The sequence below is a fragment of the Galliscardovia ingluviei genome, assembly GCF_014635685.1.
Taxonomy (GTDB): domain Bacteria; phylum Actinomycetota; class Actinomycetes; order Actinomycetales; family Bifidobacteriaceae; genus Galliscardovia; species Galliscardovia ingluviei.
This window is the reverse complement of sequence record NZ_BMDH01000001.1, coordinates 865,071-922,741: the sequence shown is the minus strand read 5'-3', so window position 1 is coordinate 922,741 and position 57,671 is coordinate 865,071. Positions and strand designations below refer to the sequence as shown.

The 57,671-nt window shown below is 45.7% G+C and carries 50 protein-coding genes and 1 tRNA gene (2 of these 51 cut by a window edge); 29 read left to right on the top strand and 22 right to left on the bottom strand.

The window, feature by feature from the left end:
* From IEU85_RS03825 to IEU85_RS03810, 4 genes are all read left to right on the top strand, one after another.
* Positions 1-293, top strand: partial view of a peptide ABC transporter substrate-binding protein gene (locus tag IEU85_RS03825; protein ID WP_188354871.1) — the final stretch only. 1,354 nt of this gene lie to the left of the window's left edge; 293 of the gene's 1,647 nt are visible here — the last part of the coding sequence; its start codon lies off the left edge, out of view; it ends in the stop codon at positions 291-293.
* Positions 294-623: 330 nt separating this feature from the next.
* The gene (locus IEU85_RS03820) at positions 624-1,550 is read left to right on the top strand and encodes an ABC transporter permease (RefSeq protein WP_188354870.1); all 927 of its coding nucleotides are present in this window, start codon (positions 624-626) and stop codon (positions 1,548-1,550) included.
* A 10-nt stretch (positions 1,551-1,560) separates the two neighbouring features.
* Entirely contained in the window at positions 1,561-2,532 is a 972-nt protein-coding gene (locus IEU85_RS03815) for an ABC transporter permease (protein ID WP_188354869.1), read from the top strand.
* Between the two features lie 17 nt (positions 2,533-2,549).
* Complete coding sequence (locus IEU85_RS03810; RefSeq protein WP_188354868.1) at positions 2,550-4,577, top strand: dipeptide ABC transporter ATP-binding protein; 2,028 nt, start codon at positions 2,550-2,552, stop codon at positions 4,575-4,577.
* Positions 4,578-4,681: 104 nt separating this feature from the next.
* On the opposite strand, the gene IEU85_RS03805 is transcribed toward IEU85_RS03810, so the two are convergent.
* A complete protein-coding gene (locus tag IEU85_RS03805; protein ID WP_188354867.1) occupies positions 4,682-5,656 on the bottom strand; it encodes a bile acid:sodium symporter family protein in 975 nt (324 codons plus the stop codon).
* Between the two features lie 227 nt (positions 5,657-5,883).
* Between IEU85_RS03805 and xylA the strand changes: the two genes are divergently transcribed.
* Positions 5,884-7,230, top strand: coding sequence for a xylose isomerase (gene xylA / locus IEU85_RS03800; RefSeq protein WP_188354866.1), 1,347 nt, complete (start codon positions 5,884-5,886; stop codon positions 7,228-7,230).
* Positions 7,231-7,553: 323 nt separating this feature from the next.
* Here xylA and IEU85_RS03795 read toward each other — a convergent pair whose 3' ends face one another.
* Together IEU85_RS03795 and IEU85_RS03790 are read right to left on the bottom strand one after the other, a co-directional pair.
* Positions 7,554-7,955 carry a hypothetical protein gene (locus IEU85_RS03795; RefSeq protein ID WP_188354865.1) on the bottom strand — a complete coding sequence of 134 codons (402 nt, stop codon included), beginning with the start codon at positions 7,953-7,955 and terminating at the stop codon, positions 7,554-7,556.
* Between the two features lie 76 nt (positions 7,956-8,031).
* A complete protein-coding gene (locus IEU85_RS03790; protein ID WP_229714748.1) occupies positions 8,032-8,583 on the bottom strand; it encodes a sigma-70 family RNA polymerase sigma factor in 552 nt (183 codons plus the stop codon).
* A 310-nt stretch (positions 8,584-8,893) separates the two neighbouring features.
* On the opposite strand from IEU85_RS03790, the gene IEU85_RS03785 reads away from it, so the two are divergent.
* Positions 8,894-10,096 (top strand): zinc-ribbon domain-containing protein, encoded by a 1,203-nt coding sequence (locus IEU85_RS03785; RefSeq protein WP_188354864.1) that lies wholly within the window; start codon positions 8,894-8,896, stop codon positions 10,094-10,096.
* Between the two features lie 47 nt (positions 10,097-10,143).
* Here IEU85_RS03785 and ybaK read toward each other — a convergent pair whose 3' ends face one another.
* Entirely contained in the window at positions 10,144-10,656 is a 513-nt protein-coding gene (gene ybaK / locus IEU85_RS03780) for a Cys-tRNA(Pro) deacylase (protein ID WP_188354863.1), read from the bottom strand.
* A 206-nt stretch (positions 10,657-10,862) separates the two neighbouring features.
* Here ybaK and IEU85_RS03775 point away from each other — a divergent pair, with 206 nt between their 5' ends.
* From IEU85_RS03775 to IEU85_RS03755, 5 genes are all read left to right on the top strand, one after another.
* Entirely contained in the window at positions 10,863-12,320 is a 1,458-nt protein-coding gene (locus IEU85_RS03775; protein WP_188354862.1) for an alpha/beta hydrolase, read from the top strand.
* 7 nt (positions 12,321-12,327) lie between these two features.
* Complete coding sequence (locus tag IEU85_RS03770) at positions 12,328-14,892, top strand: bifunctional lysylphosphatidylglycerol flippase/synthetase MprF (protein WP_188354861.1); 2,565 nt, start codon at positions 12,328-12,330, stop codon at positions 14,890-14,892.
* A 143-nt stretch (positions 14,893-15,035) separates the two neighbouring features.
* Positions 15,036-16,094, top strand: coding sequence for a type I glyceraldehyde-3-phosphate dehydrogenase (gene gap, locus IEU85_RS03765; protein ID WP_188354860.1), 1,059 nt, complete (start codon positions 15,036-15,038; stop codon positions 16,092-16,094).
* A 152-nt stretch (positions 16,095-16,246) separates the two neighbouring features.
* Positions 16,247-17,971: a Mur ligase family protein gene (locus tag IEU85_RS03760; RefSeq protein ID WP_188354859.1), complete on the top strand. Its 1,725-nt coding sequence runs from the start codon at positions 16,247-16,249 to the stop codon at positions 17,969-17,971.
* A gap of 50 nt (positions 17,972-18,021) precedes the next feature.
* Complete coding sequence (locus IEU85_RS03755; protein WP_188354858.1) at positions 18,022-19,020, top strand: lipid II:glycine glycyltransferase FemX; 999 nt, start codon at positions 18,022-18,024, stop codon at positions 19,018-19,020.
* Between the two features lie 70 nt (positions 19,021-19,090).
* Here IEU85_RS03755 and IEU85_RS03750 read toward each other — a convergent pair whose 3' ends face one another.
* Positions 19,091-19,897, bottom strand: coding sequence for a thiamine diphosphokinase (locus tag IEU85_RS03750; protein ID WP_188354857.1), 807 nt, complete (start codon positions 19,895-19,897; stop codon positions 19,091-19,093).
* Positions 19,898-19,954: 57 nt separating this feature from the next.
* On the bottom strand, positions 19,955-20,554 hold the full coding sequence (locus tag IEU85_RS03745; RefSeq protein WP_188354856.1) for a TetR/AcrR family transcriptional regulator: 600 nt from the start codon (positions 20,552-20,554) through the stop codon (positions 19,955-19,957).
* A gap of 197 nt (positions 20,555-20,751) precedes the next feature.
* Between IEU85_RS03745 and IEU85_RS03740 the strand changes: the two genes are divergently transcribed.
* The 4 genes from IEU85_RS03740 to rplT all read left to right on the top strand — a co-directional run bounded on the left by IEU85_RS03740 (position 20,752) and on the right by rplT (position 22,860).
* The gene (locus tag IEU85_RS03740; protein WP_188354855.1) at positions 20,752-21,156 is read left to right on the top strand and encodes a pyridoxamine 5'-phosphate oxidase family protein; all 405 of its coding nucleotides are present in this window, start codon (positions 20,752-20,754) and stop codon (positions 21,154-21,156) included.
* Between the two features lie 337 nt (positions 21,157-21,493).
* Complete coding sequence (infC, locus tag IEU85_RS03735) at positions 21,494-22,174, top strand: translation initiation factor IF-3 (RefSeq protein WP_188355013.1); 681 nt, start codon at positions 21,494-21,496, stop codon at positions 22,172-22,174.
* 74 nt (positions 22,175-22,248) lie between these two features.
* Positions 22,249-22,443, top strand: coding sequence for a 50S ribosomal protein L35 (gene rpmI / locus IEU85_RS03730; RefSeq protein ID WP_188354854.1), 195 nt, complete (start codon positions 22,249-22,251; stop codon positions 22,441-22,443).
* Between the two features lie 33 nt (positions 22,444-22,476).
* On the top strand, positions 22,477-22,860 hold the full coding sequence (gene rplT, locus IEU85_RS03725; RefSeq protein WP_188354853.1) for a 50S ribosomal protein L20: 384 nt from the start codon (positions 22,477-22,479) through the stop codon (positions 22,858-22,860).
* Between the two features lie 77 nt (positions 22,861-22,937).
* Here rplT and IEU85_RS03720 read toward each other — a convergent pair whose 3' ends face one another.
* The 6 genes from IEU85_RS03720 to murI all read right to left on the bottom strand — a co-directional run bounded on the left by IEU85_RS03720 (position 22,938) and on the right by murI (position 28,457).
* Positions 22,938-23,462, bottom strand: a complete 525-nt coding sequence (locus IEU85_RS03720) for a GNAT family N-acetyltransferase (RefSeq protein WP_188354852.1) — start codon at positions 23,460-23,462, stop codon at positions 22,938-22,940.
* Between the two features lie 66 nt (positions 23,463-23,528).
* Positions 23,529-24,176 carry an alpha/beta hydrolase gene (locus tag IEU85_RS03715; protein ID WP_188354851.1) on the bottom strand — a complete coding sequence of 216 codons (648 nt, stop codon included), beginning with the start codon at positions 24,174-24,176 and terminating at the stop codon, positions 23,529-23,531.
* A 62-nt stretch (positions 24,177-24,238) separates the two neighbouring features.
* A complete protein-coding gene (locus tag IEU85_RS03710) occupies positions 24,239-25,651 on the bottom strand; it encodes an ABC transporter permease (RefSeq protein WP_188354850.1) in 1,413 nt (470 codons plus the stop codon).
* Entirely contained in the window at positions 25,648-26,463 is an 816-nt protein-coding gene (locus tag IEU85_RS03705; protein ID WP_188354849.1) for an ABC transporter ATP-binding protein, read from the bottom strand. Before IEU85_RS03705 ends, IEU85_RS03710 begins: the two co-directional genes overlap by 4 nt.
* A 256-nt stretch (positions 26,464-26,719) precedes the next feature.
* Entirely contained in the window at positions 26,720-27,571 is an 852-nt protein-coding gene (locus tag IEU85_RS03700; RefSeq protein ID WP_188354848.1) for a patatin-like phospholipase family protein, read from the bottom strand.
* A 94-nt stretch (positions 27,572-27,665) separates the two neighbouring features.
* Entirely contained in the window at positions 27,666-28,457 is a 792-nt protein-coding gene (gene murI / locus IEU85_RS03695; protein WP_188354847.1) for a glutamate racemase, read from the bottom strand.
* 105 nt (positions 28,458-28,562) lie between these two features.
* Between murI and dapF the strand changes: the two genes are divergently transcribed.
* The gene (dapF, locus tag IEU85_RS03690) at positions 28,563-29,444 is read left to right on the top strand and encodes a diaminopimelate epimerase (protein WP_188354846.1); all 882 of its coding nucleotides are present in this window, start codon (positions 28,563-28,565) and stop codon (positions 29,442-29,444) included.
* Between the two features lie 201 nt (positions 29,445-29,645).
* On the opposite strand, the gene IEU85_RS03685 is transcribed toward dapF, so the two are convergent.
* A complete protein-coding gene (locus IEU85_RS03685) occupies positions 29,646-30,302 on the bottom strand; it encodes a vitamin K epoxide reductase family protein (protein WP_188354845.1) in 657 nt (218 codons plus the stop codon).
* 161 nt (positions 30,303-30,463) lie between these two features.
* Here IEU85_RS03685 and IEU85_RS03680 point away from each other — a divergent pair, with 161 nt between their 5' ends.
* On the top strand, positions 30,464-31,345 hold the full coding sequence (locus tag IEU85_RS03680; protein ID WP_188354844.1) for a PHP domain-containing protein: 882 nt from the start codon (positions 30,464-30,466) through the stop codon (positions 31,343-31,345).
* A gap of 222 nt (positions 31,346-31,567) precedes the next feature.
* Here the strand turns inward: IEU85_RS03680 and IEU85_RS03675 are convergent, their stop codons facing one another.
* Together IEU85_RS03675 and IEU85_RS03670 are read right to left on the bottom strand one after the other, a co-directional pair.
* Complete coding sequence (locus IEU85_RS03675) at positions 31,568-31,810, bottom strand: DUF3107 domain-containing protein (protein WP_188354843.1); 243 nt, start codon at positions 31,808-31,810, stop codon at positions 31,568-31,570.
* Between the two features lie 185 nt (positions 31,811-31,995).
* Positions 31,996-33,564 carry a phosphotransferase gene (locus IEU85_RS03670; protein ID WP_188354842.1) on the bottom strand — a complete coding sequence of 523 codons (1,569 nt, stop codon included), beginning with the start codon at positions 33,562-33,564 and terminating at the stop codon, positions 31,996-31,998.
* A 152-nt stretch (positions 33,565-33,716) separates the two neighbouring features.
* On the opposite strand from IEU85_RS03670, the gene IEU85_RS03665 reads away from it, so the two are divergent.
* Positions 33,717-35,225 (top strand): ATP-dependent helicase, encoded by a 1,509-nt coding sequence (locus IEU85_RS03665; RefSeq protein WP_188354841.1) that lies wholly within the window; start codon positions 33,717-33,719, stop codon positions 35,223-35,225.
* A gap of 150 nt (positions 35,226-35,375) precedes the next feature.
* Here the strand turns inward: IEU85_RS03665 and IEU85_RS03660 are convergent, their stop codons facing one another.
* Positions 35,376-37,049, bottom strand: coding sequence for a zinc-dependent metalloprotease (locus IEU85_RS03660; RefSeq protein WP_188355012.1), 1,674 nt, complete (start codon positions 37,047-37,049; stop codon positions 35,376-35,378).
* 52 nt (positions 37,050-37,101) lie between these two features.
* Between IEU85_RS03660 and IEU85_RS03655 the strand changes: the two genes are divergently transcribed.
* From IEU85_RS03655 to der, 4 genes are all read left to right on the top strand, one after another.
* Positions 37,102-38,094, top strand: a complete 993-nt coding sequence (locus IEU85_RS03655; protein ID WP_229714712.1) for a S16 family serine protease — start codon at positions 37,102-37,104, stop codon at positions 38,092-38,094.
* A gap of 76 nt (positions 38,095-38,170) precedes the next feature.
* Entirely contained in the window at positions 38,171-38,590 is a 420-nt protein-coding gene (locus IEU85_RS03650; protein WP_188354840.1) for a DUF3052 domain-containing protein, read from the top strand.
* 224 nt (positions 38,591-38,814) lie between these two features.
* Complete coding sequence (locus tag IEU85_RS03645; protein ID WP_229714711.1) at positions 38,815-39,753, top strand: pseudouridine synthase; 939 nt, start codon at positions 38,815-38,817, stop codon at positions 39,751-39,753.
* Complete coding sequence (gene der, locus IEU85_RS03640; RefSeq protein WP_188354839.1) at positions 39,750-41,879, top strand: bifunctional cytidylate kinase/GTPase Der; 2,130 nt, start codon at positions 39,750-39,752, stop codon at positions 41,877-41,879. The genes IEU85_RS03645 and der overlap by 4 nt, the downstream gene beginning before the upstream one ends.
* A gap of 97 nt (positions 41,880-41,976) precedes the next feature.
* Here the strand turns inward: der and IEU85_RS03635 are convergent, their stop codons facing one another.
* Positions 41,977-42,633 (bottom strand): GNAT family N-acetyltransferase, encoded by a 657-nt coding sequence (locus IEU85_RS03635; protein WP_188354838.1) that lies wholly within the window; start codon positions 42,631-42,633, stop codon positions 41,977-41,979.
* Positions 42,634-42,816: 183 nt separating this feature from the next.
* Between IEU85_RS03635 and IEU85_RS03630 the strand changes: the two genes are divergently transcribed.
* From IEU85_RS03630 to IEU85_RS03620, 3 genes are all read left to right on the top strand, one after another.
* Positions 42,817-42,890: transfer RNA gene (locus IEU85_RS03630), tRNA-Pro, on the top strand.
* Between the two features lie 93 nt (positions 42,891-42,983).
* Complete coding sequence (locus IEU85_RS03625; protein WP_188354837.1) at positions 42,984-43,388, top strand: FKBP-type peptidyl-prolyl cis-trans isomerase; 405 nt, start codon at positions 42,984-42,986, stop codon at positions 43,386-43,388.
* 57 nt (positions 43,389-43,445) lie between these two features.
* Positions 43,446-43,928: a GreA/GreB family elongation factor gene (locus tag IEU85_RS03620; RefSeq protein ID WP_188354836.1), complete on the top strand. Its 483-nt coding sequence runs from the start codon at positions 43,446-43,448 to the stop codon at positions 43,926-43,928.
* Positions 43,929-44,006: 78 nt separating this feature from the next.
* On the opposite strand, the gene trhA is transcribed toward IEU85_RS03620, so the two are convergent.
* Positions 44,007-44,984 carry a PAQR family membrane homeostasis protein TrhA gene (trhA, locus tag IEU85_RS03615; protein ID WP_188354835.1) on the bottom strand — a complete coding sequence of 326 codons (978 nt, stop codon included), beginning with the start codon at positions 44,982-44,984 and terminating at the stop codon, positions 44,007-44,009.
* A gap of 112 nt (positions 44,985-45,096) precedes the next feature.
* On the opposite strand from trhA, the gene IEU85_RS03610 reads away from it, so the two are divergent.
* Positions 45,097-46,578: a sensor histidine kinase gene (locus tag IEU85_RS03610; protein ID WP_188354834.1), complete on the top strand. Its 1,482-nt coding sequence runs from the start codon at positions 45,097-45,099 to the stop codon at positions 46,576-46,578.
* 155 nt (positions 46,579-46,733) lie between these two features.
* On the opposite strand, the gene IEU85_RS03605 is transcribed toward IEU85_RS03610, so the two are convergent.
* From IEU85_RS03605 to IEU85_RS03590, 4 genes are all read right to left on the bottom strand, one after another.
* A complete protein-coding gene (locus tag IEU85_RS03605) occupies positions 46,734-47,006 on the bottom strand; it encodes a WhiB family transcriptional regulator (protein ID WP_188354833.1) in 273 nt (90 codons plus the stop codon).
* A gap of 179 nt (positions 47,007-47,185) precedes the next feature.
* Positions 47,186-49,282, bottom strand: a complete 2,097-nt coding sequence (locus IEU85_RS03600) for an FtsK/SpoIIIE domain-containing protein (protein WP_229714710.1) — start codon at positions 49,280-49,282, stop codon at positions 47,186-47,188.
* Positions 49,283-49,352: 70 nt separating this feature from the next.
* Entirely contained in the window at positions 49,353-50,786 is a 1,434-nt protein-coding gene (locus tag IEU85_RS03595) for an LCP family protein (RefSeq protein ID WP_188354832.1), read from the bottom strand.
* A gap of 117 nt (positions 50,787-50,903) precedes the next feature.
* A complete protein-coding gene (locus IEU85_RS03590; RefSeq protein ID WP_229714709.1) occupies positions 50,904-52,361 on the bottom strand; it encodes an LCP family protein in 1,458 nt (485 codons plus the stop codon).
* A 319-nt stretch (positions 52,362-52,680) separates the two neighbouring features.
* Here IEU85_RS03590 and IEU85_RS03585 point away from each other — a divergent pair, with 319 nt between their 5' ends.
* The 3 genes in view from IEU85_RS03585 to IEU85_RS03575 are tightly spaced (at most 60 nt apart) and all read left to right on the top strand, a layout consistent with a single transcriptional unit that may run on beyond the window.
* Entirely contained in the window at positions 52,681-53,052 is a 372-nt protein-coding gene (locus IEU85_RS03585) for a WhiB family transcriptional regulator (RefSeq protein WP_188354831.1), read from the top strand.
* Positions 53,053-53,112: 60 nt separating this feature from the next.
* Positions 53,113-56,463 carry a glycosyltransferase gene (locus tag IEU85_RS03580; RefSeq protein WP_188354830.1) on the top strand — a complete coding sequence of 1,117 codons (3,351 nt, stop codon included), beginning with the start codon at positions 53,113-53,115 and terminating at the stop codon, positions 56,461-56,463.
* Between the two features lie 11 nt (positions 56,464-56,474).
* A protein-coding gene (locus tag IEU85_RS03575; RefSeq protein ID WP_188354829.1) for a DUF5719 family protein crosses the window boundary here: on the top strand, positions 56,475-57,671 show its 5' portion. Its footprint extends 327 nt past the window's final position; 1,197 of the gene's 1,524 nt are visible here — the first part of the coding sequence; it begins with the start codon at positions 56,475-56,477; the stop codon falls past the right edge of the window.

Sequence of the window (57,671 nt, the reverse complement as noted above, 5' to 3'; positions counted from 1 at the left end):
CCGCAGAGAACTACTTGGTACAGCAGTTTGATTCTTCAGCAGCTGATGGCAAGGGTTCAAACGATGGTGACTACAAGAATTCTGAATTTGATGGTTTGATTGATGAAGCTGTTAAGGCTTCCAGCACTGACGAAGCTAATAAGTACTTCAGCCAGGCTCAGGAAATCTTGCTGCGCGACTTGCCATCAATCCCACTGTTCTACATGAATGCTTATGGTGTTGCAGCTACCGGTGTTAAGGGCTTCGAGCTCAACTGGCAGAACAACCCAGAGTATGAAGAGATGAGCAAGTAGTATAACGTATCTCGCTAGATACTAGGGAATTATCACAGCCTAGGTGCTTATGCATCTAGGCTGTTTTGTTAGGAATTGTTACCTAGATGTTACATAGTGAACGCATAAATCTATCAATAACGGTATAATGAGACACTTAGTAAGGGTATCTATGCTTTTGAGGCTTATAAATGCTGCAATTGCAGTAGATAAGTCTGTGCCTGGCGATAGCGTACCCAAAGAAGAAACGACATAGAGTTGTGCATACGGCAAGTGGTCGAGCAGAAGCGTTCCTCGGCGACGCGGAACGCTGCACATTCTGTGTTGAGGTAAATAACAAGGAGAAGCCACATGGGCAAGTATCTTCTGCGTCGTATCTTGCAGATGATCCCCGTGGTTCTCGGTACGACACTTCTGGTGTATGCGCTTGTCTTTGCTCTTCCGGGCGATCCTGTGAAGGCAATGTTTGGAGATAAGCCAGTCAATGAAGCCGTCGCTGCCCAGATCCGCGCAGAATATAATCTTGACAAGCCTTTTATTATCCAATACTTGTTGTTCTTGAAGAACGCTTTGACATTGGATTTTGGCAATACCTTTGCTGGTCAACCTGTTATTGATGAGATTGGTCGCGCTTTTCCAGTAACAATTAAATTGGCATTGATGGCGTTTGCTTTCGAAGCTATTTTTGGTGTGGTCTTTGGTGTTATTTCAGGATTGAAAAAAGGCAAGTGGTATGATTCAGTTATTTTGATCGTGTCGCTGTTGCTTATTTCTGTGCCAACATTTGTTACCGGCTTCTTGGGTCAGTATTTCTTGGGCGTACAGTGGAGTATTTTGCCAGTAACCGCAGGTGCTGATCCTGGGTTTATTGATTTGCTGATGCCAGCTATGGTGCTTGGTAGCGTTTCTATGGCATACATTATTCGCTTAACCCGTTCTGAAGTATCATCAAATATTGCATTAGACTATGTGCGCACCGCTCGTGCAAAAGGTCTTTCTAATCGCAGCGTGATTATGCGTCATATTTTGCGTAATTCTTTGATTCCAGTGGTTACGTATTTGGGTCAGGATTTAGGTGCCCTCATGGGTGGCGCTATGATTTCGGAAACTATCTTTAATATTCACGGTATTGGCTTCCTTACCTATCAAAGTATTTTGAAGGGTGAAGCTACATTGGTAGTTTCTATTGTGACATTGTTGATGCTGATTTTTGTGGTCTGCAATTTAATTGTTGATATGCTGTATGCAGCCCTCGATCCACGTATCCGTTACGCATAAGGAGGGCATGATGACTCAAGAAGAACTTATGCACAAGAGTGAAGAAGTATTACCAGGGCAGCAGCGCTATGTTGCGCCTATTGAGCAAACCCCATTGCAGAGTGTAGATTCTGTTAATGAATCAGCTCCAGCAACGAGTATGTGGGCTGATGCTTGGCGTACACTGCGTCACAACCCTATGTTTATTGTTTCTGCAATTTTGATTTTGATTTTGCTTGTCGTGGCAATATTCCCAGGGCTATTTACTCATCAGGATCCAAATTACTGCACTTTGGATACCTCTCTTGATCCTCCAAGCGCGGGGCATCCATTTGGTTTTGATATGCAGGGCTGCGATATGTATTCGCGTGTTATTTATGGTGCTCGCACTTCTATGAGTGTTGGTATTTTAGCTACTTTGCTTGTGGTGCTCATTGGTACGATTATTGGTGCAACTGCAGGCTTCTTTGGCGGCTGGGTCGATGCTGTGTTGAGCCGTATTAATGATATTTTCTTCGCTTTGCCAATTTTGCTTGGTGCTATCGTGGTTTTGCAGATGTTTAAGACTTCTGGATCTATCTGGAAAATTGTTTTAGTTATGGCACTTTTTGGCTGGGTGAGTACTGCTCGTATTGCTCGTGGTGCGGTGTTGAGCGCAAAGAATCTTGAATTTAACACTGCATCTACTGCATTAGGTTCTACTCCTATGCGTAATTTATTGCGCCACATTTTGCCAAATTCACTTGCTCCAATCATTGTTATTGGAACTACTTCGCTAGGCACATATATTGTACTTGAAGCAACGCTGAGCTTCCTTGGTGTAGGCTTGCCAACAAGTACGGTGAGCTGGGGCGGCGATATTGCTAAGGCTCAGGATTTACTACGCACTGATCCAATGGTGTTGTTCTACCCATCTGTGGCATTGGCTATTACAGTGCTTGCATTCATTATGATGGGTGACGCTGTTAAAGATGCTCTTGATCCAAAGAGTCGTACAGCGTGAGCTAGGAGAGTATGAAAATGACTGAAAATACAACACATGCAAGTCACCATATTGACTTAGCTGCTATGCAACGCGAGCATGGACCTATTCTTGAAGTAAAGAATTTGCAGGTTGATTTCACTACCGATGATAAGCGTGCTGTGCATGCAGTACGCGATGCTTCTTTCACTGTATACCCTGGTCAGTGGGTAGCTATTGTAGGTGAGTCCGGTTCTGGTAAATCGACTTCTGCAATGGCTGTTCTAGGTTTGCTACCAGGCACTGGTCATGTTGTTGGTGGTTCTATTAAGCTTGACGGTCAGGAAGTTTCTTCGATGATGCCAAAGCAGTTTGAATCACTTCGCGGTAGCAAAATGGGGTTGGTTCCTCAAGACCCAATGAGTAATTTGAATCCTGTGTGGCGCATCGGTACACAGGTTAAAGAGGCGCTTAAAGCTAATAATATTGATATTGCCCATGAAAAGCGTTCAGATTTAGCCAAAGCACTTGCAGGGGAAGATATTGAACTTAAGGGTAATGATGATGAGTTATTCTTAGGCTCTGACCAGTTGCAAGGTTTGCTTGCCACTGCCACTAGCGAGTTAGAATCTTTGGGACTAAGCGGCGATGCTCTTGAATCCAAACTCCAGTTCTTTAGGCAAGAATGGGTGCCAGGATCAGAAACACGCTGGCATATTGCTGAGGATTTGATTAAAGCTGGTGTTAATGATGACCGCGCTTGGGAGATTGCGAAAACCTATGCTAAAGGTTCTAGCATGTCTGACCGTATTGCTGGTTTGCTCAATGAGGCAGGTTTGCCAGATGCTGCAACACGTGCACGCCAGTACCCACATGAATTCTCTGGTGGTATGCGCCAGCGTGCATTGATTGCCATTGGTTTGGCATGCCGTCCTGATTTGTTGATTGCTGACGAACCTACTTCGGCGCTTGATGTGACAGTACAGAAGAAGATTTTGGATCATTTGCAGTCACTTACTGATTCCCTTGGTACTTCTGTGCTGTTCATCACCCATGATTTGGGCTTGGCAGCAGAGCGCGCTCAGCATATTGTGGTGATGTATAAGGGTCAGGTTGTGGAGTCCGGTCCTTCTTTGGAAGTATTGCAACATCCACAGCATCCATATACTAAGCGCTTGGTTGCAGCTGCTCCTTCTTTGGCTTCTCAGCGTATTATTTCTGCGCATGAACGTGGTCTGGATACGCGCCAACTGATGGAGCATGCGGTCAAGGACGAGGATACGCTTGAGCATGGTGAACATATTATTACTGTTGATCACCTTACCCGTGAGTTTAAGCTGCCTCGCCGCAAGGAAATGTTTAAGGCTGTCGATGATGTTTCCTTCTCGCTGAAGCGAGGCACTACGCTTGCTATTGTAGGTGAGTCTGGTTCTGGTAAGTCTACTGTGGCTAATATGGTGTTGCATTTGCTTGCCCCAACCGCTGGTAAAGTCTTTTATGAAGGTGCTGATACATCAACCTTTAGCAAGGCGCAGTTACTTGATTTCCGTCGCCATGTACAGCCAGTATTCCAAAATCCTTATGGTTCCCTCGATCCGATGTACTCCATTTACCGTTCGATTGAAGAACCTTTGCGTATTCATAAGATTGGCAATACCAAGTCACGTATTAAGCGTGTAAAGGAATTGCTGGATATGGTTGAGTTGCCAGAGTCTGTGATGGGACGCTATCCTAATGAGCTTTCTGGCGGTCAGCGTCAGCGTATTGCTATTGCTCGCGCTATGGCTTTGGAACCTGATGTTATTGTCTGTGATGAGGCTGTTTCTGCACTTGATGTGTTGGTACAAGATCAGGTGTTGCGTCTGCTGAATGATTTGCAGGCAGAACGTGGATTAAGCTACCTGTTTATTACGCATGATTTGGCTGTGGTTCGCCAGATTGCTGATGAAGTTGTTGTTATGCAGCATGGCAAGTTGGTTGAACATGCTACTACAGATGAAGTGTTTAATCATCCAAAGATGCAGTATACCCGTGATTTGCTTGATGCAATTCCTGGTGGCAAGTTGCAGCTTGGTTTGGATATGTAGTACGTTTTGTGCTGTAAATATTTGTAGATAATAGCAATATGGAGGTCTCACAATGAGGCCTCCATTTATTATGAGATTCTAGATTGACTACATTGATAACCTATTTACTGGTGTAATGCGGCCTTTCGATCGTCATGGTTACGCCACCAAGTCGAGAGCACTGATCCGGAAATATTGTGCCACACACTAAAGAATGTTGACGGTATTGCTGTTAGCGGTGCAGCAGCAAAGCTGGTAAGTGCTAATGTTACTCCCAAACCTGAATCTTGCATACCGACTTCAAAGGTGATGGCTTTTTGTTGGGCATAGCCAAACCCTTGTGGGTAAATTTTGCTCATAATCTTAGAGAATCCGTATCCAAGTCCATATCCGCATAGATTATGTAGCATGACTACTGGGATCGCCAATAAGGTTGCACTACTGAACAGGCGATCATGGTTTACTGCCACTACAATGCCGATAATAGCTAAAATAGCAAGTTGAGAAATAATTGGAAGTACCGGCGTTACGGTTTGAATCTTTTCCTTAAATAACATATGGCAGGCAACACCTAGTGCAATTGGCAACAACACAACTAATAAAGCATTGACGAAAAGTGATTGCCATGGAATGGCAACATATTGTGAGGCTAATACCTGCATTAGTGTTGGAATCATTATCGGCGCAAGCAATGTTGACAAAATTCCGATAGATACATCAAGTGCCACATCTCCACGTGAGAGGAAGCTCATCACATTTGAAGAGGTTCCTGAAGGGCAGCAGCCCACGAGGATAACGCCTACTGCAAGAGGTCCGGATAAATGGAATATCCAACACAATGCTACAGCAATAAGTGGCATGATGACATAGTGTGCAACAGTACCAATAATTACCATCAGTGGTTGTTTAATAATACGTGCAAAATCATCGATAGATAAGGTTAACCCCATACCGAATAATACGACTCCGATAAGATAGCCTGTGTAGCTTTTTCCACCTACGCTAATGGTGGGAATACAGTAATTGACGACTGCCCAGATAACAACAATCAGAGTAAACCAGCGTGTAAGCCAGTTGGAAAATGTTGTTATTCTTTGCATTGTTCCTCCTTCCCGTTGGAATAGTGCCATAGTAGTACTTCACTGATGTTGTAAAAGAAGAGGGTCACATAGTGGGCATGTAGGGGGAAGACAAAAATTACAACGCGCAACCGCGACACACGGAATATCAATTAAGTAATATGATTTGACAAACTTAGGTAAATGACTTTACTATATACATGTACGCAATAAGTCAGGATAAGCCTGAACATAGCAAAGGAGCTTCAATGGCTTTGTGGGATGTAGATAAGATTGAATATGTCGGCCGTGAAAAGGGACCACAGGAAGGTCTCGGTTTCCACTACTATGATGCTGATCGCGTAGTAGCAGGCAAGAAGATGAAGGATTGGCTGCGCTTCGGTGTGGCATGGTGGCATACCTTTGATCAGGAATTGGTTGACCCATTTGGTGTGGGCACTGCTCATCGCCCATGGTACGGCAAGTATTCCAACCCAATGGATGAGGCGCTCGCCAAGGTTGATTATGCTTTTGAATTCTTCACCAAGCTCGGTGCAGAGTACTTCTGCTTCCATGATCGTGATATCGCTCCAGAAGGCGATACATTGCGTGAAACCAACGCCAATCTTGACAAGGTAGTGGACCGCATTGAGGAAAATATGAAGTCCACTGGCGTTAAGCTCCTGTGGAACACTTCCTCACTATTCACCAACCCACGCTTCGTTTCCGGCGCTTCAACCTCACCATTTGCTGATATCTATGCTTACTCAGCAGGTCAGCTCAAGCACAGCCTTGAGATTGCAAAGCGTTTGGGTGCAGAAAACTACGTATTCTGGGGTGGTCGTGAAGGGTATGAGAACCTGTGGAATACTCAGATGAAGCGCGAGCAGGAGCATATGGCTAAGTTCTTCCATATGTGCCATGCATATGCGCAGGAAATCGGCTTGGATGCACAGTTCTTGATTGAGCCAAAGGCTAAGGAACCAACAATGCATCAGTATGATTTCGATGCTGCAACTGCTATCGCATTCTTGAAGACCTATGATATCGACTTCATGAAGCTCAACCTCGAAGGCAATCACGCTAACCTCGCTGGTCATACCTATCAGCATGAGATTCGTGTTGCTCGTGAAGCAGGCGTGCTCGGCTCTCTCGATGCAAACCAAGGTGATAAGCTGATTGGCTGGGATATGGATGAGTTCCCAACTGATCTCTATGAGACTTCTACTGTGATGTGGGAAGTGCTCGATGAAGGTTCTATCGGACCTCACGGTGGTTTGAACTTCGATGCTAAGCCACGTCGTACCAGCTTTGTGGCAGAAGATCTCTTCCGTTCACATATTGCAGGTATGGATTCCTTCGCTGCAGGCTTGCTGGTGGCAGCAAAGATGCACGAGGATAAGTTCATCGAGAACTTGCAGGCAGAGCGTTACGCTTCCTACGATTCCGGTATTGGTGCTTCTATTGAGAATGGCACTGCTACTTTGGCTTCCTTGGAAGAGTACTCACTCGATAAGCCACAGTCTGAGCTTATTGCAGCAACCAAGTCTGATCACCTTGAGTCTGTAAAGGCAACCATCAACAACTACATTGTTGAGGCTTTGGCAGAAGCATAAATATAACTACAGATACAGAACAGATATATAAACACTGGGTGTGAAGGTACTTCATGCTGTGTAGTTACATCACACCCAGAGCCGTAGGTCATGTGTACGGTATTGGGTTTCCTTCTTATGGCGGGGCTTAGGCTCCGCCATTGTTATTGCTGCCAATATGTCTTATTTCGTGTATCTATCGCTTATGTGCGCTTATGTATAGTGAGTATGTAATACGCGATTTTAATAATATGTTAAGAGATACCAGAGTACGCACGTATTGGCTAAAAGAGCGATACGTTAATAGAGAGTGCGCTATCAACAATATGAATCCAATAGTGGTATTACTCAAGAGTAGACGATGTTCGTATTACAGTTTCTTGAGTATAGGCAGCAACACCATCTGCAGTAGTAACAGTAGTGCGTTCAATTCGCTGTTCAATATGCATGGTTGCAGTTGGTGCTTCAACATTGCTATCAGCATGTTCATTGCAGACATCATCGAGACAATGACGCAAACGCTTCATCAAACGCTCTGGAGCCTGCTCTGGCCGTAAATAGGCACGTAATGTTGCAATTAACGCTTTTTCTTGATCATCACAACATGCATCAATATTAAAACAATCGCCTTGTGATAAATCGACTAAACACAAATCACCGGGGATAAGTGGCATATCTTCATCATATGCTGCGTTGTTATGGTACTGCTCGTTATGCGTACCGTGCGCATTCGACACAGTATTCATTTGCTTCTCCTATACACGTAATTGCTTTCTCTATTATGGCGCAAAATATAGCCTTTGTGGTTCACAATTGGCATAATTAGTGTGACGATGGCGATGTTTTTGATTTGCCATACCCGCGCTCAGCTGCATAATGGGCAAGTTCTTGCTTAAGTTGAGCACGTGCACGATTCAAACGGCTCATTACTGTGCCAATAGCAACACCCTGCTCATCAGCAACTTGCTGATAGCTTTTGCCATCGATTGCTGCATCAATAAACACTTGGCGGCGTTCTGGGGAAAGTTTCTGCAAGGCAGCCATAATCTCTTGGGGTGCAAATGCTTCCCAATAACTATCTTCTGCTGATTTCAGCCCTTGAGACTGATGCTCAGAAGCTGCATAAATATCCCAATCGTCATACTCTCCAGTAGCAGCATTCGCGCGTTGCGGCCGACGTTTTGCTTTTTGGTATTGGTTAAAAAAGAGGTTGCGCTCAATAGTTGTCATCCAAGCAGCAAAATTAGTGCCAGGTTCAAATGAAGAAAAATGCTTAAACCCACGTTCAAAGGTGTCTTGAACTAAATCCTGTGCATCATCAGCATTATTGGTCAATCGCATCGCATGTCGATATAAGGTATCAACAATGGGCATGGCAAGTGACTCAAATTGAGCACGCTGTGTCTGTACAGAAGGTGTTGATACAGATAGCGCTTGCTCAGAAGACACCGGCGCAGATGGTGTCTGCACTGACGGTGCTTGCATAGATTGTTGCTCTATAACTTGTGACACATTTCTATTGTGCCACGAGTGTGGGTACAGACGCTTCGAAAAGCGTAAGAAAGCTGTAAGAAAGTACGCAAAGTTTTCAAAAGTACTGATATTCGAAGAAATCCCACATGCTACTGACGAAAAACGATAGAATTGATATATGCTATAGGGAGCAGAAAGATTGGGAGAGCATATGTTTTGTGTCAATTGCGGTACTCGTTTAGATGAAGATGCACAATTTTGTAGTAATTGCGGATCACCAATTGCATCACCGGCAGATCCGAGCATTGAACAAGAGCCTAATACGCAACAACCATATACGCAAATACCAGTAACGCCTCCTTATCAACCTAATATGGATGCACCACAAACAGCATCTACACAACAGCCAATACCACAGAAACCAACGAAAAATAACAAGAAAAAGATTATTGCACTTGTGAGTGTCTTGGCTGCAATAATAGTCTTAGCTATTGTCGGTGTTTTGGCATGGTGGTTCATATCGGGTCATAATGATAGTGCTGCACAGGAAAGCACATCTGCCCAATCACAAAACAGCGCCACCGATACTGAGGATGATAATAATTCGGATACCTCAGACGCAACAGCAAAGAACACAGACAAAAAACAAAGCAAAAAACAAAACAAAGCATGTGCTACGAGCTTGCAATTTGAACCCAAGCGTGTGCGTACGCAAGAGTTAGATCATACGGCAGTTGTTGCTGGTACATTTACATCATCATGCGACACATATTCTTTAGACAACAATAATGTGGAAATTCGCATCAGTGATCAACATGGGATTATTGCAGCAGCAGTATTTGATTTTTCTGAACAACCTATTGAACTTACTGATGGTGAAAGTGGGAGTGTTTCGCTAGCGTTTACTCAAGATCAATCCTTTATTCCAGCACACGAACCTGCCATAACATTGCAAGCTAAAGTCACTCTGCACTCGTCATCGAAAGGCAAGAGTAGCACTTCAACCACGTCATCAGGACGTCGTGTTGGTGCTTCAATATTAACAGAGGATGAGATTGAACAGGCTAGTAAGAATGCTTTGCAACGTGAAATCGATAGCGATAGGCAAGCTGCTCAATCATTCATGACTTCTTATACCACGCAATTATCCTCAAAAATTGAAGGTATGACTGCAGAAGGTAAGACTTGGACGAGTAAGGATATTTGGGAAGAGTTCATCAAATATACAGCCAAGCATCCTCAAGCACGGTTATTGTGGTCTGCTGATTGGCCAACATACACCAAGCATGGTAATGGCACCAATTATTATGTCATTATTAGTGGCGAGTCGTTCGGCAGCATTGAGTCTGGTGAACAATGGTGTGCCCAGCAGGGATATAATCAAGATAATTGTATGGTTGTTGATCTGCAATAGTGTTTGTGCTACAGACGCATCTAGTTCAAGTTCGAGTAAGCCCAAGTTTACCATGTAGCAATAGGAGCAATATCGGCTTGTAATACGCTAACTAGGTCTTGTGGTGCAAGCTCGATGCTCGTGCCTCGTTTGCCTCCTGAAACTAGAATAGTAGGATATTGCGCTGCCTGAGCATCAAGCACAGTGCGATGTGGGCTACGGTGACCAAGTGGAGAAATACCTCCAACAACATACCCTGTTTCGCGCATGGCTTGCTGAGCTTCGGCAAGATGTGCTTTTTTCGCCCCACAAGCGTGGGCAAGGGCTTTCATATCGAGATGACCGCTAACAGGTACTACAGCAGTGACCAGCTCGCCACCAAGATCAGCCATAAGCGTCTTGCAAACACGATGTGGATCTATGCCTAATTTGGCAGCCGCTTCAAGTCCATAACCATCATGCATATGCTCACTATCATGCTCGTACTCATGGAGTTGATAGGCGATATGCGCCTGTTCAAGTTGGGCAAGAGCTGGAGTAGAAGCATGAGTTGTCGAAGAGGATTTACGATGTTTTGCCATACTGGCACTGTAGCGCAAGGGCTAACTAGTGCAGTACAACTCATGCAGCTCATCATGCAGGGTATAGTGCAGTGCGCTTATGTAACAACTCTGTAAACCCTTAAGTGAACTATCGTGCTACAGTCTGCAAGCTGGTAAACCTTCCTATAGCAAATCAATCCTGAGGATGATGGCAACTGCTAAGGCTTGAGTCTACAGTTGGGTCGGTGATTGGAGGCGCAATGAACCAAGTGCTGGAACGTATATGGAGTATCAGCCTTATAGGAGGTTGGTTGACTAAGGTGTTACTTGGCTTGACGCTTATAGGGATAGTGTTGCTTGTGATATTGAGCATTATTCGCCCACAGGGAACGAATGCAAACTCACGTTTACGCTCAAATGCAAATACAAGTTCAAAGCCAAGCAGTCCGCGGTTGCGCACTATTCGATGGGTTTGTATTGGTGCGATTACAGGACTAGTTGCTGGTTTTGGCATTACTTGGTTGCTAGATCACTATTTGGTATTTGGTGTCATGCTCGGTATGGATGTGATTATTGCCGCAGCATGGTCGGTAATGCTTGTCGGCGCGGCAATTGCATTAAGTATTATCACGCATTCTTGGCGCAAAGTTCTAGCAATAGTCACTACAGTACTTGCTGTATGCTCCACAGCAACACAAATTAACGAAGTGTATGGCGAGTATCCGACGCTTGGTAGTGTAGTAGATATTACCTCGTTTGAGCCGCTTGACTTGTCACGTATTGGTAAGGCCACACAATCAGCACAGCAATGGCGAGAACATCCAACTCAAGCGCCCAAGCAGGGAATGGTAGGTTCGGTTAATATTCCAGCAACAGCTTCTGGTTTTAAGGCTCGGACAGCTGTGGTATATGTACCTCCTGCTGGCTTGGTACCGCAGCCTGTTCGTTTGCCAGTACTAATTATGATGGCGGGTCAGCCTGGTAGCCCTGACCGTGCATTTTTAGCAGGTCAATTACCGCAGATTGCCAATCAATATGCTCAGCAACATCATGGATTAGCTCCGGTAATTGTTGCTCCAGACCAATTAGGTAGCGCACTGCACAATACGTTATGCGTGAATTCTACGAAATATGGCAATGTAGAAACCTATATTACGAAAGATGTGACTGACTGGATTGTTAACCATTTGCCAGTAAGTAAAGAGCCGCAGCATTGGGCTATTGCAGGATTTTCACAGGGAGCTACATGTGCTGTGCAATTCGGATTGCGATACCCTGAGCGCTATGGGCATATTATTGCGTCATCTTCTGAGTTAGGACCGCATAATGGCAATGAAACACGTATGATTCGCGATTTCTTTAATGGGAATGCCGCTGCGTACCGTGCGCATGTGCCGCTTGATATTTTGCATGAGCATATTCATGATCAGGTGTTTGCACATTCCACACTGATTATGGGGGCCGGCACATTAGACAGTAAATCCATCAGTAATGCAAAAACTATTACCCAAGCTGCGCGTCTTGCTGGTATGGATGCCACGACGATTATTGTGCCGAATACTGGTCATGATTGGCATACCGTTCAGGCAACATTGCGTACAGCACTACCAACAGTATGTGCACAAATGGGATTAGATTTTCCAATACCAACGCTTAAGGACACTGCTGCAACAACAGGTGTTCGCGTAGTAGAACAGAAGTAGGTTGAATATGAGTGTAAACAACAAGCGAAAACAAAACTCTTGGCATGTAGTGCTCGCTGATGGCATGCAGATGATGCGTACGCATATGGTTGCTGTTGTTGTTGTCGGGCTCATTGTAGTGGTAACACTAGGTACTGCAATCTACTGTGCTGCCACGGCACACTTGTATCCCGGCTCTCTGGCACGTGTCAGTCTTTCAAGGCTGTCTCGAGGGGTGCCAAGCAGTATGCTGCTCTCGCTCTTTACAGTAAGCCATCCGTTACGACTACTTATTGATGTGCCTATTGTTGCAGTGTGTTTGGGGCTAGCACAGTCGCGTCTTGGTGTAGGACGTACTTTGTGGATTGCTGCAATTAGTACCTTGGGTGGTATCGCATGTGGCATGGGACTTACTGCTGCGATGTATGCGCATAGCACGCATTGGATGCGCATTGCTGACTTTGGTTTTATTTTAGGACCGCTAATTATTGCTGCAGGTCCAATTATGGTGGTTAGTGCATTTAGTTCGCTGCTATGGCGCCGCCGCATTCGTATTATTATGTACGCATTCGTGGCAACGTTAGTACTGTATCGCGGTGAGCCCAGTGATTTTAGCGTGCTGGCAGCAACGGTTATAGGTCATGTATTAGGGTACTTAATGTGCTCGCACAATGAGCGTGAAAGCATTATTCCTGGTACAGTATTTGAAACACGCAGGGTAGTGGCCATTGTCAGTGCAGTTATGGCACTCGGACCAGTGGTTTCCGTCACATCTCCGTTAAGCTACGGACCACTTTCTACTTTCGGCTTGTTGATGAGCCCTATTCGCTTTAACTACAATAAGCTATCAACATGCTTGGGGGCAGATACAGACCTTAATTGCTTCGTGCAGTTTAGATTGCAGCGTCTCGCATTACCGGGCGGCATCATTGTTTCACTGCTGCCAGTTATTGCTATGTTACTGGTCAGTTGGGGACTATTCAAAGGTAGGCGCATTGCAGCAATACTGAGCATTATTGCCAATGCTGCAACGATTATTTGTGCTATTGCATACTACTGCATTATTCCATTGGCTCACGCTTACCATGGTTTACCGGGACTGGTGATGCATGGAGCATTCAAATCAGCAATTGCAAGCATTATTATTCCAGCGGTATGCATTGCTATGGTTGTAGTTAGTTGGAAAGCCTTTGACCGAAAAACTGCCCAGCGCCGCATTATGATTTCGATGGTTACCATTGTTGTCAGCTGGTGTGTGCTGACGCTCAGTTATATTCTGGTTGTGCTTACCCATGCACACGGATTCAATGGAGTGCCATCTTTTGGCAATGTTCTTGCAGATGTGCCGCAGCGCTTTATGCCAATTGGTTTTCTTAACGGTATCAATCCTGATTTTATTCCAGTAGATACTCTGGCAACAGTGGTGTATGAAGGTGTGGGTCCGGTCTTCTGGCTGATTACTATTATTATGATTCGTTGGTGCCTGCTCGATGCTGGTGAAGTAGACGAATCAAGTCGTCAACGAGCCTCTAAATTAGTGCAAATTGACGGCGAATCAATGTCATTTATGGCAACCTGGCAAGATAATCACTACTGGTTCTCACCAAGCGGGCGTTCAGCCATTGCATACCGAGTAGAACATGGTATTGCTTTAAGTGTGACTGGGCCTTTTGGCGCTCGCGATGAATGGGATGAGGATATTAAGCAGTTTGTGCAATTCTGTATTGCAAATTCTTGGACACCTGTGTTCTACAGTATTCACGAGCATCAGCGTGAAATACTAGTCAATCAAGGTTGGTCCTCACTTGCAGTGGGAACTGAAATGATTGTGCATCCACGAACTTGGCAAACTCGCGGTAAAAAATGGCAAGATGTGCGCACCGCTATTAACAAAGCTAAGCGTGAGGGCATGATTGATGTGCTCACTACTTTTGACGAGGCGCCATTGGGCATTCAGTCGCAAATTGTTGAAATATCTGAACAATGGACTGAGGAAAAAGCGCTGCCAGAAATGCGCTTTACCCTAGGCGGCATTGAAGAACTCATGGATAATCGCGTGCGATTACTGTATGCTCTTGACGCACAAGGAGTAGTGCAGGCGGTAACAAGTTGGTTGCCCACCTATCGAGATGGGGTTATTATTGGCTGGACACTTGATTTTATGCGTCACAGACCAGATAGTGAAAATGGCGTAATGGAATTCCTCATTGCGCGTATGGCAGAGCGTTTACAAGAAGAGGACGCTGAGTTTATGAGTCTTTCTGCAGCGCCATTAGCAGGTCTTTCTGTAGTGGGTTCGTCTGAAAACCAAGCAGAGAGTGACGCGGCAGATAGCCAGCAGACTGATGGCACGCAGATTCTGGCACATGTATTACAAGCTGTTGCTGATTTGATCGAACCTGCTTACGGATTCCACTCACTATTCCGATTCAAACTGAAGTTCCAACCGCAAGAAGAGGGCGTGTATATTGCCTATCCAGATGCCGCAAAACTTGCGCAAATTGCCTTAGCGGTTACGCAATCGTACCTGCCTGGTATGAAGCCAAGTGATGTAGTGGCATTCGTGAAAGCATTAAAGCCTAGTACGCATTAATACGGCACGCTAGACAAGCGTGTTATAAGCGAAATGACTACAAGAGAGGGTAGTATTAAACACGTTGGAAAAAAAGGTCGTTGAAGGAGTTTGTACGGATGCAAATGAATTTCAAGCAGACCAGTCCACTCAGGAGATAAGTTATGACTATTAAGATTGGTATCAACGGTTTTGGCCGCATTGGTCGTTTGGCTTTCCGCCGCATTTTCGAATTGCAGCAGAAGGGCGGCGAAGCCGGAGACATCGAAGTTGCCGCTATCAACGATTTGACTTCCCCATCTGCACTGGCTTACTTGTTGAAGTATGACAGCACTCATGGCACTTTCAAGCATGTTGATGGTTCTCCAGTAGAAGTTTCTGCAACTGATTCCGCTATCGTCGTTGATGGCAAGGAATACCCAGTATATGCAGAGCCAGATGCAAACAACATTCCTTGGGTAAAGAACGATGGTGTTGAGTTCGTACTCGAGTGCACTGGTTTCTACACTTCCGCAGAGAAGTCACAGGCTCACTTGAACGCAGGTGCTAAGAAGGTTCTGATTTCTGCACCAGCTAAGGATGCAACCACACCAACCGTCGTGTTCGGTGTAAACCAGGACATCCTCAAGAAGGACGATAACATCGTTTCCGCAGGTTCCTGCACCACCAACTCCATGGCTTCCATGGTCAAGACCCTTAATGATAACTGGGGCATCAAGGTTGGCTTCATGACCACCGTTCATGCTTACACCGGAACCCAGATGATTCTCGACGGCCCTCACGGTAAGAAGAATGGTCGCGATTTGCGCGCTGCTGCAATCAACACTATTCCACATTCCACCGGTGCTGCAAAGGCAATCGGCAAGGTAGTTCCAGAAGTGAACGGCAAGTTGCAGGGTCATGCACAGCGCGTTCAGGTTTCTGACGGCTCCATCACCGAGCTCTTCACCGTTTTGGAGAAGAAGACCTCTGTTGAAGAGATCAACGCTCAGTTCGAGAAGGAATTCGCAAACTGCGACTTCTACGGCTACAACGGTGACGGCATCGTCTCTGGCGATATCGTTGGCGATACCCACGCTGGTGTATTCGATCCAACCCAGACCGATGTTAACGATGTTGATGGCGTACAGATGGTACGTACCGTTGCCTTCTACGACAACGAGTATGGCTTCACTGCTAACATGGTTCGCACTCTGCTCTACTTCGCAGAGCTCTCCAAGTAAGTTGGAGCGTTTGGTATAGCGAAACGCTATATGCATAACTCAATATAAGCGGTGACTCGCTCAAGTAGTGGGTTGCCGCTTTTCCTTTGGTTTTTTATGACCTTTTCCTATAGCACAGTGTAAGCTACCTTGAGGCAAAAGGAGCGCATGTAATGTCATCACAACCAGTGTTATCATTGCGAGAAATTGCAACTATTACACAGCAGTACCAGTTACTGCATGAGATAATCCTGCCTCAGCAAGCACAGTGGACTACTGATATACAGCAAGTGCCACATATTAACATTACGCATATTACGTATGATACGAGAGATACTCATGAAGCGACTTTACTGTTTATTAAAGGAAATTTTAATCCACGCTACCTTCAAGATTTGGACACTCACGGTTTAGTTGCTTATGTTGCACAGCAGGATTACAGTGAGTACATCAATGTGCCGGGGATTATTGTTGATGATGTGTACGCGGCTATGGCACGTATTAGTGCCGAATTTTATGGTCATCCTGAACAAGAATTAACTATTCTTGGTATCACGGGCACTAAAGGCAAAACAACAACCGCATTTTTAACATTCGCGTTACTGCAACAATGCACTGACTATCGTGTTGGGCTACTCAGTTCTGAATCACTATGCGTTGATGGTACGACGATGTTGCCATCACACTTAACTACGCCTGAATCTCTTGATTCACTCCGTATGATGCGCGAAGCTCGTAATCATGGGATCACGCATTTGGTGATGGAGATTAGTTCTCAGGCATATAAGATTGGTCGTGTTATTGGTATTCATTTTGCCAGTGCTGCATTTTTGAATATTAGCCCGGATCATATCAGTCCAATTGAGCATCCTACATTCGAAAACTACTTGTATTGCAAGCGGCAGATTATTCGCAATACGGATCAGCTGATTGTAAACGCAGATTGTGATTATTTACGATTGCTCACTGAGGATGCTTTGCAGGCAACAGTGCCGGTTACGTTCTGTCAGATGCTTACACAAGAGCAGCGTGGGGATGCGTCACTTGGCGAGATTGTTAAACGCGATATTGCGGGCAATAGCGCAGTTGAGGTACGAAATATTGTGCAAACAGTGATAGATGCTGACCACGTACATTTCTCTACGCATGCGTATGAGCTGGAGTACGGTGGGCAGGTAACCACACGCACTAACACTGTATTAAGTCAGCACAGTCATCTGGCGCTACTTGGCGAGTTTAATATTGCTAATGCAACGGTAGCCCTTGCATTGATTCATAGTGTTGGCTTTACTATCGATCACAATGTGGTAGATCACGTGTTATCAACAACTCGCGTTCCAGGCCGCATGGAGCGTATTGTTGGCAAACATCATGTTGATTGCATTATCGACTATGCGCATAATTATTTGAGTGTTAGCGCTTTAATTCATGAAGTACAGCAGGAGTATAGTAATCCATATATTATTGTGGTCACCGGCTCAACTGGCGGTAAGGCGCTTGATCGCAGACAAGGTATTATTGAGGCGTGCCAAGAAGGTGCTCGCGCGGTAGTACTGACAACTGATGATAGTAATTTTGATGATCCACAAGCAATTGCTCAAGAAATGCAATCATATATTACTGATCATGCCTTGTATTCCACCATTATTGTAGACAGGGCAGCAGCATTAGCATTTGCTGTTGAACAAGCATATGCACTACGTGAAGGTACCAGTGTATTTCCTGCGTTAGATGAGCAGCAAGGCAGTGATCTAAGTCAAGAGCAACCAATTGTTATATTGGCGGTTGGTAAAGGTGATGAAGATCATCAGGTGATACAAGGACGTTCTGTACCGTATATTGGAGACCGTGCCGCGATTGATTGTGCATACCAGCAGCAACATGGTGATGAAAAGTGAAGGCATAGTACTTAGTGCTACAATATAGGCTGGCATAATAAAGGAGCAGTATGATTGATATTGAGCGAATAAGTTTTGAAGATGCTCGACGATTAGCGCAAGAATATGCTATGGTGCTACCAATTGAACAAAGTGAAGTATGGTCTAACTATCAAGCAACTATTCCGGGACGCGAGCCTTGGGGTGTACTTGCTATAAGTAAAGATAAAGTACTACTAGCGATTTTGTCTTGCATCGCGTATCACACTCATGGATACACGTATTTACGCTCATTGCATGGACCTGTTTGGGTTTCACAGCCTACCAAAGAAACAGAAGCAGCCGTACTGCAAGAACTGCAAAAATTTATTCGCGCAACAGATAAATCTGTAGTATTTATTCGATTGGGCGCTTGGTATGACACAGTCGCTCAGCCAGTGCTTTCTACTATTCCATATGACAGTACTGTAGTGGTACCACTTGAAGGAACCTCCGATGAGATTCTTGCACAAATGCGTAAACGTGGTCGCTATGATGTGAGAAAAGCATTACGAGAGAGCCCAGCGGAATGTGCTGATGAGACACAGCAGGCTATCCAATCTTTTGATGAGTATTATCAAGTGATGGTAGATACTGCTCATCGTGATGGTTTTACTCCGGCCTCCAAAAATACATATCACGATATGCTTACTACTCTTGGCACAGAGCATTGTAGATTGTATGCTGGTCGTATTAACGGGGAAATTTCTAATTGGTGCATCATTACTATTAATGACAATCGCGCTGTATATTACTATGGTTGTATGCGCACTGACATGCGTAAGTTGCGCGCACCAGATAAGTTATTCTTCTTTATTTTCAATGATTTAGCGCAGCAGGGCATTCGCTCTATCGATTTGATGGGTATTGGTTCAGATAATTATCCAGCATTAAATACATTGAATCAGTTTAAAACTAAGTTTACTGAGGAAATAACTGCAGTTGCTCCGGATAGGGATGTTCCTGTTCAATCAGTGATGTATCGTACGCTACAAATTCTCAAAAACGCTAAAAACTTGTTGAAAAAGTAGTGTGTGTAACTGGTGCATGCATATGGTGATTAGGGTGCAGTAGTACTTCGCCATATGCATTACAACACTGTTATGCACTGTAATATGAAGAAGTTTGTGTATTAAGTGTGCCAAATGCTTCAACTTGATATGGGCGTGATGTAGACCATTGCGGCGTCAGTAATGCGGCTAGCTCAGCAGGGGACTTTTCAACCGGCTTGCCGATATGCCAAGTAACAGTTATCAGTCCTTGTTCTACGCTGATATGTGCTGCTTTTCCATGCACAAACTCATTACTGACCCCTTGGGCATGAGTGTTGATGAGATCGAGTTGAGCTTCATACAAGAGGCTGTCAATAGTAACGTTTGTGGCAGTATCACTGTGTGCTAACACCGATACCATATGACCTGCTGTTCCAAGCCAAGTAGGGAAGCGTAGCGAGCCTTGAGTAATTACAGTAATTGCTTGGCCATTGTGCAGCAGAGTGCCGTTACCGCCAGCAGCTGCTACATAACTAAGCAGTTGAATATTTGCTAGAGTATGGTCTATTCTACCGCCCAGGGCACCAAATAAAGCTATACGTCGAGCACCATGTTGCCAAGCAAGAGTTAGTGCCTCATGCATATCGGTTTCATCTTTATGCACAGGTAGGGCAATAGTATTACGATGATCGTGAGGCTTTTTGCTTACCGAATCAAAGTCTCCAATAATATAATTCGGGTTCAGACCCCATGCTGCTACCGTATCTGCACCGCCATCTGCAGCAATAATAAGCATGTGAGGGTTTGCTTTGACCAGAGCGCGTAAACAAAGTTCATCTTCGGCGGCTATGCTTCCTGCTCCAATAATAACGGCATCGTAATGTTGCGGTGTATCTGGTAGTGCTGTGGTAGTCATATGGTGAAGTCTACCCGCATGGGTATGCATTTGCTCATGCAGCGTGATAGCGGGTAACTACAGTAAACGCGAAGGAATAAGTGTTTCTACCATCATATGCGCAAGTTGTGCAGCAGTAAGAGTATTAGTAGGCTCTGTCTGTGTGCTGTTTTGGTCGCTGCTATCAAGCCATTGCACAATAACAGCAAGCAATCCTTGAGTAACAAATGCTTGCATATATTGCTGTTCTTGGGGTGTAGTTTGATTGTTACTTGGTTGTGATAATTGATGTGTGCTAATGATTTTCCAAAGTGCATGTGAGCAGCGAGTTGCAGCAAACTGCTCTGCATGTGTGCCGAGTAATACGGTAATATAGCTGCGTTGTGCATACATAAATTGCAGTACTTCTTCTAAAGCAGCCGTCATATTGTAGTGCTCGTGATGCTGTGTCAGTGATGCTACAAGCGTATCGAGTTTATTGAGTAAGCTCTCTTCAATCTGTTGAAGCATATCATGCACGTCACGGTAATACAGATAGAACGTACCTCTATTGTATCCTGCGATATCGGTTATTAGTCGCACAGAAATAGCGTCAAGTGTTTGCGTGGCATAGAGTGACCAGAATGCTTTGCAAAGAACGGCTTTGGTGCGTTCTGTAACCTGAGGTTGCTTATTCATGAGTGTTCCCGGAACGTAGTGATACAACGTACACATACTAGCATTGGATATGACAAGGTATGCTCGCTCAGTATACGGTTACAGAGTAATTTGCCTAGAGTGAAACTCATGTGGTGCATTACAAAAAGAGTTGTGATAGGGAAAAATTGCGGTATCCTTATAGATAAGTGTGTAACTTTAAGTAGAAAGGAACGAGTATGGCAACATTGACTGCAGATATGAAGGAATTTATTGCAAATAACTTGTGCTGGATTGCTACCGAAGATGAAAACGGTGTGCTTGATCTCGGTCCAAAGATGTCTATGTTTGTGCTTGATGACAATCATTTGGCATACCACGAGCGTACTGCTGGACAGGCATTTAGCAATGTCAAGGCTAATGGCAAGCTTGTTGTTGCAGTAGCAAACTTGGCAGAAAAGAAGGGTTATCGTTTCCGCGGAAATGTAACTATTCATACTGATGACGATTTGTACAATGCTCAGGTTGAAGTAGCTAAGGAAAAGGGCACCAAGATTCCTGCTGCAATTCCAGTGCTTGAGATTACTGAAATTCAGGATTTGACTTCTGGCGCAAATGCTGGAAAGACTATTGTTAAGGACTAAGAGTTATTGTTAAAGGCTAGTTAAGTCTTAGCAAGTTTTGATTAAGGGAGACCACGGTCTCCCTTTTGTGTTGTATAGAGTGTATATCATGTGTCACACCGCTATGCTGATTCAAGTAACAGCGCTACTGCGGAGTATTACAGCGTTGCGACACAGGCAACATACATATCAGAGTAATGTCAAGGCATATGGTATAGTAGCCAAGGCTTGAGAAATCAAGAAAGTGGAGTATCCCACCTGGAAGCCTTGTGTGGTTTCGGGTAAGAGGCAAACGCCTCATGCTGTGCATGTTTTAATTTGGCATGCTTAAGCTACGGACACTCCGACCTTAAGCCGTATAGGGAATGGAGTTATCATTAGCGCTGAACCACGCATTAACGACGAGATCCGCGTATCTCAGGTACGCCTGATTGGCCCTCAGGGCGAGCAGGTAGGAGTTATCGCAACCTCAGTCGCTTTGAACCTCGCACGAGAAGCTAATCTTGACTTAGTTGAAGTGGCACCTAATGCAAAGCCACCGGTTGCTAAGCTTATCGATTACGGTAAGTATAAGTACAACGAGAAGATTAAGGCACGTGAAGCTCGTCGTAACCAAAGCACTGCGGAGATTAAGGAAATTCGTTTCCGCCTTAAGATTGACGATCATGATTTTGAAGTCAAGAAGGGGCATGTGGAGCGATTCCTCTCAGGTGGCGATAAGGTAAAGGTCACAATTATGCTTCGTGGTCGTGAGCAGTCACGCCCAATTGGTGGCGTTGAATTGCTTAATCGCCTCGCTGATGAAGTTACCGAACTCGGCACTGTAGAGTCTAAGCCTCGCCAAGATGGGCGCAACATCATTATGGTGTTAGCTCCAAAGGGTAAGAAGGTGCATACTCAGTCTGAACAGCGTCGCCGAGGAGCAACAGCACGTGCTGAACGACAGGCACGTCAAGCTGCTCGTCTCGCTGCAAAGCAGGGTAAGGTTGCTGAACAAGCGCCTGCATCTGCTCCAGAAGTTGAGAGTGAGCAGGAATAATTCCTGAAACGCTAAGGTCAATAGTCCCATAGCGGGAGTCCACAAGTTCAACCATATGAACAAGGAGGGCAGCAATGCCGAAGATGAAAACTAACTCCGCCGCGTCCAAGCGCGTTCGCGTGACCGGTAAGGGTAAGCTCATGCAGGCTGGTAGCGCTATGCGCCATAACCTCGAGCACAAGTCCGCTCGTAAGCGTCGTGCTTTGAAGGCCGATGCAGTATTGGCACCAGCACAGAGCAAGAACCTGAAGAAGATGATTCACGCCTAAGTGGCGCGTACCAGACGGTAGGAAAGAGGAAACATGGCACGAGTAAAGCGCGCAGTGAATGCTCATAAGAAGCGTCGCGTAGTATTAGAGAGAGCTTCCGGTTATCGCGGTCAGCGTTCCCGCCTGTATCGCAAGGCTAAGGAACAGCTCCTGCACTCATTTAACTACAACTTCCGCGATCGTAAGGCTCGCAAGGGCGACTTCCGCAAGTTGTGGATTCAGCGTATTAACGCTGCAGTTCGTGCAGAGGGCATGACCTACAATCGCTTCATTCAGGGCTTGCGCTTGGCAGATATCGAACTTGATCGCCGCGCACTGGCTGATCTTGCAGTATCTGATCCAGATACCTTCAAGACCATTGTTGAAGCAGCAAAGGCAGCTTTGCCAGCTGATGTCAACGCTCCAGTAGAAGCCTAAGAGAATATAACTTAGATAAAAGGCTCGTACAGTTTGTGCTGTGCGAGCCTTTTTGTAACTCAAAGTTTAGCGTTACATTACCAGTCCTGACGCATTAACAGATCTGTCTGATCGTCACTGCCTACGGTAAACGTATGACTACCAACGAAGCGGAAGCCATGCTTAGTATAGAAGGCTTTAGCTGGTTCATTATGCTCCCATACACCTAACCAAACGCCTGCTACCTCATGCTGATGAGCATAATCAAGAGCAAACTGCATAAGCGTGCTGCCAAGCCCCATACGTTTGTACTGTGGCAGAATATATAGCCGCTCAATTTCCATCATATTCGGTCCCATATGCTCGCTTTGGGCGTCCTTGAAATTGACTTTCAAATATCCAGCAATGCTGTGCTCGACGTACAGGATGAAAAAATGGGAGTTGGTATTGGCAAATTCTTGTGTAAGAACGTCATGATTATACGCTTGGCGCAAAAACGCAATCATATCTTCGCGTGTACACGATGTGCGGAAGGTATCTTCGAAACAATAGGCTGCAACAACGCTGATAACATCAACATCTGCATCAGTACACGGTCTAATTTCAGTGTGCAAATTGATCACTTTCCTCTTCAAAGAGTGCCGTTATTGGCATATTAAATTAAATCGCCGTTCATTGCATGTATTGTTTTAGAAAAACCGTGGTCGAATAGCGCCAATACGTTCTAAAAAGGCAGCAATATCGCGTGTTTCTTTCATATTGATACTATGTGCCATACCAGCATAAACATGCTCTTCTAGATCAGCATGTGCTTGCCAGAATGTGCTGGTGTAGTCCACCACATCCTGAGGGAAAATAGTATCATCAGCACCGTGCCCATAAAAAACCGGAAGATGCAATGCAGCAAGTTGTGCATCATGGGGGAGTGCAGCATCAACAATCCATCCTGAGCAGCTGACCGCAGCCATGCAACGCTCAGGACGCATGCGCAACAAGTGTGTTGCCAGCAATCCGCCTTGTGAAAATCCAAGTGGGATGATTGGGCGATTACTGTCGATATGCTCATCAAGCCAAGTGTAAATAGCTTCACATGCTCCCGCTGCTTGTACTTGCAAACTTACGCCGGTAGGTACGCCTTCATGATCCCACTGGTCAAACCATGTAAATCCAAAACCGTAGCTAAACGGCGCTTGTAAAGAAACATATTGCGTATTGGGGGCTATCATATCCAGTAGTCCTGGTAAATCTCGTTCATCAGCGCCCCACCCGTGTAGTAGCACCACCAGTGGTGTTTGAGATTGCTGATTATATGCGCATATTGCATTAGAGATTTGCATAGCCCCTCACTTATTGCCGTCCAGACATACCTCACTAGTATAACGCCACGATTGTCGCTATACTAGTCATCTTCTCTACGGTCAAGGCGCACAACACGATGTGCCACAAGATGAGAGGCAGTAACAGCAAGAAGTACGAGGCTCATACTCAGTACAATGCCAAAAGCAAAGGCAATCAGCGTTATTGGTTGCATAAACACTACTGCGCCAACTAATGGGAAAAGTAGTACGCAGACGCAGCCTATACTCACCAGCACTACGGCACGTAGTGGAAGCCATACTTCAAGCAATCGAGCTCGATCAAGTGTGCGCATATCAGTGCCCGATAGTACTAAAGTACGGTACTCTCGTTGAGCATCAAATACTGCGGACACTTGTGCAATAGCGCAGGAAACAGCAGCAAGAATAGTAGCAAACGCAAGTGTGAGATTGCCGCCAAGTCCTATATCGTGTAAGAAGATTTGCTGGGTAATATCGTTGCCAGAATCTGAGGCGAAAAATGCACATAATGCAGTAATACCGCACACAAAAACTGCTAGTGCGACGCCTGCAATATTGCGCCAAGCGCGTTTGGGATCATCGAGAACACGTCCTAGTGCGATCAAATGAGCGGCACTTGAAGGGTGACGCATCATTCGGCGAGCGCTCACATGTATAACCCATGGTCCTACAGTGTTTAACACGGCAAAACATGCAGTAATCATAATCATGATGAAGGCAATGCCAAGCGCGCTGCTTGCCCAAGGAGAGCGGAATAATCCAATGCTGAGTGCAATAAGTATCACCATTAGCCATGCACGCCAATGACGTAGTGCACTTGGGGTGGTGCGGTTGCTCACTGACAGTGGTGAGACAATTACTCGGTGCAATGCCAACAGTGCGGAGCACAGCGCCAACACAGTAACCACAAGCACAACAAGCAGTAGCGTTGGAATGCCAAGCCATAACTCTTGCCAAGTAAACTCTCGATTTTGGAAACGCAATAGTTTAATGATTGGCATGGCAGCAATATAGCCGATAATGCCGAATATTGAGCCGGTAAGTGCTTGACCCGCGGCAACAACAGCAGTTAACCATGTTACTTGCATGCTGGTAGCTCCAGCTAAACGCAACGCTGATAACTGGGCATCCCTGCGATGTGCGGCTAAACGCGCTGCAGCACCACCAAGAGTGCCAATTGGTACTAATAGAATTAAACATGCAAAGATAGCGAGGGTCACATAAATTCCAGACATCAAATCCAGTGGATCTGCCTGACTCGTAGATGATGCAGAAGTTAGGGCATCCCAAGCATGAGCAGCCTTAGCTCGAAGCATAAAAGCATGAAGACCTGAAAGCACGGTTAATACCATCGCAGTGGTTGTAGCAAAAGCAAGTACCGCTAAGATTGATGTTGGAGATACAGTATGCCGGTTGTTGCGTGTAGTGCGTGCTGGGGCATATAGCAACATCATAAGTCGCCACAGTGTTTTCATAAGGTCTGCTCCTCAATAATCTGCCCGTCTTGCATCGTGAGTATACGAGAGCAGTATTGGGCAACATGAATATCGTGGGTAACTACTACGAGAGCACAGTGATTTTGCTGTGTGGCATCGGTGAGCATATCCATAACCATATGTCCGGTTTGCTGATCTAATGCTCCGGTTGGCTCATCGGCAAATACTATAGAAGGCTGGATCACGAGAGCACGTGCTAAAGCTACTCGCTGACTTTGTCCTCCACTTAATTCGCCTGGTCGCCGGTCAAATAATCCTGCTAATCCGCAAGCATTGAGCCACTTTGCAGCAATTGCGGTGGCTTCGCCGAAACTTTGTCCATTCAGCATAAGCGGCAGGGCAACATTTGCTAGTGCGGAGAGTTCGGGTAGCAGTTGTCCAGACTGAAACACAAATCCGAAATCGCTGCGGCGTAGTTTGGTGCGTTCTGTATCAGAGCGTGAAGATAATGCAGTTCCTTGATAGAGTACTTGACCAGAGGTAGGTTTCAAAATACCAGCTAAACAATGTAGTAGTGTTGATTTACCAGATCCTGAAGGACCCATAATAGCGACTGATTCGCCTGCTTGAATACTGACATTCACATCGCGTAATGCTATATGGTCGGCAAATGGCGATGGAGACGCTTGCTGCTGTTGCTGGGGCTGGGATTGTGGTATTGCCGATCCAGCATAATAATCCATAACTACATGCTGTGCCTGCAATAATGGAGCGCCAATTGTAGCAGTGGCGTGCGCAGGTTCTCTTTGTAAGTGTAGCGCTTGTGATGTGGTACTTTGCGAAAAACTCATACCTGTACCATAGGCACTTAATGAGTTGCATACTATCGTGCACAGGAATGATTAGGTGATGGTAGTGAGAAAGGACTGCAATAGCAAGCAATATTGACAGTATGGCAATAACAAATCATTCAAAAGGATGAGGACCGTGTTTTAAGACAACAGCCCTCATCCTAAGCTCTCATACCTTTTGCACATCGTTCAAGTAGCCTGTGCGTACATACTAGTACCTATATTTGGCAACTGCTCAGTTAACTACAATAGTGACTTATGACTGCAAAAACTCAGCAATACGCGCAGCATCAGCATAACCTTGTCGGTACATGCGATTGAGTCCCTCATAACTTTTATGCAAGGTTGACAGCCCAAATAAACTGTCAGGAGCTAGAATAAGCACCCTGCCTTCGCGCTCCAAATGTTTAGCAACAGCAACCTCAGCATTATACAAGGCAGCGCGCTCGCGCAATTTTTGCGCAGCAACAGGCCAAGTGCGCTCTAAAATGCGTGCAGGAGCTGCATCCTTAGCCGCATCACGAACCGTATCTTTAGGGCGAGTAAGAATAACGACTACGCGCTCGCAACCCAAATCTAGCGCATGCTCTACAGGAATTGGATCGGCAATACCACCATCAAAATACGGGATATCATCAATCACATAAGGTTCGCACGCGACAGGAACGGCGCTAGAAGCCTTGCAAATATCGTAATCGTCTTGCCGCAATCGCGACTTAGGGAAGTACATCGGCTCGCCGGTAAGTGCATTAGCAGCAATAACTTCAAAATCCATAGGGTTTGCCGCAGCAGCCGCGTAATCTAACGGGTACTCACCATCATGATTCGACAATGTGCCGTATACGTAGTCTAAGTCCACAAAATTATGCGAAGTTACGTAATTGCGCGTACTTGCATACTCAGGGCGAAAAGCATACTCGGTGTAAAACTTATATAAGCGCCCCTTTTGCTGGGAAAGATAGCACGCCAAGTTCGCGCTACCCGCAGAAATGCCTATTGCTAAATCAACGGTTACATGGTCTTCTAATAGACGGTCGGTAACACCAGCACCATAAATAGCTCGAAACCCGCCGCCAACATCAATTATTGCAGTACGAGGAGTTGACATACAATACCTACCTTACACACTAAAACAGCAACTTTACACTGCACACCATGCTACACGCTTACTAATCGCTTTGTAGACAGAGTATTACTCATGATTACTCATAGCAATGCGAGGCATTGAGCAGTTCCAAAGCCAAATCATGTAATCTTGCTGACGTATCAGAATTGGTAATATGTACAGAGCCTTGTTGTGATTCATCAGCAAGTTTGCCAAGAGATTCAAGGACTACTGCTAAATGACGAACAGTGCCCTTATTGCCGTCTAAAATAGCCGTATGTGACTCAACAAGTTCTTCAAAATACGGCTTGAAAAATACAAAATGCGTGCAGCCAAGCACAATACTATCCAGTGAAGCATAGTCGTATTGATCAAAGTACCGATGCAATGTTTGCATAACCAGATCATGATTATGCAATTGCCCAGATTCTACAAGTGTTACTAAATCAGGGCATGGCTGTTTAGCAATAGTATGATCATCATTAAAGCGCTCTAATAATTGGGCAAACTTGTGCTCACGTAGAGTAAGCGGGGTAGCTGCTACAACAATATGTTGACGGGTTCCAGCGCCACGATCGACAGCAACTTTTAATGCAGGTTCCATACCAATAATGGGAATGCTGTAGCGCTCGCGTAAAATATTGACAGCTGCTGCAGTGGCAGTATTACACGCAATAACAATAGCTTTCACACCTTGAGCTACAAGAGAGTCAGCAATTTCAATACTAAACTGGATAATTTCCTCTTTGCTACGAACACCATATGGTGCTCGTTTGCTATCGGCAACATACAATATGCGCTCGTGAGGAAGATCATGACGGATCTGTCGCACAACAGACAGCCCACCTAATCCGGAATCAAATACTCCAATTGGCGCATATGATGACATCGCTACCTCCTTGAGTCATACATACTATAATGCTGAGCGTGAACTTGTGTATTTGTATTGTGGGCAAGTCTGTTTGATTATGGCTCTGATTGGTATGCTAAAGGCATGACTATCGCAAGCACAGTAATGAAGGGTCACGGTACTGGCAATGATTTTATTGTATATGCTGACCCCAATGGTGAATATAACCCTACGGTAGAAGAAGTACAGCAGCTTTGCGACCGACATTTTGGCATCGGTGCAGATGGCGTGCTGAGGTTGACTCGCCCTGAATATGTGGATCATATTGATAAGAATATTGCTCAAGCATTGCAAGATGCTCAAGTGCAATGGGTGATGGATTATCGCAATGCCGATGGGTCTATTGCGCAAATGTGTGGTAATGGTACGCGCGTATCGGCACTATTTTTGCATACACAAGGATTGTCGCCACAAGGACCAATCGCTTTAGGCACACGTGCTGGAGTAAAAGTACTGACACCCCGTGGCGCAGTATCGGGTCTTGGTGAGCATGTGTATACCGTAGCGATGGGGCAGTGGCATGCTAGTAGTGCAGCTGAGCACCAGATCAGTGTTCATCAAGGGTCTGTATTTGATGGTCGATACGTTGATATGGGCAATCCTCATATTGTCACTGTGCTCAATACTGATACGAATCAGTGGCAGCGGGCAGAACAGACACTACGTGAGTTGGATTTGAGCGTGGCTCCGCAAGTAACACCCGGGCTTGAAGAGGGACAGAATGTAGAATTTGTTGCTGTTGAAGCTCCTGGTCTTGCTAGTATGCGCGTGCATGAGCGAGGAGTAGGTGAGACATTATCCTGTGGTACCGGACTGTGTGCTAGTGCAATAACCTTACGTGCGCAAACAGGTATTGATTCATGGAAAATTCGCATTCTCGGAGGCACAGTACAAGTTGATGTTGACGAACACAATGTGTCGCTTACTGGGGATGCTCAGCTAGTGGCGAGCGTTACATTACTCTAGTGCTCGATAACATAAGGTTACAGCTTTTCCTATTGTGTTAAGCTCCTGTTATTACAATACCTCCTGTATAGACTTACACCATAGTGTCTGTGATACAGGAGGTATGTGTATTTGCGGGTATGACCTGTGTGTATTGTGTGTATACTCAGCTAGTACGCGCTGCAGTATTACCGCTTTTACTGCTATTACAGCATCAAAGTATTACAGTATCGCAGCGCCATACTTAATAAGAATAATTGCTACGACAACTGCAATCCATAGTACATCAACAAGCAAATCGGCACCAAGCCTATAATACGTTTGTAGTGCGCGCTGCCAAGAAGCAAAGCGCCCTTCTGATTGTGGAATGCCTTGCACGGTGACTGTGGCATGAGATTGAGCTATGAACTGGATAGTAGTAGTAAACATGAGCACTAGACACCACGGGCACAAGGCATGAATAACAAATGCTGACTGGCTGAATAACCAGTACGCATAAGCAAAAGCGCAAAGATTGCCAGCCCAAGTGCACCAAGCAAACCAGCGTGGGAATACGACTTTACTCAATCCAAGCACGGCAACAGTAATAAATACTGCCTCAGCGGCAATACCAAAGAAAGCATTCGGGTAGCTTAAGCCACCAAAATGAATAATTTCAGCTTGCCAAGACTGTGCCACTGTAGAACACGATACCGCTCCGTTGACATCGCAGCCGAGTTGCTGATCAGGATGACGTGCTAGTTGTAGCGTATCTGCAGAAAGAATAAGCGATGCCATAAATGCGCATATTGAGGCAATAAGCATAACTGCATATAACCATGTTGCGTTGTGACGCCACCCTTTTGGTTGCCGATAATCTGAGGTAGTGATCTGTTCCATATAATCCTCTTATGCATTGATTTTGATAACTGGTTTCCAGTATGTGCGAAAACAATGATTTTTGCAATGACCTCGAAGAAAATACATGCCTTGTAGTGTGGTACGACACGCCAACTTATCAGCATACGGTGATTTGGTATGAAGAGATTACGATAGAAAGCATGAGTTTACCAAAGACGAGTCATACTATTGCCCAGGGTTGGGATTTGCATTGCCATAGTGTGTATTCTGATGGTACGGCAACTCCAGAGCAAATGGTGCAAACAGCAGCATCACTGGGTTTGGATGGAATTGCTCTTGCTGATCATGACACCAGCGCAGGATGGGCAGATGCTGTTCGCGCGGCGCGCAGTAACCACATGCCACTTATTCGTGGAACGGAAATCACTGCTGATATGGATGGGGTATGCGTGCATATGCTGGGTTTGCTTTACGACCCAGAAAATGAAAGTGTGCAACAGCTTTTTGCCACCACAAGACAGCATAGAATAGAACGTATGCAGCAAATGGTGCGTAATTTGGCTGTAGACTTTCCGATTACTTGGCAAGACGTGCTTGATATGGTTCGTGAAGGTGAACAAACTACTATTGGCAGACCGCACATTGCTGATGCACTTGTTGCTAAAGGACTGTTTCCCAATCGTTCGGCAGTTTTTCGTAATACGGTAAATCGCGCTTCAAAATATTATGTTCCTATTATTTCTCCTGATGCGCGCCAAGTAGTGCAAGTTATTGGTCAAGCTGGAGGAGTGTCTATTATTGCGCATCCTGGGGCTATTGGACGTAATGCGAGACTCTTGTCTGATGAACAGATTGCTCAGTTGGCGCATCTTGGGCTAGATGGGCTTGAAGTACATCATCGTGATAATAATGCTGAGCAGCAGCAGCGACTTACGAGTATTGCTCATCATCTAGATTTGCTTATTACTGGCGGTTCTGATTGGCATGGTACTGGTAAGCCTAACCACATGGGAGAGCATGTTACTGATGAGCAAACAGTACAAGAAATTATTCGTCGAGGTGCAATTGGCGTTATTAAGTAGCACAATGTTCTCAAATATGATGGTGCAGTAAGGTGATAGCACGATAGCTGACAGCACGATAGCGTGTGCAATAGTGCAACAATGTAATGCGCAATAACACCGTATCGTCAAATAGAAAACTCTAAGTGTGAGAAAGGTGAGCTGCAACATATGCATGCATGCGCTCACCTTATGTTAGTTTTATGAACCCGTAGTACTTAGCTCTCGTTGTTGAGCTTAGACCTAGTTGAGATTACCAAAACCAACTGGGTGTGTAGTGTCTGAGCCAATAATGACATAGCCTAATGATGCTGCAGGAATGACGATATGGCGACCTTTAGCATCAGTGAGATTTACTATTCCTTGAGTACCTGCGCCTGCTGCAGCAAGTGCTTGTTCAATAGTGGCACTTAACTCTTCTGGCGTTTGGTTGCTTTCAAAATTTACTGTACGAGCTACGTCGCGGATACCAATTTCAACTTCCATAATCATTCCTTACTTGCTTAACGTATACATCTGAAGGGCACTGGGTGCATACTCACAGTTTGAAGATATTCTATATGCATTCTATCGAAGAATATGCCAAAACACTGTACACAGAGTGCGACTTTGGCTACTCTTCGCCAAGAGCTAATGCAAATAACAGTGTTCTATCTACTGTATGACAATACTTACGCGTTATCTGCTGTATTTGCAGCACTTTCAGCATCGGTTTCGTCGGCATCAGGTGCAGCATCCTCATCGTGGGTGTTAGAGGTGTAATCGCTATCCTGATCCTGCGCTGGTGTTTCAACTAGTGATACATATCCAGTAGGATGCCCATCAGTACGTTCGATACCAACTCCGGTAGATGCCTGCGAAGTGTTCGGTACAGATAAGTCAGATGACTGACTGTCCGGAGAAGTTGCACGAGGCAGTATCTCTGTTGGTGCATCAGCATCAACACTCTGCCCACTATCGCTAGTCACATGCTGATGTTCAGTAGCTGAAACAGTGCTTACAGAACCAGAATTGCTACCGATGGTCTGGTCGGCAGTCAGATTTTGAACACCTTCAATTTGCTGCTCGTTATGCTCAAGTAATACTGTTGAGCTGGATGCGTGAGCAGTGGTACTTACTGTCTGCTGTTCATCAGTTAATCGTTCACCAATAACTGGTGCATGCTGTGGTGCAGCATCGGAGTGATGTGCAGTTCGCTGCTGAGGTTGTTGATGTATAGATGTGTGCTGCACTGGACGGTTTGGTGCTTGCTTCGGATCGGCTAAAGGCTGCCTCGTAGGATCTGAAACTTTGCGAGAGCGCACAGCAAGTTGGTGAGCAAGCTGCTCTACTCGTGACTTAAAGAGCATAATGGCATTATTATCAGCACGATCAAGAGCCTGCATAAAAGCCCCAACCTGTTCCATTTGCCGCCATAGACTTGCTCGAAGCATAATAAGCTCATCAAGATGAGAGCCAACAATACGAGCATAGGATGATAGCACAATAGTGCGCTGATGAGCGTTAAGTTTATCAAACATCCAAGCTAAATCACGTGCAGGATCATTAACTTGAATATCTGACCAATGGTAAATTGCATTTAATCCAGTACTTGAAAATAGCATATCGCCATCATTAAAACCGCCATGCACGAGGCATGTAGTAAAAGACCATAATCCATCCGTGGCTACTACGCGCTGCCAGTTATCAACAATTTCTGTTGGAATCTGGCCTTGAGTACGCAGCTGTTTCATCCATGCTTCCAACTGGTGGCGTATTTGTTCAGCAGTGTAGCTGGCGTATCCCTCTTTACGGATGAAATTAGCACGCAGTCGGTGAATAGCGCCAATAGCAGTACCTACAGAAGCGCATTGACTATCAGTCAGCTGGTCCAATGCTGTAGTGTAACCGTCATTATGTTTGCGAATAAGCACAGAAACATCACCAGTTGCACATGGCTGGACGGTAGCATCACTGAACGTTACTACCTGTTCAAGCGCAAAACCTAGACTTGCTGGCTCTTTTGCACGAGATAGTGCTGCTGCGGCACGAGCACGCTTACTTAACAGCGTTTTACCATCATCGGTATCGCTGATACAAACATCAAACTGTCGTCCTGCAGTATCGGTAATGACTGCTGTAACTATGCCAAGTTCATCATCAACAGCATACTGGTCTGATTCGCGCGTGCCAGCTACCTGCAACGCAGGCATGGCCGCGGACGCCATAGCGGCCAGGGTGTAGATTGAATGTTCGCTCACCTTTCTAACTGTATCGCACAATATGCATTTTCGTTATTATGACGCGCGAATTCACGCAATTTTCATACGGAGTACTTATCCACTGCGGTTAAGCATAGTACAGTCTCACGCTTGAGAGTGCTAGGATAGCTACTCTAAGGAGGTAGTAGCGCGTGTATACAGCACAAGATATTCTTCAAGGCTTAGATGATGTGCAACGTCATGCTTGTTTAAGTATTGACGGACCAGTACGCATTATTGCTGGCGCGGGTAGTGGCAAAACGCGCACTATTACGCGTCGTATTGCATATGCTTGCGCTACTCGGGCATGGAATCCTCGCCAAACGCTAGCAGTTACTTTTTCTGTTAAAGCTGCAGCGGAAATGAAACAACGTTTAGCTGCTCTTGGTATTCAAGACATTACTGCTGCAACCTTCCACTCAGTAGCATTACAACAGTTGATTACACTTTGGCCAATGCTTACCAGTGCACCATTGCCGCGTATTCTTGACCAGCAGCATGAAGTTGTAGCATTAGCAATACAGCGCGTGCTCGGGCAAACGGCTGACGATCCGTTATTAGTTCGCGCTGTGTTACAGGAAATCAACTGGGTAAAAGTCTCTCTTGTAGCGCCTGAAGATTATGTGCGTGTGTGTGCGGCAACACATCGAGCAACTCCTGCAGATCTAGAACCCACACGTGTTGCTGACATTATCAGTGCTTATGAGCAGATTAAAACTGCGCGAGGCACTATGGATTTTAACGATATGTTACTGATGATGTGCCATATTGGTCAATCATTTGAAGAGGGTAGGGCGCTACTGCGTGATCGTATTAAATGGCTTACTGTTGACGAGTATCAGGATGTGTCTCCACTACAACATTATTTAATGAGTATTTGGCTTGGGGACGATAACACAAATGTGTGTGTGGTAGGAGACCCTGCTCAAACAATCTATTCTTTTGCAGGTGCTACGAGCCATTATTTACTGACTTTTCCAAATGAATTCGAGCATAGTACTGATATTGAGCTAACTATGGATTATCGTTCTACGCCGCAGATTGTGACAGTTGCGAATCGTGTATTAGCAGCTTCTGCAGTACGCGACGATTATCTGCGATTAGTTTCAGGTAAAAATCCTGGCGCTCGTGTAGTTACTACAAGCTACGAAACAGATATTGAAGAGGCTCAAGCTGTCGCTCGGCGCATTGCAGCGCGTATTGCCCAAGGTGAGCAGCCTAATAATTGTGCAGTGTTGATGCGGATTAATGCACAAGCACCGCTGGTTGCTTCGGCTCTGCATCAGCTTGGTATTCAAACACGCCAGCGCATGGATCATTTTGGTAGCCAGGAAAGCCTTATTGATGCCTCTGAGGCAGCATCTCGTGCCATGGTAGAGCAACGGCTTGAAGAGGGTAGTAGTGTTGGTGCTGTAACGCTTTCTACCATTCATGCTGCAAAAGGTTTGGAATGGAAGCATGTGTATATTATTGGCGTAAGTGAAGGCCTACTGCCTTTTGGTGTGCAGCATACGATGGAGCAGATTGAAGAGGAGCGCCGACTGCTGTATGTGGCATTAACTCGTGCTGAAGAAAGCGCTCATATCTCGTATGCTCAGCATAAAGATGCGCAGTCTATGCATATTACGCGCAAGCCGAGTAGATTTTTACAAAAGCGATAAGGTAATTTCATTATATCGGTAGAGCGGCGCAGCAATAAATCTATGGCGCAGTAGGAGAGTTACCTTCTACTGCGCTACAATTTGCGACTTTTCCATAGCACAATAGCCGCTTATAGATACACTGATTTGCAGTTGTATTGCAGTCCAGTTTTATTCGGTTTTGTTTTCCGATGTATCACCATCTGCGTCAGAGGATGAATCTGTGCTATCATCGGTATCGGTATGGGCATCAGTTTCGGTATCAGTAGCAGTATCGGAAGCGCTGTCATCTACATGAGAATCGCTTTCTACTGAGCTATCATCTGCTGGATTATCGTCTGTGAGAGCGTCATCCGCTAATAACTTGCTAAGCTCTGCATCCCAGTCAATGCCATCGATACTATCCATGCTGCTAGGTTGTACAGATTCTTGTGACACTGCTTGAGCGTCAGTAGGCTGTGCATTATTTGATGTATCCCCATGCTGTGCCAAATTGGTATCAGCTTGTGTTGTAGTATCTGTTCCAGTATCTGTAGGTAATACTGGTAGCAAATCAGGATGATTCCAGTGCGCGTCTCGAGCACTCACGCCCTCTTGTACTGTAAGCTGTTCCCACAGTTGTGCGGCTTCACGACTACGTTTTGGTCGCATTTCAAGACCAATAAGTGTCTCAAATGTACGCTCAGCAGGGCCTCCGACTGCACGTTCTCGGCGCATCATTTCACGCAACTGGTCGAGGTGAGGTAGATATGCCATTGCGGCGCGCCACACAACAACATCCACCCAGCCTTCAACAAGAGCGAGCAAGTTTTCTAGAGCTGCTCGTGCTTCAATCTGTTCAGGAGTGTTGCTTGGCGCCACATTAGTCATATTTACTGCGCCAGCTAATTGCTCTGGATCCATAGTGGTGGCATCGCGTAATTGTTCGCGCATAGCATCAAGATCAATTTCAATACCGCGAGCAAATTTACCGATAAGCGCTTCAAAACGTGGCATAAGCCATGGCACATGCGCAAAAAGACGAGCATGAGCAATTTCACGTAGTGCAAGGAAATCTAGTACTTCGTGGACATCGATATCGAGCTTATGAGCGTACTCGATGCAGTTTTGTACAATTAACCCGCCTGGGGCATCTTGTAGGAGTTGAATACCTTGGTCAAAACTACCGCGTACTTCACTGCTGAGTGACCCAGCAGCAGTGCCCATTTGCATACCGAAAGCGGTATTGCCTAAAAGCTTCATTAAAACTTTTGGATCTTTTAAGTCGTCAGGAATAGGTATTTGGACAGGACCGGCATACATTCCGGCAATATCACCTTCAATGCCATCGCCAAAGCTCTGAGTAATAAGTGTTGAGAGTGCATCTGATGTGGAACTGGCAACGGGATTGGCAAAACGGCACCATGCTGGCAACGTTTGTTCAGCCCAAGCAGCTCGCGTCAGTAGCGCAATCTCACCTTGAACCGGGTCAATATCAGTTGCAGAGTCAAGCCATAAATTAGCCTCGGTCATAGCTTGGCGAACCAACTGACCATCGGATGCGGAAACGGTTCGTTGAGCACCAGATTCACGAATTGCACTTAATGCCAGTGAAGTTGCCATACCAACATTAATTGGACCTTTTTGTAAGGTTTCACGCACCTCATCCATAGTGTTTAATCCACCAGCACCGAGTGCTTGAGCCATGGACTGTACTTGTGAAGGCTTTGGAAGTCCTTCTACACCTTGCTGCAGAATCTGGTCTTTAATTTGCTCAGGCAGTTCTTGGAACTGAGCATATGCGATTTCCCCTTGGGACGGGCCAAAAGATTGAATAAACCACTCGTGCAGTTCGCTATCGTCCATACCATCACCATTCTTCAAGTTTGCAGTCCAGTACTTCCATACTATTAGTAGCATGACACAATCTAGTGTAAAGCATACCGTTGCGAGGGAATCGTTCGCGCATGGCACGAAACTCCCACTGAATCTTCATACTCTTTGGCTCGTAGTAAAGCGTGCAAGTCAAGCAGTGAGTGGCGGTATGGCGTTGCTAGGAGAGTACATCCTGCAAGCCTGTAATTGGTACCGTTCGCGTACAGGCAAAGACCGTGTTAGTGTGCTTAGTGTAGTACTTGCTGTAGTGCTTTTGATGTTGCCAAGTGATTACGTGGTTGAAGGAGCAGGACCAGCGCTTGATGTGCTCGGTACCGTTAGTGCGGATAGTAAACAACAGATTATTGAGATTGCAGGTCTTGCAAGCACCAGCGCAAAGCCACAATCTGATACACACCACACACAAGGCAAACTTTTGATGACAACTGTTAATAGTTATGGTGTAGGCAGTACACTTCCGAACGCCTTTGTTTTAGTTAATGCTGCTATACCATCGCGCGGTGTTTTGCCTAGAGAAGCAGTTATTGCGCCTAACCAAACAACGCAAGACTTTGAGCAAGAATCCACACAAGCTATGAGCAACGCGCAGAATACTGCACAGCAGGTTGCCCTTCAGTTTGCCAAACAACATCATATTGATACCACAGGTGTTCAGATCAGTATGCATATTGACGATATTGGCGGACCTAGTGCCGGCATGATGTATACCTTGGGGGTGCTTCAAAAATTATCACAGCGCGATCTTACCGGCGGGGCGACTATTGCAGGAACAGGAACTATTGAACAAGACGGTACTGTTGGCGCTATCGGTGGTATTCGTTTCAAAATGCTTGGCGCGAAGCAAGAAGGTGCTACTTGGTTTTTAGCACCAGATGCAAACTGTGATGATGTTGTAGGACATGTGCCGCATGGTATGCGTGATGTTGCTGTACATACTATTGACGATGCATACAATGCCTTGATTGCTATAGGGCAGGGCAAGGCTGATTCTCTGCCACATTGTGTAGTTAAGTAATAGTGATACAACACGTTTGACCACGCCGAAACGGACAAAATGCAATTCAGGGCATAATTCTTGCTATGCTTAACCCGTGGCTGATACAAACACACAACAAGCAGAGGTATTTGGATTCCAAGCTGGAGACATTGTTCAAGAATGGCTCTGGGATAATGATGTGGATGATAGTGTCCGCGAAGCTATTGAAGCGATTACTGGAGAAGAGCTCGTTGACGAAGATTATGATGCTTCCGTTGACGGTGTGATTATCTGGTGGCGTGATGGCGATGACGAAGATGCCTTGTCAGATACCATTATGGATGCAATGGATGTTATTAACGAAGGTGCGCCATTTTGGGTATTAACGCCAAAACCAGGTCGTGTTGGTGCGGCAAATGCAACAACTGTTGAAAATGCAGCAAAAACTTCTGGTATGAACGCTGCGACGCCTCGCACTTTGAACGCAGATTGGAATGCAATTCGTTTACGTGCTTTTGGCAAGGGACGTGGCTAATTCCAGATTTAGCTGCTGTTCCATGCAGTAGGTTATGCATACTATATATCTGCGCATAACTGTATAAATACCATATGAATATTGTGTGCTAGCGTGCTTAGCATAGTGTTTGCATATGGTGTTACAGTTTGCGCAGATGCATGTGGTATTTCTCCTGACCTTCCTGTACTCTATTAGAGCGCTATACGGCGCTTTATTACGTACCAGGCCACGTTGGGAGAACGATGCCACAAGAATCACATCAGCAACGCCGTAATTCACAAAATCGTAAATTTACTAGGCGTTCTTCAACATCACAATCATCAAATCGTCGCAATAGCAATGCTAACCGTCAGCAGCGTACTGATCGAGCTTATTCGCGTTCTGGTAATAGAGACTATCTGACTGAGCAGCCTCGGCGTGAACAGCGTGCACCTCGCCGCGATCATCATCAAGAAGATGGTATTCGCTTGCAAAAAGTGCTGGCACAAGCTGGATTTGGCTCACGGCGCAAATGCGAACAGCTTATTCTTGATGGTCGAGTAGAGGTAGATGGTGATCTCGTCCTCGAACTCGGCACACGTGTTAATCCGGATAAGCAGCGTATTCTCGTGGATGGTTCTCGCATTCACTTACATGACACGCATATTACGTTGGCGCTTAATAAGCCTAAGAAGGTGCTGTCCACTATGGACGATCCAAAAGGGCGCTGGACATTACGCGATATTATCGGCGATAAATATGAGCGCGTATTCCATATGGGTCGTCTCGACTATGATTCAGAAGGTCTAATTTTAATGACCGATGATGGCGAGCTATCTCAGCATGTAATGCACCCTAAATATGAGGTAGAAAAAACCTATATTGCCACAGTTGAAGGCAAACTCAGCGGTGGCGTATGCCGCAGATTAGTACACACTGGTGTCAATCTGGACGATGGTTGGGTGAAATTGGACAAATGCACCATTCTCGACCAAAATCGTGATTACACCATGGTGCGTGTGGTACTGCATTCCGGTAAAAACCGCATTGTACGTCGTATTTTTGGCTCTCTTGGATATCCAGTACACCGTCTTGTGCGCACGCAAATTGGTCCAATTAAACTTGGTGAGCTCAAGCCTGGCTCATACCGCGTCTTGTCACCAGTAGAGGTCAAATCTCTGGAAAAGGAGGTTGGACTGTGATACGAGTGGCTATTGATGGACCTGCAGGTGTAGGCAAATCCTCAACTTCTCGCGCGCTTGCCCAGTATTTTGGTTTTGCGTATCTTGATACTGGTGCCATGTATCGTGCGGCAACGTATTGGTGCTTACACAATGGCATTGACCTCGATGCTACACCTGTTGATGAGCAATCGATTGTTGATGCTGTAGAGCGGCTTTTTGTTGAAGATCATTTTGAAATCGGTGTAGATCCACAGCAACCACATGTCTACTGTGATGGCGAATGCATTGATGAGGCGATCCGCTCTAGTGAAGTAAGTTCACACGTTTCTGTGGTTTCAGCTATTCCTGCAGTACGCCATATGCTTATTGCAGCTCAACGCTCATATATTGCGCGAGAAGAATTGGAAGATTCTTTCTCTAGTGGCGCTGGCATTGTTGCTGAAGGTCGCGATATTACTACAGTGGTAGACCCTGCAGCACAAGTGCGTGTATTATTGACGGCGCGTGAAGAAGTACGTCAAGCACGCCGAAGCGGGCAAAGTGCGCAGGGGACTGCTGGTGTAGATAATGTTGCAGCACGTGATCAAGCAGATGCACAAGTAACAAGTTTTCTTGAAGCAGCAGACGGTGTGATAACTGTTGACAACTCTGATATGGATTTCGATCAGACATTAGAAACACTGATTCACCTTGTCGAACAAGCTCAAGAAGAAGCTGCTTATGCTGAGTATGCCGCAAATTTAAGCGATTATGAGCTGGATGAAGAGGACGAGCAGCTGGTACAAGGCTATTTTGCTGTGCCAGATAATGCTCCAACACAAAAACCAGTTGGCGTGCTGGCAGTAGTTGGTCGTCCAAATGTTGGAAAATCAACATTGGTAAACCGTATTCTTGGCAGGCGTGCCGCTGTTGTAGAGGATACGCCGGGAGTTACCAGAGACCGCGTAAGCTACGACGCAGAGTGGGCAGGCACTGATTTTAAGCTCGTTGACACTGGCGGTTGGGAATCCGATGTGGAAGGTATAGATTCATCAATCGCCGAACAAGCTGAGATTGCAGTTCGTCTCGCTGATGCCGTCATTCTAGTAGTCGATGGACTTGTAGGAGTTACGGCTAGCGATGAGCGTATTGTTGCTATGCTCCGCGCCAGCGGTAAGCCCGTGACTTTGGCAGTAAATAAAGTTGATAATCAGGCTAATGAATATTTAACTGCGGCGTTTTGGAAACTTGGTCTTGGCGAGCCATACTCGATTTCTGCAATGCATGGTAGGGGTGTTGGCGATTTGCTCGATCAAGCACTTGACCAGCTTGAACATGCAGAGCAGACATCTGGTTTCCTCACGCCTACAGGGTTACGTCGTGTGGCATTAGTCGGCCGTCCAAATGTTGGCAAGTCGTCATTACTCAATCAGCTTGCTGGCGAAAGCCGTGCGGTAGTCAATGATTTAGCAGGTACTACACGAGATCCTGTTGATGAAGTTATCGAACTTGATGGGCAAGACTGGCTGTTTATTGATACTGCAGGTATTAAACGACGCATTCATAAGCTTTCTGGCGCAGAATATTATTCAACATTGCGCTCGCAAGCTGCCATTGAGCGTTCAGAACTGGCATTAGTGCTGTTTGATGTGTCTGTACCAATTTCTGACCAAGATTTGAAAGTGATGAGCCAAGCTGTTGATGCTGGACGCGCTATCGTTTTGGTGTTCAACAAATGGGATTTGCTGGATGATTTTGGCAGACAACGCATCGAACGCTTGTGGGAGACAGAGTTTAATCGTGTTACTTGGGCGCAGCGTGTGAATCTATCAGCAAAAACCGGCTGGCATACCAACCGATTAACTCGAGCGATGAATCAGGCGTTAGAGTCTTGGGATAAGCGTATTCCAACAGGCAAACTCAATGCGTTCTTGGGGCAGTTGCAGGCAGCTCACCCGCATCCATTGCGCGGCGGTAAGCAGCCTCGTATTTTGTTCGCTACTCAGGCTTCAAACAGGCCTCCGCGTTTTGTAATATTCGCAACCGGATTTTTGGAGCATGGTTATCGGCGTTATATTGAGCGCTCGCTGCGTGAAGAATTTGGATTTGAAGGTACTCCAATCCAGATTTCTGTGAAAGTTCGAGAGCGTAAGAAGCGCAAATAGTGCGGGCTGAGTAGCACAATACTCGCAGATTGGGTTATAGAGTAGGGTGGCGGTTACTTTGGTAGCCGCCACCACTGTATATGGATAGCATCGTGAATTATTCGAAGTTCACTACGCCTTCAGGCTGCACGTATGGCACAGCGAGTACATGCCCTTCACTCGGAGCTTCTAATCTATCGCGCAATTGCGGTTCTGCTTCCCATTCTTGGCGAGTAATGCGATTGATCGCTTCATCCCAATACACGTCATCGCCAAGTAAATCAATCTTGATATGCGGTGCAATGGCTACGCGCTGCATACCAAGTTTTTCCATCACGCGCCGTGAACGACGATTACCAACCTCATGCACACCCCAAATTGCCTGCAATGCCAGCTGCTCAAAACCGTATTGTATAACGCGCTCCGCAGCTTCTGGAATAATGCCTTGTCCCCAATACCCTTGTGCCAGCCAGTAACCCAGTTCCATATGCTGGTTGCTACTTTCTTGAGGTAGCTTGCACTCAGGAGAGCATGGTTTCAGTCCTACACAGCCAATTGGTGTATCGTCGTTCTTGAGTGTTATTGCAAAAATTGTTGGCTCATTAAAAATAGTATCGATAATTTGTGCTGATTGCGCGACACTGGTATGCGGCATCCATCCTGCAAGCGGACCAATTTCAGGGTTGCTTGCTGCAGTATAGAGTGCCTCGGCGTCGCTATCTTGCCAAGCACGGAGTATAAGGCGTTCTGTAGTTAGTTTCGGTGCGTGTTGCATGGTCCCCCTTACATGCTCGTATGTAAGCTGAGCTTTTGGTAATAGTGTACCTCATAGCAATTGCGGTGTGGTGGTGTAAGAACTGGGCGTATGGCAATACATTGGCGTGTCAAATTTGCACTTTTGGTTTACGGTGTTTAGAGTACAACGTTGAACACGCTTGTATAGTACACAGCAGTGTATCGGGCTATAGCGCAGTTTGGTAGCGCACTTGACTGGGGGTCAAGGGGTCGCCGGTTCAAATCCGGCTAGCCCGACTATTATTGTTTTACACTCTTTTACAACATAATTACCTAATTATTACAGTGCATGGGTTACAGTAGTGTCGATAGTTTGATATGGAGGATACTATGGCCGATATGCCACAAGTTAATGCAGAGTTTGGCTCTAGCCCAGTTATTGAGTTCCCGGAAGGCGCTGCCCCTCAAGGACTCAAAGTTGTAGAACTCACCGAAGGTGACGGTCCAATGGTACGTAAACGCGATACCGTAACCGTTAACTATCACGGTGTAGTGTGGGGCAAGAATAAGCCATTTGATTCAAGCTTTGACCGCCACCAGCCCGCAAGTTTTGGTATTGGTGTAGGACAGGTTATTCGTGGCTGGGATCAGAGCGTGCCAGGACACAATGTTGGTTCCCGTCTTGTGGTTTCTATTCCACCTGAATATGGCTATGGTTCACGTGGTGTTCCACAGGCCGGTATCGGCGGGGGAGATACTCTCGTATTCGTTATTGATATTATTGCTACTCGTTAAGTACTAGTGCATATACCACATAGAGTCTGGTGAAATAAGGAATTATAAGGGATAAGTATGCCACAAGAAGAACAAACCTTGTTGCTTACACAAGAAGCTTACGACAAGTTAAAAGAAGAGCTCGCCTGGCGTGAAGGACCATACCGCGACGAAATTATCGAGAAAGTTGCAGCCGCTCGCGCTGAGGGTGATTTAAGCGAGAACGGCGGATATCAAGCCGCTCGTGATGCACAGCGCAAGAACCAAGGCCGTATTGAAGAGCTTACAGTGAAACTTCGTTCTGCAAAAATTCTCACTGCTCCGGCAGCGGGTATTGTGGGTAATGGTTCATTGGTAACCATGATTCGCAATGGTAAGGAGCGTGTAGTAGTTGTCGGTTCCCGTGATTTAGCTGTAGCTACTGACCATGATATTGTCAGCCCAGAGTCTCCAGTTGGAGCTGCGCTTATGGGTACTAAAGTCGGTGAAACAGTAAGCTACACTGCACCAAGCGGTAAAGTTATTGAAGTAACAGTAAAAGACGCTAAGCCACTAGAGTAAGCATTACTCTGTAATTCAGTTCCAATACAATAGCCCGGGCAGTTACTGCTCGGGCTATTAACGTATACAGTGTGTGTATTACCACATGCTGACGATTACGAAATAAATAGCAACCATATGGCAGGCAAAACCTAACACAGTGCCGCAATGGAATATTTCATGGAAACCAAAGACTTTTGGCCATGGATCAGGTTTACGGAATATATACACAATGGCGCCAGCAATATAGCATAAGCCTCCAGCAACAATAAGGCATACTACTGCTGGTCCAGCGTGAGGTGATAACCAAAATAGGCGCAAATATGCCACGCCAGAGACGCCAAACAGAATATACACTACCGCATAAAGCCAGCGTGGCGTATTAATCCAAATAACGTGAATCAGCAGGGCTACAACAGTACACGTCCAGATGGTTGCCAAAATAAGATTGCGCCAAAATGGTTCCAGAGCAAATGATACAGGCGTATAAGTGCCAGCAATAAGCAAGAAAATATTAACGTGATCAATACGGCGCAAAATATCGGTAACTTTTGGCGACCAATCACCCAAATGATACAGTGCTGAATTACCAAAGAGGATCAGTGAGCTGACCATAAAAACAGCACATGCCCAGCGCAATGGCGCACTTGGTGCCAGACAAATGAGTACGATGCCAGCGGCAAGTGCCAATGGAGCGGCAATAAGATGAATCATACCACGCATTGCCGGTTTTGGTCTGCCATGCACATCAAGGCGAATTTTTCTGATACCTAAAGCTCGATTTTCAATTTTTCTAGCTTTAAGCTCAGCCTTTGACTCAATACGCTGAGCTTTCGCATGTCCCTTTGTGCGCACTACTTGGGCGCGTACATGCGCATCATGAATGCGTGCTTCCTTTACCGCCTGTGCAGTGCGAGCAAATGCCGCCTGCTGCTCATCGGTTGGAACGCTTGTGGTACTCGATGCTGTCGCTGAGCGCGTTGAACTATTGGATGGTTCTGATAAAGTACTCGCCCCCTCGGCAGTACTACGCTGATTGGTTTGGTCAGTTGTCTCGTCTTGATGAGACTGAGCCATACATCCCTCCTCGATATGCAACACTACTTTGGTATTGAGTATAGGAGTATGAGTGGAGCTTAAACATGCTCGGTTTGGGCGCGTTGCACATACATTTCGATAGCATAGAGGCATGGTAGATTTTTCTCATCTTGTAGCTGATAATCCAGATTTTGATGCCACTGACCGTGAATGGCTCCATCATCTTGTTGCCGACTGGCAAGTGATTGCAGATTTAAGTTTTGCAGATCTACTGCTGGTGTTGCCGACTTCACAAGGTAAATATGTTGTTGCAGGACAATGTCGTCCTTCAACAGTGATTTCTGTGCGACAAGACGATATGATTGGGCAAATAGTGGAAGGCGAAGATGCCAAAGCTATTGAGCGTGCAATGAGCGAACAGCGCATTTCCAGGCTGGATCATTATCGTGCGGTTGGTAATACCACAGTTTGTGATGTTTATGCCCCTGTGCGTAGGGAAGGCAAAGTATTAGGTGTTGTGGTGCGTGAAACCAATATGGCAACACGAATGCTTAATGGTCGTTACGAGTCAGAGTCAATTGATGCAGGTAAAAAGTTATTTGCCATGATTCCGGAAGGCACATTCCCATATCATGACGCCATGCTTAAACAGCGGCATAATGCGCGTGTTTCTGATGGTTTTATTGTGCTCTCTCAAGATGGCATTGTGGAGTATGCCGCCCCTAATGCCATCAGTTGTTTCAGAAGACTTGGTGCTGCTGAAGTAATGGAAGGCAAGTATTTAGCAGAAATTGGTACATCGTTAATTAAAGAGCGCGACGATGTCTCAGATACGCTGCCGCTGGTACTCGCTGGTAAAGCTGCTGTTGATTCTGAAATCAATGCTAATCGTTCCACGGTTTCTATGCGTTCCTTGCCGCTGTATGCTGGTAATGTGCGTTGCGGGGCAGTAGTGCTATGTCGTGATGTTACTGAATTACATCGCCGTGAAAAAGAATTGCAGACCAAGGATGCTACTATTGCGGAAATTCACCATCGTGTAAAGAATAATTTGCAAGCAGTTTCTGCGCTACTGCGATTGCAAGCGCGTAGAACAAAACTTCCTGAGGTTAAAACGGAGCTTGAAGAGGCAATGCGTCGTGTGGAAACGATTGCGGTAGTACACGAGGGATTAAGTCAGACTGCTGATGAAATCGTTGATTTTGATAAGGTAATTTCTACGTTACTGCGTATGAGTGTCGATCTTGCAGTTGAAAAAGATCAGCATATTCATATTTCGTATTTGGGTAAATTTGGTATGATGCCTGCTCAGGATGCGACACCATTGTCTCTTGTGCTCACGGAATTGGTAACGAATGCTGTAGAGCATGGTTTTGTGGGTAAGAGTGAGGGCAATATTCGTATTTCCGTAGGGCGTGGAGGCAATACCTTAAATGTTGTTGTAGAAGATGACGGTATTGGCTATACCTCTGAATCAGAGTCTGGAATGGCCCGCTCTAGTGGTTCTGGTTTGGGTACGCAGATTATTAATACGTTTGTGAAAAATGATTTTGGCGGTAGCGTTAAGTGGGAACCACGCCGCGAAGGAGGTACCCGAGTAGTGCTCAATATGCGGTTGCGCGCTGCACAATAATACGTGTTTAATCACTCAGTGCCTTAAGTAGGGTGAATGTGCTAATGGCATAACACTGTAAACTCAAGGAATGTGCAGCTTAAGGTACGATAGAAATAAGTTTGGGGAGAGGAAACATATTCCCTCTCCCCAAACTGTGCAGCGATATTGTCGTACTATAGCTGCATAACAGCGGCACGACGCTGACGCATAGTGCGACGCTTCCAAGTGCGGCGTTCATCCTCGCTTAAGCCACCCCAAACACCATAATCCTGGTTGGTTTCAAGGGCGCACTTCAGGCAGGCTTCCATAACGCTGCAGGTGCGGCATACGGCTTTAGCTTCTTCAATTTGTTGAAGTGCTGCGCCTGTATTGCCTACAGGAAAAAACAGTTCAGGGTCCTTATCCCTGCATGCTGCTTTTGCTCGCCAATCATATGCACTGCTCATACTGTTCCTTCACATCCTCCATAGGTGGGCAGTTACTTCCCACATAAGAGATAACCACGAATTGGAGAAAATTTCAAGAGTTTTGTCATCGAAATTATGACATTTTTTATAATATATGAAATCTGCAATGCGAGTGTCACTATGAAACCGCTTATTGTGATGGTGGGTGAGTAGCGCAACTAGGCTATACTGCTATAACACTGAATTTTCGTACAAGATCCGTGCTCAAGTACGAACGCGCGACCAGCCAGATGATAATCGTCCTCAGTGCATGTTGCCAGCGCTGCATGTGGGATTCCTGAAATCGAATCCGTCGCTGTATCTCCTGTCGCAAAAACAATTCTTGTACTGCAATGGTCAGGATGGCGTACAAAACGAGCCGAGTGGGTAGCAAAAATAACCGTATGATTGGGATCAGCAAGATATTGTCGGAATAGTGTCGCCTGCGGATCATCGCACATAGGATTAAGCCATTGATCAGCTTCATCAACAAGATCGATATGCCACTCTGGTGGCGTTTGACGGGCTGGTGACGATTGGTCGGATTGTGGCAGTCGTTCGGGTTGCGGCATTTGCAGCGATTGTGATGATTCAAGTGATGGCTCACATACTTCCTGCTCGCCGTAAGCAGTATCCATATTGTAGGTATTGATAGTACATACACCATGTGCTTGGGCGGTTTGTAACTGCGCTAAACAGTTGTTAAGTATCGTGCTGGTACCGCGCGTAGGGAGACCAATAATGGCAATATTGCCTTGATTGAGAGCAAGTTGATACTCTATGCAATGGGTGCCAGTATCGGCTAATCCCAAAACCAATTGCAGATGGGCTCTATCTAATGCAAATGAAGCTGTATCGCACTGTTGCATATTACCATTGTTGTCAGTTTTTCTTGTACAATCAGTGCTCGTTTTCACCTGAGCGTATGCAGGTAAATATTTGGGCAAAGGCTGCGAAAATAACATAGGTATTGCGCCATCGCCTATAGCCTGCCATGCACGCTTACATGCTAGAATTTCTTGATCAGCATGTGTTGCAGTAAGCGCACGCCAAATCTTTGGATATTGTTCATAATCACTCATAGCAATCCCCGGAATGTCGGGTGTAAAATGTGCCGCAAGGGTAGTGCCAATAAGTTCTCGTGACTGTATTTCATCTCGTACGCGCAAGCAGATATGTAATCCAATATTGGCCTTCATATTGGTACTCATTTGCCCCATAGGATGCTGTGTACACGCAATCAGATGCATACCTAGTGAGCGTCCAAGTGTAGCAAGATGGTCTAAACGATCCATATAATCTGGTAACTGAGCGCGTAACGCATGGAATTCATCAATAATAATAAGCAACCGCGCAGGTGGCTGTGGTATGTGATTGATATCTCCAGCATGATGGATTGCGACTAAGTGTTCTCTTCGCTGTAATTCCTGTTTGATAGCGGCTAAGGCCCGTAGTGCATGACTGATATCTAAATCTGAAACAAAACCAATAGTATGAGGCAACTGGTAGAGGTCACGAAATGTTGAACCTCCTTTGAAATCAAGAAAAATAAATTGCACATCACTTGGTGGGTAGGCTAAAGCCAGTGACAGCACCCATGTGCGTAACACATATGATTTTCCAGAACCTGTTGTTCCAGCGAGCAGGGCATGAGGACCTTGAGTAATAATATCCAGAGTGTACGGCTGTATTGTGGGCGGTTGTGGAGCATGATAGTGTTGCACACTTACTCCTACAACTGCTGGCAGATGTGTTATGGCTGGATATGCGTGGTGATGTTGGTGCAGTTCAATTCTATCGCTCCATGTGTGTGCAATATGTTGCCAGAGTGCTGTGGGGCCGGTAGGGAGGCATAATTGTGTACAGAGTGTTTTCGATGGCAGTAGCTTGATGTCATCAAGTATTGCTTGCTGATCATGGTGACTGCTTGCTATTGGATTATCTGTGAAACCAGAGTTTGCGCTTGGTAATGGTGCAGTTGTGCTTCGGTACGATTGATCGGTTGATTGTCCAGGTGCAGATTGCGCGGGCATGGATTGTGTCTGTCGCTGCCTGAGTTGACTTACAATAAGTGTCGAAGCAATGGCTAAGCAGCTTGGCACCATCATAATCATTAATAGCCAATGTCCTTGCCATGCCATCACACAGGCTACGGCAAATTGACCGATAAGTGGTGCAAGCATACTTATGATAAGCCATGTTGACTGAGGTATTTGGCGCGGTTGCTTGTCTTGGCTCGCGTGCATCGATTGTTGCTGCTGTGTACGATTCTTCATACACCAACTATGCAGGTCGTCTACTTCATCAAGCAAGCGAAATGGCTATGGTGGACAAGTATGGCAGTACCTACATACCGCCTACAACACCAGGGGATGCACTACCTTCTTCAAGTTGCTTGAAGAGCGTTGCATTACGCTGATCATCGAGCAAAATTGTCGAACCAATACCGGAATCTGGCCAATAATCGAGATCTGAATAGTACGGCGTACCGGTAATGCCGTCTTTTCCAGTGGCACTTTTAAAGGCTAACGCCATGGATACGAGATTAAGGGCATCTGAATTTTCATCGACGACAACAGAGCCAAGCCCCGCTTCTGCAACAGATTTCATCTTACTTGGTGAAGAAAGTATTTGTGAAGAAGAAGCTTTTTTAACAATTGCGCCAATAACTTGACGTTGGCGCGCTGCTCGACCTATATCTCCTTGAGGATCGGCATAACGCATACGGGAAAATGCTAGGGCAGTAGGGCCGTCAGCAGTGTGGCAGCCAGCTTGCCATACCATGCCGGAGTTAGGGTCATTGACATCGTCGTCATAGCACAATGTCACTCCGCCCAAAGCATCGACAACACGCTCTACACCGCTGAATCCGATTTTTACCACATGGTCAACTTTGTATCCAGTTATGCCTTCAATAGTACCTACTAGGTCGCTACGACCTAATAACGAAGCAACAGCATTGATTTTCATATCCTGACCGTTAGGTGATACATAAGAATCACGAGGAATAGAAATCAATGATGCTGGACCCTTTTTTGGCTTAGTCAGCAGTAAAATAGTATCAGTACGAGAGCCTGGAACATCAGTTGCGCTACCGGTATTTGGTGCACCATCGCGCTGATCAGATCCGAGAATAAGCCAGGTTGATGCCGAAGATTGTGGAGTATTAGTTAGCCAAGATTCATGCTGCAAATGTTTATTGACCCAAGAAATACTCATAAAACCGACAAGCAAACTTGCTGCGATAATCACACACAGTAGTACTAGTAGACTGGTTCCAAGAATCTGTACTTTTGATCGGCGTTTTCTTTGACCCCTGCGAGGCAATGATGAACCTGCAGCTACGGATGGTACCGCCATATGTGCTGAGCTAAAAGAATTCTGTGGTGTCGGATTTACAGGCCTTACTGATTGTCTATTTTGTGTAGTTCGTGGTGACGCAGCATTTCTCCTTTGAGGAGCAAAAGACGCTGGTTGTTCAGGAGTAGTGTTCCTTGCCGTATTCGATCGCCGCCCTTGCGAAGCAGGTGCAAAAGAGACAGGTTGCTCAGCCTCTGCATGAGGAATGGGTTGGTATTCAGGCACCGAACCATGCGACATATTTGGACGAGAAGAGCGAGTGCGCTCAGGAGCAAAACTAGGGATATCTGACGCTGATGAGTGTGTCGCACCAAGCGATTGTTGCTGAGGGGTGCGCCTTATTCTGGATCGAGGATTGCCCGATGGTTGAAAGCTGGGAGGCGTTGATTCCTGAGAGTTATGCTGCCCAGATTCACTCATAGTTGCTCCCTTATTTGTTCGTCTACATTATACTTTGTGTGCTAATTCGTTGAGCAAATATGAACTGACGAATTAGCACCCTTTACATAAGTACTATAAGTTATTGCAATTGTCGTTTTACATCTGACTTACTGGAATACCACAGAACTGATACGAAACATAACCGTCAGCCATACCAATAGCTTGACCAGTGTTGGCATCTTTAATTACGCCAGAATCAGGGTCTACATATCCATTGGTATTAGGATCAACAAGTGATCCGTCTGGCATGACAAGCAGTCCAGTATTTGCATCAAGCGTGCCTTGAGGAGTAGCTGTAGCCTGGCCATTCTGGGATAAGGTTGTATCTTGAGACTGGGTAGTATCAGTGCTTTCTTGCTCTTGTTCGTTTTGAGTATCTTGTGTATTAGTGTCTTGCTCGTTTTGCGTTGCAGAGTCATCCTCAGTAAGCGGCTTGTTATTTTTTAACATATCCCAAATTTGTACAGCATCATCGGTCCATACCACGCGATTTTTATCGTAAACATATTGCGTTACAGGCACAGTACGCGCGTAAATATGGTTAGTGTTGAGCTTAGTTAATGCTGCACTCATACCCACAAGCGTTGCCACATCAGCTAATCCTGGACTCATGGTTAATGATTGGATAGCACTGGTAGCGAGCTGATAAAGTTGATTTGTCTGGGTGAAGAGATTCTTTTGTTTTGCTTCTCTGAGTAGTGATTTTATTAAAAATTGTTGGCGTGTAGTACGGTAAATATCACTGCCGTCAGCACCGGTGACACCATGACGAACTCTAGCGTATTGGGTAGCTTCAACACCGTTGAGATGATGAAGTCCACGTTGTAAATGTAGTCCTGTGGTGTCATCTTCAATGCTTTGAGCAATACAAATATCAACTCCACCCAAAGAGCTAATCATATTGCTTAATCCAGCGAAATCAACGACAACAAACTGGGAGATTTCCAATCCAGTTAATGCATTTACAGCATTCATTGTGCAGCTGGCAGCTGATGCTAAATCGCCGCCGAATTGGTAGGCAGTTGCAAAAATAGAGTTAAACATTACATTATTGCGTGCGCCAAGTACTCCCTGAGAGGTGTTGCAGCTTGGCTGATCAACAATAGAATCGCGTGGAATAGAAACGATATTGATAAACGTGCGATCGGCACTGAGTTGGACAATCATTGCTGTATCAGATTGGTGGTCATCTGCCGAACCACCTGCGCCGATTTGAGCGTTTGCTTCGCCGGAGCGTGTATCTTGACCGAGTACCAAAATATTAATTGGTTTACCAGCGTTAGGATCAACTATTGTTTCCTGTTTAACATGGGATTGGGTAATAACTGGTGCTTCTGCCTCTTCAACCAGGGTGGTTATATTATTGGCGACTAAAGCTGAAGCTGTTCCTACGAAGGTTAGTGCTGCGAGAATAGTAGCGATAATGGCTGTCCGTAGTCTATGAGACAGCCTGTATACAGGAGCATGTAGCGGGTGCGCATGCGTATGAGCCAGATTTGGAATTTTATGATTGCGGCTTTGGGCGCGATGCTGTGAATGGCTATGCGTTGACACTGGCTATATCTCCTTTACTTGACTCGCTATGAGCCCGTATCAAGTGTAAAGCACAGCGCGTTCAAAAATTGACGAAGTATAGGAGTTGCGAAAATTGTTTACAAAATTCTCGCGTATGAACACGACTGTAGCTTCCTGTGATGTAGTCAATTAGTGGACAATTGGAACAATTGCTCTAATATTAGGATAACCTTGGGGGAAATTTTAGAATGAAACACGCACAGATTGAAAGTCGACACTCATATTGATTTGACAGACCCCCTTTCAATAGGTGTAATGCAACTGGGCGTGGTTGACACGCCAAATGAGGGGAGCCATCATGTGGGGAGTGTTCAGTCCAGCAGGTGCTGACGACCAAAGTCATGATGTCGAGCTGCAAACTCAAATCAATGAGGATAACGAGCAAGCACTCAACACATTACTCTGGGGACTATTTGACAACACATCTGATGTATCGTGGCAACATAAAGCATTATGTGCACAAACTGATCCAGAAGCCTTTTTCCCAGAAAAAGGCGGTTCTACGAAGGACGCTAAGCGCGTATGTGCTCATTGTGAAGTTCGAGATCAGTGTTTAGCTTGGGCTATTGAACACGATGAACGCTTTGGTATTTGGGGCGGGCTTTCAGAGCGCGAACGCCGAAAATACAAGCGTGACCACGGTCTGACTAGAATGCGCGAACAAGCATAATAGGAGATTATATAGCCAGTTACGTTGCTCATTTACAGTGGTTTATCTATAGTAGAAGTGATGAATGCTCAAGATAAGTCACTGAATGCACAGGCAATTGTTTCTAAGGTTTCGCACTATGCGAGGACACATTTGTATCCAGGGTATCGGTCTATATCGTCTGTTGCTGCAATTATTACAGTTGATAACGATACGCAGTATTTAGAACAGACTTTGCGTAGTGTGCTTGAGCAAACTTGCGTCCCATCACACATTATTGTGGCGAGTTGTGATACCCCTGAGTCTGCGTATAATGCGCATAATGAAGACTCTGTAGCTAAGTCTAAAACTAAGTCCAATTCCAAGACTGATAAAGCAAGCAAAACGCACAAGACCTCGCAGTCTATACCAGTGCCTCAAGCGCCATCAGCCTTGCAAAATCGCTACAATAGCAGTATTCGTGTTGCTGCTGATATTCAAGTGCAGTGTATTCATATTGATTCAGCGCATTCTTTTGGCGAGGCTATCAATGCTACATTGCGTGCGTTGCCTCAATTAGAACAAACGCATGGTTTATGGTTGTTGCATGATGACAGCTATCCCAATGACGCGACATATTTAGAAACCATGCTTGAGGTATGGCAAAATACACCATCGGTTGCTGTATTGGGCGCTAAGCATATTGATGCTCGCACTGGGCGATTGCAGCAAGTTGGTTATTATGCAACATCTCATCATAGTGTTACGTCGCTCGTAGTGGCTGGGGAGCTTGACCAAGAGCAGTATGATACTCGTTCAGATGTGTTTGCGGTTTCGCTTGCAGGTGCTGTTGTTAATACCCGAATTTGGTATAGTTTGGGCGGCGCAAGTTCAGCGCTGTATACGGCTGGGCAGTCAGCTGATTATTGTAGGCGTGTATGTCGCAGCGGTGGTCGTGTGGTTGTAGTGCCTCAAGCGGTGTTACGACATTATCGTGCGCGTGTATATCAACTTCGTTCATTACAAGGGTATGCCTTATTGCAGGCATCATCGGATTTTGAAAAAAGCGATACTGAAAAAAGCGATACTGAAAAAACACTGGTGACGCATAACAGCTCAGTTGCTCAGAGTACTGCCAGCATTCCCAACATTGCATATCGCATTGTTGATGATGCTAGAGCTCAATATTACTTTACTGATATTGCTAAAAGACGTTGGTTTTTGGCATGGCTATGGTTGCTTATCTCAAGTATTGGTCGAACACTTGGCTTGTTAGCACAGAAAAATATGGTCGCAGCTGCAAGTAAGTTTACGCTACCTTGGAGAATGCTGCTCTGGCTGCCTCAAGGCACCATGGCACGCCGTAAAGTTCGTGATCAGGCAAATATTCCTCTGCATAGTTTAGATACGTTACTTGCGCATCGAGATCAAATTAAGCTGTATAAAGAACGTAAAGTAGCGTTTGAACAAGCTATGCGCGGGCGTATGCTCAATCAACTCGAATTAGCGCATATTCGTTCGAGAAAACGCAGACGCGCATTATGGGCAGCACTTATGAGTGGTATTGTACTAGCGTGCACAATATGGCTCGTACCTGATGCTTGGCATGCGCTGATAACCAATAGTGGAATTACGACAGTCGCATTACCGCCAACTGCTGCCACATTTGGACAGCTTATTCATGCGGCATTTAGTCCGATTGCCTATGCTGACGGTCTTGGCATGGCATACCCGCCCACACCATTTTTTGTTATCTTGACGATTGTAAGCCTATGTACTGGCGGTCATGTTGCAAGTGCAGTTGCTCTCATTATTATCGCAGGGCCTTCTTGTGCTGCATTATCAATGTGGGCACTAGCTGGTACTTTTACGCGTTCGAATGCTGTGCGTGTAAGCAGTGGTTTCGCTTGGGCAGCTTTCGTTGTAGCATCAGGAATACTCGCATATGGCAACATTCCAATGCTGGTGCTTGCTACTTTCTTGCCTGCAGGTATTGCGTTTGTATACCGCGCTGTTGGAATGTATCGAACCGAGGAAATTGTAACCCCTACGGCTTCAATTCAAAGTGCAGCATGTGCATCACTATGCTTGGCAGCGTGTGTGGCATGCGCTCCTCAATTAGTGCTAGTTATGATTCCGCTTTTTGTGGTTTTTATTCTTGCTGTGCGCTCACATCGTGTGATGCTGTTCCTGATGCCGCTGCCAGCTGCAGTATTACTAGCTCCTACACTTTTTAACGTAGTCCGTCATCTTGGTCAAGGGGCACTACGTCAATTATTTGCTTCAGTATTAATTCCAGTTGCTCATATGCAGGGGGTTAGCGCTCCGGTTAGTATCACTGCACTGCTTGCTCATCTTTTTGGTATCGATACCTATAGTCAGGCTTTCGCATCAGGTGCTTCTGTTGAATCACTGGGGTGGTTTGGCGCACTAGTGGATTCAAAGCAGGCAGTTACTATGCAACATGTTGTGCTTTTCTGGGGTATTGCAGCACTTATTGCCGTGCTCTCGCTAAGCATATTAGCCTGTGTGACATTGGCTATTCCATCATTATTGCGTGCATCACGTTTAATGTTCGGAATCGCCGTAATGGGTGGTATGCTTGCCTGTATTGCAGTACGTGTAGCTATTGATCAGCAACCTGAGCATATTGCTGGCGATGTACTGCCAGGGCTGATGATGATGGTAATGGGATTCCTATGTGGCGCGGCAATGCTCGCCGGTCGTGCTGCAAAACCGTTTGAACCACTGGTAGATCGCAGCGTTGGCAGACGCGCCTTGTCTGTGCAGCGCAAAGGCGTACAGCGTCAGGTCATGAATATAGGTCGTACAGTATTGGTGTTAGCTATTGTTAGCGTATGTCTGGTGTGGGGATATGTGGGCTATCAGCGCACCAGCTATGAGCATCCTGTAACAGCTACGCAGAGTTTACCAAGTATTGCTCAGGATTATGTGTATGCGCAAGATAATCACCGTATTCTCGCTGTTTCAGCTGATTCTGATGCGCATATCAATATGTCTATAATGCGTACTGCCCAAGGTGATTTGATTGATAGAAATGCTGCATATGAAGTAAGTCAAGCAACAGGGCGTACTGACCCGCTACAACGTTCAGTACAGCAAGCTGTTGCTACACTGCTTATTACCAGCGATGAGCAGGCTATTGCAACTATTGCACAAACTGGTATTGGCGGCATATACATTCCTCAACCGAGTGATGGCGCAAATAGCAGTTTGGTGGCACATATTATCGCTACTTCAGGTACAAGCGTTGTCGTTGATAATAGTCAGGGAGTATTTATCCGATTAAGTCAGGTGCCTGCAGATTCAGGTGTGGACTTGCATAGGTATACTTCGCTTGCGGTTGGTGCTTGGCAGCAAGTCTGGATATGGTCGTTGGCTATTACCATGTTGATATATTGCATTGTGGCATTCCCAAGAATACGTCGCTAAGAGGGGGAGTAATGACTGGACATACTGGACCGCGCAACACTCGCGCCTCTCGTATTGGATTGGTAGTAGCTGCTAGTACAAGTGCTTTGGCTTTAATCGCTGGGGCAGTGGCTCTAGGCGTCGTAGTGCCAGGCGAATCATCACTGATGCAGTTACCCATGGGTGAAGGTAATTCGGTTAGTGTACAACAAACAGTACAAACACAAGTGTGCCCGGCGCAAATGGCTTTGATTGATACTGCTTCGTATGGTGATGAAGCATTTCGCACTACATCTGGCAATATTGCTACACATTACCGAGTAGCGGCATTAGGTGGTTTGGTAGCGGGGCAGTTTGCTCATTTGAACTCTCCGAATATGCTGTGGGATATGGCGACAGATACCAAAGGTGTGCAAACTTTTGCAGGTACAGCAGATGATACTGCAACAATTTTGCAGGCAATGCTTACCAAGCAGCAAGAAGGATATGGTATTGCTGGCAGTGCTGTAAGTAGTGCTACCGAAGGTGATTTACGTGGTACTTCGGCCATGGCATGCGGTCAGCCTGAGCTTACAGCACGGTTTTTGCTGCCCAGCACAAAAACGGGGTATGCGCAGCAGCTTGTATTGACGAATACCGCTGCAAAACCTACAACAGTGCATATTCGCGTTCATGGTACCTCGAGTAGCCAAGCACTGGCGTTAAATACAGAAAGCGCGGTTACTGTAAATGCGCAATCAAATCAGGTGATGAATCTTTCAGCAGCTGCGCCTAATGAGCAAGGTGTCTATGTTGAAGTTACTTCTGATGTAGCACCAGTTTTCGCTCATGTGCGCATTGTGGCCATGGAAGGGCTAACGCCTAAAGGTTCTGAGCAAGTTGCAAGTCTGGCATCAGATGGTGTGATTACGTCGATAATGCCGCAATTAACAACAACTGCGAGTATATATAGCGATCAATCTGGCAAAGCGACTTGGTATTGGATTGATGAGCAAGGCGAACACGAAGCAAAGGCAGTGAATGTACATGCTGGCACAGTAACTAACTTAGATTTGGGTAAGGCTCCAGATGGTGCAATTGGAGCAGTGGTGCGCAGCGAGCAATCACTTGATATTGTTAGCTCAATTATGCAGACGATGGACGGTGAACAACAATCAGATTTTATGATGGCAAGCCCATCTATCCGCGCTACCAGCTCTGCAATTGCATTACCACAAGATGTGCATGCC

Excerpts from the sequence above, each read along its gene's own strand:
- IEU85_RS03820 (WP_188354870.1), top strand. The coding sequence starts at position 624 with ATGGGCAAGTATCTTCTGCGTCGTATCTTGCAGATGATCCCCGTGGTT.
- IEU85_RS03815 (WP_188354869.1), top strand. The coding sequence starts at position 1,561 with ATGACTCAAGAAGAACTTATGCACAAGAGTGAAGAAGTATTACCAGGG.
- IEU85_RS03810 (WP_188354868.1), top strand. The coding sequence starts at position 2,550 with ATGACTGAAAATACAACACATGCAAGTCACCATATTGACTTAGCTGCT.
- IEU85_RS03805 (WP_188354867.1), bottom strand. The coding sequence starts at position 5,656 with ATGCAAAGAATAACAACATTTTCCAACTGGCTTACACGCTGGTTTACT.
- xylA (WP_188354866.1), top strand. The coding sequence starts at position 5,884 with ATGGCTTTGTGGGATGTAGATAAGATTGAATATGTCGGCCGTGAAAAG.
- IEU85_RS03795 (WP_188354865.1), bottom strand. The coding sequence starts at position 7,955 with ATGAATACTGTGTCGAATGCGCACGGTACGCATAACGAGCAGTACCAT.
- IEU85_RS03790 (WP_229714748.1), bottom strand. The coding sequence starts at position 8,583 with ATGCCCATTGTTGATACCTTATATCGACATGCGATGCGATTGACCAAT.
- IEU85_RS03785 (WP_188354864.1), top strand. The coding sequence starts at position 8,894 with ATGTTTTGTGTCAATTGCGGTACTCGTTTAGATGAAGATGCACAATTT.
- ybaK (WP_188354863.1), bottom strand. The coding sequence starts at position 10,656 with ATGGCAAAACATCGTAAATCCTCTTCGACAACTCATGCTTCTACTCCA.
- IEU85_RS03770 (WP_188354861.1), top strand. The coding sequence starts at position 12,328 with ATGAGTGTAAACAACAAGCGAAAACAAAACTCTTGGCATGTAGTGCTC.
- gap (WP_188354860.1), top strand. The coding sequence starts at position 15,036 with ATGACTATTAAGATTGGTATCAACGGTTTTGGCCGCATTGGTCGTTTG.
- IEU85_RS03760 (WP_188354859.1), top strand. The coding sequence starts at position 16,247 with ATGTCATCACAACCAGTGTTATCATTGCGAGAAATTGCAACTATTACA.
- IEU85_RS03755 (WP_188354858.1), top strand. The coding sequence starts at position 18,022 with ATGATTGATATTGAGCGAATAAGTTTTGAAGATGCTCGACGATTAGCG.
- IEU85_RS03750 (WP_188354857.1), bottom strand. The coding sequence starts at position 19,897 with ATGACTACCACAGCACTACCAGATACACCGCAACATTACGATGCCGTT.
- IEU85_RS03745 (WP_188354856.1), bottom strand. The coding sequence starts at position 20,554 with ATGAATAAGCAACCTCAGGTTACAGAACGCACCAAAGCCGTTCTTTGC.
- IEU85_RS03740 (WP_188354855.1), top strand. The coding sequence starts at position 20,752 with ATGGCAACATTGACTGCAGATATGAAGGAATTTATTGCAAATAACTTG.
- rpmI (WP_188354854.1), top strand. The coding sequence starts at position 22,249 with ATGCCGAAGATGAAAACTAACTCCGCCGCGTCCAAGCGCGTTCGCGTG.
- rplT (WP_188354853.1), top strand. The coding sequence starts at position 22,477 with ATGGCACGAGTAAAGCGCGCAGTGAATGCTCATAAGAAGCGTCGCGTA.
- IEU85_RS03715 (WP_188354851.1), bottom strand. The coding sequence starts at position 24,176 with ATGCAAATCTCTAATGCAATATGCGCATATAATCAGCAATCTCAAACA.
- IEU85_RS03710 (WP_188354850.1), bottom strand. The coding sequence starts at position 25,651 with ATGAAAACACTGTGGCGACTTATGATGTTGCTATATGCCCCAGCACGC.
- IEU85_RS03705 (WP_188354849.1), bottom strand. The coding sequence starts at position 26,463 with ATGAGTTTTTCGCAAAGTACCACATCACAAGCGCTACACTTACAAAGA.
- IEU85_RS03700 (WP_188354848.1), bottom strand. The coding sequence starts at position 27,571 with ATGTCAACTCCTCGTACTGCAATAATTGATGTTGGCGGCGGGTTTCGA.
- murI (WP_188354847.1), bottom strand. The coding sequence starts at position 28,457 with ATGTCATCATATGCGCCAATTGGAGTATTTGATTCCGGATTAGGTGGG.
- dapF (WP_188354846.1), top strand. The coding sequence starts at position 28,563 with ATGACTATCGCAAGCACAGTAATGAAGGGTCACGGTACTGGCAATGAT.
- IEU85_RS03685 (WP_188354845.1), bottom strand. The coding sequence starts at position 30,302 with ATGGAACAGATCACTACCTCAGATTATCGGCAACCAAAAGGGTGGCGT.
- IEU85_RS03680 (WP_188354844.1), top strand. The coding sequence starts at position 30,464 with ATGAGTTTACCAAAGACGAGTCATACTATTGCCCAGGGTTGGGATTTG.
- IEU85_RS03675 (WP_188354843.1), bottom strand. The coding sequence starts at position 31,810 with ATGGAAGTTGAAATTGGTATCCGCGACGTAGCTCGTACAGTAAATTTT.
- IEU85_RS03660 (WP_188355012.1), bottom strand. The coding sequence starts at position 37,049 with ATGGACGATAGCGAACTGCACGAGTGGTTTATTCAATCTTTTGGCCCG.
- IEU85_RS03655 (WP_229714712.1), top strand. The coding sequence starts at position 37,102 with ATGACACAATCTAGTGTAAAGCATACCGTTGCGAGGGAATCGTTCGCG.
- IEU85_RS03645 (WP_229714711.1), top strand. The coding sequence starts at position 38,815 with ATGCCACAAGAATCACATCAGCAACGCCGTAATTCACAAAATCGTAAA.
- IEU85_RS03635 (WP_188354838.1), bottom strand. The coding sequence starts at position 42,633 with ATGCAACACGCACCGAAACTAACTACAGAACGCCTTATACTCCGTGCT.
- IEU85_RS03625 (WP_188354837.1), top strand. The coding sequence starts at position 42,984 with ATGGCCGATATGCCACAAGTTAATGCAGAGTTTGGCTCTAGCCCAGTT.
- IEU85_RS03620 (WP_188354836.1), top strand. The coding sequence starts at position 43,446 with ATGCCACAAGAAGAACAAACCTTGTTGCTTACACAAGAAGCTTACGAC.
- trhA (WP_188354835.1), bottom strand. The coding sequence starts at position 44,984 with ATGGCTCAGTCTCATCAAGACGAGACAACTGACCAAACCAATCAGCGT.
- IEU85_RS03610 (WP_188354834.1), top strand. The coding sequence starts at position 45,097 with ATGGTAGATTTTTCTCATCTTGTAGCTGATAATCCAGATTTTGATGCC.
- IEU85_RS03605 (WP_188354833.1), bottom strand. The coding sequence starts at position 47,006 with ATGAGCAGTGCATATGATTGGCGAGCAAAAGCAGCATGCAGGGATAAG.
- IEU85_RS03600 (WP_229714710.1), bottom strand. The coding sequence starts at position 49,282 with ATGAAGAATCGTACACAGCAGCAACAATCGATGCACGCGAGCCAAGAC.
- IEU85_RS03595 (WP_188354832.1), bottom strand. The coding sequence starts at position 50,786 with ATGAGTGAATCTGGGCAGCATAACTCTCAGGAATCAACGCCTCCCAGC.
- IEU85_RS03585 (WP_188354831.1), top strand. The coding sequence starts at position 52,681 with ATGTGGGGAGTGTTCAGTCCAGCAGGTGCTGACGACCAAAGTCATGAT.
- IEU85_RS03580 (WP_188354830.1), top strand. The coding sequence starts at position 53,113 with ATGAATGCTCAAGATAAGTCACTGAATGCACAGGCAATTGTTTCTAAG.